This is a genomic window from Bacteroidota bacterium, assembly GCA_038746285.1.
Taxonomy (GTDB): Bacteria; Bacteroidota; Rhodothermia; order Rhodothermales; family JANQRZ01; genus JANQRZ01.
On record JBCDKT010000023.1, the window covers coordinates 1 to 57348 of the forward strand.

At 69.0% G+C, this 57348-nt stretch carries 49 protein-coding genes; 19 read left to right on the forward strand and 30 right to left on the reverse strand.

Annotation, left to right across the window (positions count from 1 at the left end; all coding sequences use genetic code 11):
- From eno to AAGI91_09135, 6 genes are all read left to right on the forward strand, one after another.
- A partial coding sequence (eno, locus tag AAGI91_09110) for a phosphopyruvate hydratase (protein ID MEM1042775.1) occupies positions 1-1277 on the forward strand: 1277 nt, incomplete at its 5' end.
- 73 nt (positions 1278-1350) lie between these two features.
- Complete coding sequence (locus tag AAGI91_09115) at positions 1351-1662, forward strand: septum formation initiator family protein (protein ID MEM1042776.1); 312 nt, start codon at positions 1351-1353, stop codon at positions 1660-1662.
- A 77-nt stretch (positions 1663-1739) separates the two neighbouring features.
- The gene (locus AAGI91_09120; GenBank protein MEM1042777.1) at positions 1740-2711 is read left to right on the forward strand and encodes an ROK family protein; all 972 of its coding nucleotides are present in this window, start codon (positions 1740-1742) and stop codon (positions 2709-2711) included.
- A 199-nt stretch (positions 2712-2910) separates the two neighbouring features.
- On the forward strand, positions 2911-5706 hold the full coding sequence (locus AAGI91_09125; protein ID MEM1042778.1) for a putative LPS assembly protein LptD: 2796 nt from the start codon (positions 2911-2913) through the stop codon (positions 5704-5706).
- Positions 5707-5896: 190 nt separating this feature from the next.
- Complete coding sequence (locus tag AAGI91_09130) at positions 5897-6265, forward strand: hypothetical protein (protein MEM1042779.1); 369 nt, start codon at positions 5897-5899, stop codon at positions 6263-6265.
- Positions 6266-6364: 99 nt separating this feature from the next.
- The gene (locus tag AAGI91_09135; GenBank protein ID MEM1042780.1) at positions 6365-7000 is read left to right on the forward strand and encodes a histidine phosphatase family protein; all 636 of its coding nucleotides are present in this window, start codon (positions 6365-6367) and stop codon (positions 6998-7000) included.
- A gap of 13 nt (positions 7001-7013) precedes the next feature.
- Here AAGI91_09135 and AAGI91_09140 read toward each other — a convergent pair whose 3' ends face one another.
- From AAGI91_09140 to AAGI91_09155, 4 genes are all read right to left on the reverse strand, one after another.
- The gene (locus AAGI91_09140; GenBank protein ID MEM1042781.1) at positions 7014-7274 is read right to left on the reverse strand and encodes a hypothetical protein; all 261 of its coding nucleotides are present in this window, start codon (positions 7272-7274) and stop codon (positions 7014-7016) included.
- A gap of 158 nt (positions 7275-7432) precedes the next feature.
- The gene (locus AAGI91_09145; GenBank protein ID MEM1042782.1) at positions 7433-8902 is read right to left on the reverse strand and encodes an NAD(P)(+) transhydrogenase (Re/Si-specific) subunit beta; all 1470 of its coding nucleotides are present in this window, start codon (positions 8900-8902) and stop codon (positions 7433-7435) included.
- 65 nt (positions 8903-8967) lie between these two features.
- Entirely contained in the window at positions 8968-9312 is a 345-nt protein-coding gene (locus tag AAGI91_09150) for an NAD(P) transhydrogenase subunit alpha (protein ID MEM1042783.1), read from the reverse strand.
- 101 nt (positions 9313-9413) lie between these two features.
- Positions 9414-10553 carry a Re/Si-specific NAD(P)(+) transhydrogenase subunit alpha gene (locus AAGI91_09155; GenBank protein MEM1042784.1) on the reverse strand — a complete coding sequence of 380 codons (1140 nt, stop codon included), beginning with the start codon at positions 10551-10553 and terminating at the stop codon, positions 9414-9416.
- A 271-nt stretch (positions 10554-10824) separates the two neighbouring features.
- Here AAGI91_09155 and AAGI91_09160 point away from each other — a divergent pair, with 271 nt between their 5' ends.
- The 5 genes from AAGI91_09160 (at position 10825) to AAGI91_09180 (ending at position 16051) form a co-directional block, all read left to right on the forward strand.
- On the forward strand, positions 10825-11988 hold the full coding sequence (locus AAGI91_09160; GenBank protein ID MEM1042785.1) for a histidine kinase: 1164 nt from the start codon (positions 10825-10827) through the stop codon (positions 11986-11988).
- Entirely contained in the window at positions 11981-12769 is a 789-nt protein-coding gene (locus AAGI91_09165; GenBank protein ID MEM1042786.1) for a LytTR family DNA-binding domain-containing protein, read from the forward strand. Before AAGI91_09160 ends, AAGI91_09165 begins: the two co-directional genes overlap by 8 nt.
- Positions 12770-12913: 144 nt before the next feature.
- Positions 12914-14077, forward strand: a complete 1164-nt coding sequence (locus AAGI91_09170) for a FlgD immunoglobulin-like domain containing protein (GenBank protein MEM1042787.1) — start codon at positions 12914-12916, stop codon at positions 14075-14077.
- A 29-nt stretch (positions 14078-14106) separates the two neighbouring features.
- Positions 14107-15303 carry a T9SS type A sorting domain-containing protein gene (locus AAGI91_09175; GenBank protein ID MEM1042788.1) on the forward strand — a complete coding sequence of 399 codons (1197 nt, stop codon included), beginning with the start codon at positions 14107-14109 and terminating at the stop codon, positions 15301-15303.
- A gap of 88 nt (positions 15304-15391) precedes the next feature.
- On the forward strand, positions 15392-16051 hold the full coding sequence (locus AAGI91_09180) for a nitroreductase family protein (GenBank protein ID MEM1042789.1): 660 nt from the start codon (positions 15392-15394) through the stop codon (positions 16049-16051).
- Positions 16052-16137: 86 nt separating this feature from the next.
- On the opposite strand, the gene mamK is transcribed toward AAGI91_09180, so the two are convergent.
- From mamK to AAGI91_09205, 5 genes are all read right to left on the reverse strand, one after another.
- Positions 16138-17175, reverse strand: a complete 1038-nt coding sequence (gene mamK, locus AAGI91_09185; GenBank protein ID MEM1042790.1) for a MamK family actin-like protein — start codon at positions 17173-17175, stop codon at positions 16138-16140.
- Entirely contained in the window at positions 17156-18235 is a 1080-nt protein-coding gene (locus tag AAGI91_09190) for an N-acetylmuramoyl-L-alanine amidase (GenBank protein ID MEM1042791.1), read from the reverse strand. Before AAGI91_09190 ends, mamK begins: the two co-directional genes overlap by 20 nt.
- A 479-nt stretch (positions 18236-18714) precedes the next feature.
- Complete coding sequence (rpsA, locus tag AAGI91_09195; protein MEM1042792.1) at positions 18715-21171, reverse strand: 30S ribosomal protein S1; 2457 nt, start codon at positions 21169-21171, stop codon at positions 18715-18717.
- Between the two features lie 138 nt (positions 21172-21309).
- Positions 21310-22014, reverse strand: coding sequence for a (d)CMP kinase (gene cmk / locus AAGI91_09200; GenBank protein ID MEM1042793.1), 705 nt, complete (start codon positions 22012-22014; stop codon positions 21310-21312).
- 82 nt (positions 22015-22096) lie between these two features.
- Positions 22097-22681: a hypothetical protein gene (locus tag AAGI91_09205; GenBank protein ID MEM1042794.1), complete on the reverse strand. Its 585-nt coding sequence runs from the start codon at positions 22679-22681 to the stop codon at positions 22097-22099.
- A 202-nt stretch (positions 22682-22883) separates the two neighbouring features.
- Between AAGI91_09205 and AAGI91_09210 the strand changes: the two genes are divergently transcribed.
- Positions 22884-23426 carry an RNA methyltransferase gene (locus tag AAGI91_09210; GenBank protein MEM1042795.1) on the forward strand — a complete coding sequence of 181 codons (543 nt, stop codon included), beginning with the start codon at positions 22884-22886 and terminating at the stop codon, positions 23424-23426.
- A gap of 3 nt (positions 23427-23429) precedes the next feature.
- Here AAGI91_09210 and AAGI91_09215 read toward each other — a convergent pair whose 3' ends face one another.
- From AAGI91_09215 to AAGI91_09230, 4 genes are all read right to left on the reverse strand, one after another.
- Positions 23430-24266: a hypothetical protein gene (locus tag AAGI91_09215; GenBank protein ID MEM1042796.1), complete on the reverse strand. Its 837-nt coding sequence runs from the start codon at positions 24264-24266 to the stop codon at positions 23430-23432.
- Between the two features lie 65 nt (positions 24267-24331).
- The gene (locus tag AAGI91_09220; GenBank protein ID MEM1042797.1) at positions 24332-24799 is read right to left on the reverse strand and encodes an RES family NAD+ phosphorylase; all 468 of its coding nucleotides are present in this window, start codon (positions 24797-24799) and stop codon (positions 24332-24334) included.
- Entirely contained in the window at positions 24799-25191 is a 393-nt protein-coding gene (locus AAGI91_09225; GenBank protein MEM1042798.1) for an antitoxin Xre-like helix-turn-helix domain-containing protein, read from the reverse strand. Before AAGI91_09225 ends, AAGI91_09220 begins: the two co-directional genes overlap by 1 nt.
- Positions 25192-25281: 90 nt before the next feature.
- Complete coding sequence (locus AAGI91_09230) at positions 25282-25746, reverse strand: DoxX family membrane protein (GenBank protein MEM1042799.1); 465 nt, start codon at positions 25744-25746, stop codon at positions 25282-25284.
- Between the two features lie 133 nt (positions 25747-25879).
- Between AAGI91_09230 and AAGI91_09235 the strand changes: the two genes are divergently transcribed.
- The gene (locus tag AAGI91_09235) at positions 25880-26446 is read left to right on the forward strand and encodes a hypothetical protein (GenBank protein MEM1042800.1); all 567 of its coding nucleotides are present in this window, start codon (positions 25880-25882) and stop codon (positions 26444-26446) included.
- Here the strand turns inward: AAGI91_09235 and AAGI91_09240 are convergent.
- Together AAGI91_09240 and AAGI91_09245 are read right to left on the reverse strand one after the other, a co-directional pair.
- The gene (locus tag AAGI91_09240) at positions 26443-28032 is read right to left on the reverse strand and encodes a methylmalonyl-CoA mutase family protein (GenBank protein MEM1042801.1); all 1590 of its coding nucleotides are present in this window, start codon (positions 28030-28032) and stop codon (positions 26443-26445) included. The two genes, AAGI91_09235 and AAGI91_09240, sit on opposite strands and share 4 nt — an antisense overlap.
- A gap of 31 nt (positions 28033-28063) precedes the next feature.
- Positions 28064-28651 carry a GNAT family N-acetyltransferase gene (locus AAGI91_09245; GenBank protein ID MEM1042802.1) on the reverse strand — a complete coding sequence of 196 codons (588 nt, stop codon included), beginning with the start codon at positions 28649-28651 and terminating at the stop codon, positions 28064-28066.
- 60 nt (positions 28652-28711) lie between these two features.
- Here AAGI91_09245 and AAGI91_09250 point away from each other — a divergent pair, with 60 nt between their 5' ends.
- A complete protein-coding gene (locus AAGI91_09250; GenBank protein ID MEM1042803.1) occupies positions 28712-29311 on the forward strand; it encodes a YhgN family NAAT transporter in 600 nt (199 codons plus the stop codon).
- A 19-nt stretch (positions 29312-29330) separates the two neighbouring features.
- On the opposite strand, the gene AAGI91_09255 is transcribed toward AAGI91_09250, so the two are convergent.
- The 5 genes from AAGI91_09255 to lptC all read right to left on the reverse strand — a co-directional run bounded on the left by AAGI91_09255 (position 29331) and on the right by lptC (position 34596).
- Complete coding sequence (locus AAGI91_09255) at positions 29331-29651, reverse strand: hypothetical protein (GenBank protein MEM1042804.1); 321 nt, start codon at positions 29649-29651, stop codon at positions 29331-29333.
- On the reverse strand, positions 29648-31219 hold the full coding sequence (locus AAGI91_09260) for a cryptochrome/photolyase family protein (GenBank protein MEM1042805.1): 1572 nt from the start codon (positions 31217-31219) through the stop codon (positions 29648-29650). The genes AAGI91_09255 and AAGI91_09260 overlap by 4 nt, the downstream gene beginning before the upstream one ends.
- A 40-nt stretch (positions 31220-31259) precedes the next feature.
- Positions 31260-32027 (reverse strand): LPS export ABC transporter ATP-binding protein, encoded by a 768-nt coding sequence (lptB, locus tag AAGI91_09265; protein MEM1042806.1) that lies wholly within the window; start codon positions 32025-32027, stop codon positions 31260-31262.
- Between the two features lie 38 nt (positions 32028-32065).
- On the reverse strand, positions 32066-33937 hold the full coding sequence (locus AAGI91_09270; GenBank protein ID MEM1042807.1) for an OstA-like protein: 1872 nt from the start codon (positions 33935-33937) through the stop codon (positions 32066-32068).
- Between the two features lie 89 nt (positions 33938-34026).
- Complete coding sequence (gene lptC / locus AAGI91_09275) at positions 34027-34596, reverse strand: LPS export ABC transporter periplasmic protein LptC (protein ID MEM1042808.1); 570 nt, start codon at positions 34594-34596, stop codon at positions 34027-34029.
- 370 nt (positions 34597-34966) lie between these two features.
- Here lptC and AAGI91_09280 point away from each other — a divergent pair, with 370 nt between their 5' ends.
- The 3 genes from AAGI91_09280 to AAGI91_09290 are packed head-to-tail and all read left to right on the forward strand — an operon-like array spanning position 34967 to position 36996.
- A complete protein-coding gene (locus AAGI91_09280) occupies positions 34967-35341 on the forward strand; it encodes an STAS domain-containing protein (protein ID MEM1042809.1) in 375 nt (124 codons plus the stop codon).
- 51 nt (positions 35342-35392) lie between these two features.
- Positions 35393-35854 carry an ATP-binding protein gene (locus tag AAGI91_09285; protein ID MEM1042810.1) on the forward strand — a complete coding sequence of 154 codons (462 nt, stop codon included), beginning with the start codon at positions 35393-35395 and terminating at the stop codon, positions 35852-35854.
- On the forward strand, positions 35833-36996 hold the full coding sequence (locus tag AAGI91_09290) for a SpoIIE family protein phosphatase (GenBank protein ID MEM1042811.1): 1164 nt from the start codon (positions 35833-35835) through the stop codon (positions 36994-36996). Before AAGI91_09285 ends, AAGI91_09290 begins: the two co-directional genes overlap by 22 nt.
- A gap of 59 nt (positions 36997-37055) precedes the next feature.
- Here AAGI91_09290 and AAGI91_09295 read toward each other — a convergent pair whose 3' ends face one another.
- The 10 genes from AAGI91_09295 to AAGI91_09340 all read right to left on the reverse strand — a co-directional run bounded on the left by AAGI91_09295 (position 37056) and on the right by AAGI91_09340 (position 54989).
- Positions 37056-39704, reverse strand: a complete 2649-nt coding sequence (locus tag AAGI91_09295) for a DUF5916 domain-containing protein (GenBank protein ID MEM1042812.1) — start codon at positions 39702-39704, stop codon at positions 37056-37058.
- Positions 39705-39797: 93 nt separating this feature from the next.
- Positions 39798-42443, reverse strand: coding sequence for a M56 family metallopeptidase (locus AAGI91_09300; GenBank protein MEM1042813.1), 2646 nt, complete (start codon positions 42441-42443; stop codon positions 39798-39800).
- Position 42444: 1 nt separating this feature from the next.
- A complete protein-coding gene (locus AAGI91_09305) occupies positions 42445-42825 on the reverse strand; it encodes a BlaI/MecI/CopY family transcriptional regulator (GenBank protein MEM1042814.1) in 381 nt (126 codons plus the stop codon).
- Positions 42826-43269: 444 nt separating this feature from the next.
- Complete coding sequence (locus AAGI91_09310) at positions 43270-44124, reverse strand: SDR family oxidoreductase (GenBank protein MEM1042815.1); 855 nt, start codon at positions 44122-44124, stop codon at positions 43270-43272.
- A gap of 71 nt (positions 44125-44195) precedes the next feature.
- The gene (locus AAGI91_09315) at positions 44196-46757 is read right to left on the reverse strand and encodes an acyl-CoA dehydrogenase (GenBank protein MEM1042816.1); all 2562 of its coding nucleotides are present in this window, start codon (positions 46755-46757) and stop codon (positions 44196-44198) included.
- Positions 46758-47000: 243 nt separating this feature from the next.
- Complete coding sequence (locus AAGI91_09320) at positions 47001-48191, reverse strand: thiolase family protein (GenBank protein MEM1042817.1); 1191 nt, start codon at positions 48189-48191, stop codon at positions 47001-47003.
- Positions 48192-48269: 78 nt separating this feature from the next.
- Complete coding sequence (locus AAGI91_09325; GenBank protein MEM1042818.1) at positions 48270-50681, reverse strand: 3-hydroxyacyl-CoA dehydrogenase NAD-binding domain-containing protein; 2412 nt, start codon at positions 50679-50681, stop codon at positions 48270-48272.
- A 63-nt stretch (positions 50682-50744) separates the two neighbouring features.
- Complete coding sequence (locus tag AAGI91_09330; GenBank protein MEM1042819.1) at positions 50745-52133, reverse strand: acyl-CoA dehydrogenase family protein; 1389 nt, start codon at positions 52131-52133, stop codon at positions 50745-50747.
- Positions 52134-52315: 182 nt separating this feature from the next.
- A complete protein-coding gene (locus tag AAGI91_09335) occupies positions 52316-54202 on the reverse strand; it encodes a long-chain fatty acid--CoA ligase (protein ID MEM1042820.1) in 1887 nt (628 codons plus the stop codon).
- Between the two features lie 166 nt (positions 54203-54368).
- Entirely contained in the window at positions 54369-54989 is a 621-nt protein-coding gene (locus tag AAGI91_09340; GenBank protein ID MEM1042821.1) for a TetR/AcrR family transcriptional regulator, read from the reverse strand.
- Positions 54990-55197: 208 nt separating this feature from the next.
- Between AAGI91_09340 and AAGI91_09345 the strand changes: the two genes are divergently transcribed.
- Positions 55198-55704 (forward strand): asparaginase domain-containing protein, encoded by a 507-nt coding sequence (locus AAGI91_09345; protein MEM1042822.1) that lies wholly within the window; start codon positions 55198-55200, stop codon positions 55702-55704.
- A 146-nt stretch (positions 55705-55850) separates the two neighbouring features.
- The coding region (locus tag AAGI91_09350; GenBank protein ID MEM1042823.1) for a choice-of-anchor B family protein at positions 55851-57348 on the forward strand (1498 nt) is incomplete at its 3' end.

Here is a 57348-nt window from a genome sequence, read left to right on the forward strand (position 1 = left end):
TCGCCCGCCAGATCCTCGACAGCCGGGGCAACCCCACCGTCGAGGTCGACGTCATCACGAACGAGGGCGTGCTCGGCCGCGCCGCCGTCCCGAGCGGGGCCTCCACCGGCGAGCACGAAGCCGTCGAACTCCGCGACGGCGACGACGATGCCTACCTCGGCAAGGGCGTCCTCGACGCGGTCGACAACGTGATCGACACGGTCGGGCCCGCGCTCGAAGGCATGAGCGTCTTCGAGCAGGCGCACCTCGACCACCGGATGATCGAGATCGACGGGACGCCGAACAAGAGCACCCTCGGCGCGAACGCCATCCTCGGGGTCTCGCTCGCGGCGGCGAAGGCGGCTGCGGCGACGGCCGGGCTCCCGCTCTACGCCTACCTCGGCGGCCCGACGGCGCGCACGCTCCCAGTCCCGCTGATGAACATCCTCAACGGCGGACGTCACGCCGACAACAACGTGGACATGCAGGAGTTCATGATCGCACCCGTCGGGGCGGCGACGTTCTCGGACGCGCTGCGGATGGGGACCGAGACGTTCCACCACCTCAAGCACGTCCTCCGCGCCAAAGGCTACAACACGGCCGTCGGCGACGAGGGCGGCTTCGCCCCGGACCTCCGCTCGAACGAGGAAGCCATTGAGGTCATCCTCGAAGCTGTCGAGCAGGCAGGCTACGCCGCAGGCGACGACCTCTTCATCGCCCTCGACCCGGCGGCGGCGGAGATGTACGAGCCCGCCGAGGGTGGCGGGGGCCACTACGTCTTCTACAAGAGTGACCCCGACCGCAGGCTGACGAGCGAGGAGATGGTCGACTACTGGGCCGGGTGGGTCGAGGAGTACCCGATCATCTCCATCGAGGACGCGATGGACGAGAACGACTGGTCAGGCTGGACGCACCTCACCGAGGCCGTCGGCGACCGCGTCCAACTCGTCGGCGACGACCTCTTCGTGACCAGCACCGAGCGCCTCGCGCGCGGCTTCGACGAGGGCGCAGCCAACTCGATCCTCATCAAGCTGAACCAGATCGGCACGCTCACCGAGACGCTCGACGCCATCGACCTCGCCCACCGGCACGGCTACACCGCGATCGCCTCGCACCGCTCCGGCGAGACCGAGGACACGACGATCGCCGACCTCGCCGTGGCCGCCGGCACGGGCCAGATCAAGACCGGCTCGGCCAGCCGGAGCGACCGGACGGCGAAGTACAACCAGCTCCTCCGCATCGAGGAGGCGCTCGACGAGGCCGCCGTCTACCCCGGCCCGGCGGCATTCCTATTTTAGCGCCGAACGCCGAGCGACGGGTTGTCGGTCAGCACCCACTCGGCATTCGACATCCACAAATCGACACTCCGAGATGAGCCGCCGCCAGACTGCTTCGGGCTCGCGCTTTCGGCGCGGGCTGCTGCTGCTCGGCCTCGCCGTGGCGGCGGTGTGGTTTGCGTTCTTCGACAGCCACAGCCTCGTCCAGCGCGTGCGGTACTACGCCGAGGCGCAGGCACTCGCAGCGGAGAACACCCGGCTCCAGGAGGCCAACCGCGCACTCGAGCGCGACCTCGACGCGGGACTGTCGGACGAGGTGGTCGAGCAGGTAGCCCGCGAGCAGTACGGGATGCGACGTCCCGGCGAGACGGTCTACCCGGTTAAAGAGTCGGAGGATAGAGAATAGCGGGCAGAGGACGGAACGCGAGCGCGCTTCCGTTCTCTATCTTCCACCCTCCACCCTCCATCCTCTACCCTCCTCCCATGTCAAAGCAGGTCGCTGTCGGGATAGACTTCGGCGGTACGAACATCAAGGCGGGCCTCGTCGACGCGGACGGGGCGATCCTCTGCGATGCCCGCGTGCGCACCCAGGCGAAGCAGGGCGCGGACCACGTCCTCGGCCGCCTCGCCGAGGCCATCGAGCAGGTCGCGCAGCATTGCCCGGGCGGGTCCCGGATCTGCGGCGTTGGGATCGGCGCGCCGGGCAAGGTCTCGCTCGACCAGACGACGCTCATCAAGCCGCCCAATTTTTCGGGCTGGGACGAGGTCAACCTCAGCGAAGCGCTCGCCGACGTTGCCCGCGGGCCGGTCGTGGTCGAGAACGATGCCAACTGCGCGGGCCTCGGCTCGGCCTCGTGGGGGGCGGGCCGCGACTTCGACTCGTTCGTCATGGTGACGCTCGGCACGGGCGTCGGCGGCGCAATCATCCACGAGAACAAGCTCTTCCGGGGCGCGACCGGCGGCGCGGGCGAACTCGGGCACATGTCGATCGACTACGAGGGGCCCTACGACCGGAGCGGCGTCGCGGGGGCCGCCGAGGCGTACCTCGGGCTGAACTACCTCTCGCACCACGCCCGCTACCAGCTCCACACCCGTCCCAGCGTCCTCCACGCGTGGGCGGGGCGCGACCTCGGCCGCCTCTCCCCGAAGATGCTCCACCAGGCCGCCGAGCAGGGCGACGAGCCGGCGCGCGAAGTCCTCGCGTGGGCCGGGCACAAGCTCGGCTGCGTCCTCGCCTCGGTCGTCAACCTCCTCGACATCCGCAAACTCGTCGTCGGCGGCGGCGTCTCGGCGGCGGGCGACTACCTCCTCGGCCCGGCGCGCCTGGCGCTGCAGGGGGCCGTCATGCCGAGCTTCGCCGAGGGGCTCGAGCTGGTGCGCGAGACGCGGGGCAACGAGGTGGGCATCCTCGGCGCAGCGCGGCTGGCCTTCGAAGCCGCCGCCGAGGGTGGGTGAGTGGGGCAGCACCTTCGGTGCAGGATGGGAGGAACGGAAGGAATGGGGAGGTGCTTCGGCGCAGAGCGCAAGGGCGTTGGTACCTTTCTCGGCTTTTCTTCCCACTCCTCCCACTCCTCCCACTCCTCCCACTCCTCCGCGCTCCGTACGAAGTCCGAAGGCGGACGCGTTGTCTGAATAGTCAGAACAACCAGCACTCGTGAGCACGCGGCGACTTCTTGCGGTGGGGCTTTGGGCGGCGCTGCTCGGCGCGGGCACGGCGGGCGCGCAGGAGGCCGACACGCTCGGCTTTGAGCGACCGCCAGCACCTCGGGACTCCCTGGCGCTGCCGGACTCAGTCGCACCCGTCACGGCAGCGCAGGTCGGGTTCCCGCGCACCCCGACACCGCCGCTGCCGGACGGCGAGGGTCTGGAGGAGCCCATCGACTTCGCGGCGACGGACTCGCTCGTCATCCTCTTCGCCGACGCGGGCGACGCCTCGGGCGACGGCGACCTCGGCACGCTCTTCGGCGAAGCGCAGGTGAGCTACGAGGAGGCGAGCTTGGAGGCCGCCGAGATCGACCTGGTGTTCGGGCGCGAGGAGTTGCGCGCGCGCGGCCCCTCGTCGGCCGGGGTGGTCCTAGACTCGCTCGGCGCGCCGGTCGGGATGCCGTACTTCGAGCGCGGCGAGGAGACCCTGTCGGGCCGGGAGGTGGCCTACAACCTCGCGTCGCAGCGCGGGCGGATCGTCGGGGCGCGCACGGCGATCCAGGACGGCTTCCTCCTCGGCGGCGTCGTCAAGCAGGTCGGGCCGCGCGTCACCTTCGCCCGGGACGCCACCTACACGACGTGCGACAACCCCGAGCACCCGCACTACGGCCTCCGGGCGGGCCGCCTCAAGGTCGTCGACGGCGAGTGGGTCTACACCGGCCCGGCCCGGCTCTACATCCTCGGCGTCCCGACGCCGCTCTGGCTGCCGTTCGGGTTCTTCCCCGCCGCCGAGGGCCGCCGCAGCGGGCCGCTCCCGCCGACCTACGGCGAGGACGCCGACCTCGGCTTCTACCTCCGCAACCTCGGGTGGTACTGGGCGATCTCGGACTACATGGACGCCACCGTCAGCGGCGCGCTCTGGACGCGGGGCAGCTTCGAGATCAACCCGTCGTACCGCTACGCCAAGCAGTACGCCTTCCGGGGCAACCTCAACCTCGCCTACGCCCGCCTGCGCCGGGGCGAGCGCCAGGACCCCGGCGCGACGGTGCAGACGAACGTGCGCGTGGCGTGGCAGCACAACCAGCAGCTCTTCAACAACACTGGGAGCCTGCGCGGCAGTGTCAACCTCGCCTCGACCGGCTACCTCCGCGCCATCTCCGAGAACTTCGACGACCGCGTCACGCAAACGACCCAGTCGACGGTCGCCTTCGCCAAGCGGTGGCAGCGCACCGGGCGCTCGCTCTCGCTGGACCTCAACCAGCGGCAGAACCTGACGACGGGCCGCGCCGACCTCACCTTCCCCAGCCTCTCGTTCACCCAGACCCAGCGCTTCCCGCTCCGCCGCGAGGGGACGAGCGCCCAGAACCAGCGGTGGTACGAGCGGATCGGCTACTCGTACACCGGCCGGCTCACCAACGACTACAGCTTCCAGCCCGACACCTCGCTCGCCGGGAGCGACGGTGTCTCGTGGCTCGACGGCCTCTTCGACTACGATGCCTTCGTCGGGGCCACGGGCCAGACCGAACGTTTCGAGACAAGAGCGACGCACACCGTGCCCGTCAGCGCTGCCTTCTCGCTGACGCGGATCCCCTTCACCTCGATCCCCTTCAACCTCAACCTCACGCCGAACGTGAACTACCAGGAGGACTGGTACACACGCTCAGAGCGCGTCCCCGTCGACGCGAACGGCGTCGCGATCCTCGACAGCCTCGGGCGGATCCAGCGCGTGCAGGAGGACGGCTTCACCGCCATCCGGCAGGTCCGGGGCGGGCTGAGCGCCAACAGCCGGTTCTTCGGGACGTTTCCCCTCCGCGTCGGGGTGCTCGACGGGTTCCGCCACATCGTCGAGCCGAGCCTCACCTTCACGTTCTCGCCGGACTACGCGAAGGCCCCGTTCAACTACTTCCGCAGCTACACCGACTCGACCGGGCAGGTCGTCGAGTACCCCATCGTGAGCGGCATCAGCGCCCGCGAGACGCAGAGCCTTTCCTTCCGCCTCGGCAACACGTTCCAGACGCGGGTCGCGCGGACGGACTCGACCGGCGAGGTGCAGCGCCGGGCCGTGCAGCTGCTCCGCCTCACGCTCTCGTCGAGCTACAACCGCGCGGCCGACTCGCTCCGCCTCGCCCCCGTCGTAGTACAGGGCAACTCGCAGGTCGGGCCCCTCGCGCTCACCCTGGGGGCGCGCTACTCGGCCTACGCGCTGAGCCCGCAGGGGCGCCAGGTCAACCGGCTGCAGTTCGACGAGACTGGGGGCTTCCTCCGGTTCCTCTCGCTCAATTTCACCGCGAGCACGCGGTTCCGCGCCCAGGCCCGCCGGGGCGCGACGCCCAGCACGCCGCGCCGCCGCACGCCGGTCTACCCCGACCTGATCCCCGACCCCGCCGAGGCCTACGGCCTGCGCCCCTACGACTACCGGCGCCGCGACCTGGCCTACGTGGACTTCGCCATCCCGTGGTCGCTCTCGCTCAACTTCAGCTACAGCGACACCGCCGTGCCCAACCAGGAGAACCGCGTCGTCGCCTCGCTCGGGACGCAGTTCGACCTGAGCCTGACAGACTCCTGGAAGATCGCCGGCAGTTCGGGCTACGACTTCGAGGCGAAGGAGATCACCACGACCAACCTCTCGATCCTGCGCGACCTCCACTGCTGGGAGATGAGCTTCAACTGGATCCCCTTCGGCACCTTCCGGTCGTTCGGGTTCTCGATCTACGTCAAGAGCGGGCAGCTCGCCGACCTCCTCCGGTTCGACGTGCCGAAGAGCGACGTGCGCGGGCGGCTCGACCTCGCAGGCGGTGGCTTTTGAGCGCGCGTGGTGTTTCGGTAACGTACCCGCGTAGAGAGGTAAACCGCTCCGGCGGTACCGTGGCGGCACCGTCTGGCGGCAGACGGCGTTTTCTCGGGGGCTATTTACGGAATCAGCTCCTGTGGCTATCTTCTGCGCCCCCCGCGCTGCCTCCCCCACGGCGCGGCATACCCTTTGCCCGACCCCCTTCATGCCACGCCCCGCCTTTCTCCCGTCCGACGCCCCCCGCCTCCCCGACGTAGGAACCTTGCTCGCGACGGTGCGCGCACGCCGGAAGCAGACGGAGCGGGACCGCCGGATCGCCGGCCACGTCTTTGTCGCCTTCGAGCGCCTGCAGCGCGGCGCGGCGCATGAGTCGGTCCAGGGCCTGCACTTCTACGTCTTCGAAGGCACCGTCTCGGTCTACGGCACCGTCCTGACGCACGAGCAGCACGCCGCCGTCCTCGGCGACCTCGGAGCACTCCCCGGCGTCCTCCGCGTCGCGGACCACCTCCGCGTCAAGGACCGCCGCCCGCCGGCCCCGTTTACCATCCGGCCGTTCGCCTTCGAGGCCAGCTAGCGCAGGAGACCCTGCGAACCTCGCGCACGCCTGCACGTTCTGGTCGCGGGCCCACGCTGCGGGCTACCCCTCTCCCTTCCTGATCTCTCGGAGGCTACCATGCCCGTCTCCCGCTCGTCCCTCCTCGCCCTCGCTCTTCTCCTCGCCGTCACGACCGGCTGCGCCACGGCCCAGCAGCCCGACGCGTTCACCCAGGTCGAAGACGTGGCTCTCCTGACCGCGCTTCGCAGCGGAGGCCATGTGATCTACTTCCGGCACGCCCAGACCGAGAAGGACTACGCCGACCAGGTCACCGCCGACCCCAACGACGGCTCGACGCAGCGCGTGCTGAGCGAGTTCGGCTGGCACCAGGCCAAAGGAATCGGCCAGGCGTTCCGCGACCTCGAGATCCCGGTCGGCGACGTCGTCAGCAGCGAGTACTTCCGGGCGTGGCAGACGGCCGACCTCGCCTTCGGCCGCTACGAGAAGGACCCGGCGCTGAACTTCGAGCCGGCCGAGGACTACACCGACGAGCAGTTCGAGGCGATGCGCGCGCGCGTGATGCCGCTCGTCACGGCAGCCCCCGACGCGGGCGTCAACACCGTCATCGTCGGGCACGACGACCCCTTCGAGGCCGTGACCGGGATCTACCCCGAGCCGCAGGGCGTCGCCTACGTGCTCCGGCCCGATGGTGCCGGCGGCTACGCGATCCTCGCTCGCCTAGCGTCAGACGACTGGAATCGCCTCGGCGACTGACCCTTGCCGGAGCTCAGCCGAAGAGGATGGACAGGGCGATGATGACGCCGGCCCCCACCACGACCAGGCCGGCCTGCGGGGCTCCTTTCCAGCGCCGCGCGGACCCCATCAGGTAGAGCAGCGTGCCGAGCGCGAGGAGCAGCGACGCAAACGCGTACCCGCTCTCGCCCAGGACCAGCAGCAGCAGGGCAACGGCAGCGAACACGCCGGGGGCCAGAAACGGGTGCTGCCATGCGGGACGCGTAGGAGGAGTAGAGGTGGAGCGCGTAGCCATGGCGTTGACCAGTTCGTGATACACAGGGGGGCAGCAGGGAAAGCTACTCACCAGGGATCGACCCGAGGCATAATACCAACGCCGAGCGGCTGAAGATATCTCCCAGCCGGATTCGGGCGGACGAGTCCGCTCTGTCCACTAACGCAAGGCCCGGACGATTACGCCTGCAGCGTCTTGAGTTCAGAGACCACCTCGGCGACCGAGTCTTTGGCGTCGCCGAAGAGCATCTGCGTGTTGTCGCCGTAGAAGAGCAGGTTGTCCACGCCCGCGTAGCCCGGCCGCATCGAGCGCTTGAGGACGATCACGTTCTGCGCCTTGTCCGCGTCCAGGATCGGCATCCCGTAGATCGGCGAGCCGGGGTCGGTCCGCGCCGCCGGGTTGACGACGTCGTTGGCACCCACGACGAGCGCCACGTCGGTCGTCTCGAAGTCGGCGTTGACGTCGTCCATGTCGAAGAGCTGATCGTACGGGACGTTGGCTTCGGCGAGGAGGACGTTCATGTGGCCCGGCATCCGGCCCGCGACCGGGTGGATGGCGTACTTCACCTCGACGCCCTCTTTCTGCAGAAGGTCGGCCATCTCGCGGACTTGGTGCTGCGCCTGCGCCACGGCGAGGCCGTAGCCCGGGATGACGATCACCTTCTGCGCGTAGCTCATCAGGATCGCCGCGTCGTCGGCCGTGGTCTCGCGGACACTCAGGCCCTCGGCCGAGACCGTGGGGCCGCTGCCCGCCGCGCCGTCGCCCCCGCCGAAGCCGCCGAGGAGGACGTTCGCGAGCGAGCGGTTCATCGCCTCGCACATGATCCGCGTCAGGATCAGCCCGCTCGCCCCGACGAGCGCCCCGCTCACGATCAGCGCGTAGTTGCCGAGCACGAACCCCGCCGCGCTCGCCGCGAGGCCCGAGTACGAGTTGAGGAGCGCGACCACAACCGGCATGTCGGCCCCGCCGATGGGGACGACGAGGAGGATGCCGAGCAGGAGCGCAAGCGCCGCGAGCGCCGCGAGGCCCCACACGATGGGGTCGTTGAAGCCGGGAAAGTCCGCCGCGCCTCGCACGATCCACACCGTCGCCGCGACGACGCCGAGGGCGATGACGACAGAGAAGAGCCGGAGGCCGGGGAACGCGACCGGGTTGCCGCTGAGCCGCCCGCTCAGCTTGCCGAAGGCGACAAAGCTCCCCGAGAATGTCACCGCACCGATCAGCACAGAGAGCGCGACCGTGAACGCCGTCAGCCCCGTAAACGGCTCGGTCATGGCGACGCCCGGCTGCGCTGACGCCAGCGTCAGCGGCACCTGCTCGGCGTAGCGCGCCGCCTCGGCCGCCGCCACGAGCGCCGACGCCCCGCCGCCGAACCCGTTGAACGCCGCCACCAGCTCCGGCATCTTCGTCATCTCAACCGTCCGCGCCAGCCACACCCCGGCGGCCCCGCCGAGCACGAGGCCGAGCACCATCTCGACCGGGCTCAGAATCTGCTGCATGAACAGGGTCGCCACCACGGCCAGCAGCATCCCGCCCGCGGCGAGCCGGTTGCCGTCGCGCGCCGTGAGCGGCGACGAGAGCCGCTTCAGCCCGACGATGAAGAGCGAGGCCGCCACGAGGTAGGCGACGGTGATGAGGGTTTCTTTCATCGGAGAATTAGAGGTGGGTGCGCGGCAGGGGCGCACGGCCGTGCGCCCGTACGACCGTCGGAGGTTCACACCTGCGCCGGTTCGCGGGCGGCCTCGCCGGTCGCGGCTGCTTTGCCGCCAGCGGCCGGCGGCGGGCGGTCCTTCTTCCTGAACATCTGCAGCATCCGGTCGGTGACGAGGAAGCCACCGACGACGTTGGTCGTTGCCAGGACGAGCGCGGCGAAGCCGAGCCACTTCGCCCACGGCGTCCCGACCATCCCGGCCACGACGAGCGCCCCGACGATCGTGATGCCGCTGATGGCGTTCGAGCCGGACATGAGCGGGGTGTGGAGCGTCGCCGGCACCTTCGAGATGACCTCCATCCCGACGAACGCAGCGAGCACGAAGACGACGACGAGGGCGATGTCCATAGTACCTATTGGGCGATGGGGTGATTCGCCGATTGGGTGATTGAGGTCACAGGAAGCGGTACGCGGTCAAGGGACGCAAGGGGAGCGATTCAATCAGCAAATCAGCCATTTAGCGAATCAGTCAACGGCTTCACCCGCTCGTGGACGACGGCACCGTCGCGGGTGACGCACGCGCCTTGCGCGATCTCGTCGTCGAAGTCGGGTGCGAACGCGCCGTCCTCGGTGAACTCGGTAACGAGGGCGGCGAGCGTGCGGGCGTACATCTGGCTCGCGTGGAGCGGCATCGACGCCGGGAGGTTCATCGGGCCGAGGACGTGGACGCCGGCGTGGACGACCCGCTCGTCGGGCTGCGTCGCGGCGCAGTTGCCGCCGTTGGGCGCGGCGAGGTCCACGATGACCGAGCCGGGCTGCATACCCTCGACGCCGGCCTCGGTGATGAGGACCGGCGCGGGCCGGCCGGGGATGAGCGCTGTCGAGATCACGATGTCGGCCTTCGCCACGTAGCGGGCGAGGCGTTCGACCTGCTGCGCCTGCTGGTCCTCGGCGAGGGCCTTCGCGTAGCCGCCCCGGTCCTCCGCGTCGCCCGTGTCGAGGTCTAGCTCGACGAACGTAGCCCCGACGGACTCGACCTGCTCGCGGGCAGCGGGCCGCACGTCGTAGCCGCTCGTCACCGCGCCGAGCCTCCGCGCCGTGGCGAGGGCCTGGAGCCCCGTCACGCCGGCCCCGAGGACGAGGACCTGGGCCGGTCGTATCGTGCCGGCGGCGGTCGTGAGGAGCGGGAAAAACTTGGGGAGGGTGTCGGCGGCGAGGAGGACGGCCTTGTAGCCGGCGACGGTACTCATCGCCGAGAGCGCGTCCATCTTCTGGGCGCGCGTGATGCGCGGGACGAGTTCCATCGAGAACGCCGTCACGCCCCGCTCGGCGAGGCGGGCGGCCCGCTCCGGCCGGTCGAGCGGCTGGAGAAATCCGATCAGGACAGCCCCGGAGCGGAGCGCGCCGAGGTCGTCCTCCGGCGGCCGGACGGTCGCAACGAGGTCGGCCCCGAGCGCCTCGTCCCGGCCTACCGTGCGGGCACCGACCGTCTCGTAGTCGGCGTCCTGGAAGTGGGCGCGCGCGCCGGCCCCGCGCTCGACCGCGACCGTGTAGCCGGCTTTGGCGAGCCGCGCCGCCACGTCCGGGGTGAGCGCGACGCGGTGCTCGCCCCGAGCCGTCTCGCGGGGAACGCCGATCGTAACAGCCATGCTTTAGAACGGGTTTAACAAACCACTAGATACGATCCCGCTGCGAAACCGCGCAATGGGGGAAAACCGTACGGGTCCCGCCATGCTGACGCCCAGCGAGGCCAGGAACACGAGGCGACGGACTCCGTGTTCCGCTCTACCGCAGAGCACTCCAACTGAAGCCCTTGCGATCCAGGCGCGCCAGAGGTTCGAGGTGCTCGCAGCCTGGCGAATCCCCTTGTGCCGAGGGGCGAGGTCGTAGTACCCTTCCGCGCGCTCTTCGGTACAGCCCATGCCCTCGTCCTCCCGTTCCCGCCGGTTCTGGCTCCCGGCCGCGTACACCGCGCTGGCCCTCGGCTGGTCGGCGCTGTGGCTGGCGGCTACCGGGCAAGGCTTCGGGATGGCGACCCTGCTCAACCAGGTCGTGCCCGAGGTGATCTTCTGGAACGCGTGGGCTGCGGTGACACCCGTCGTGTTTTGGCTCGCGCGGCAGTTTGCGTTTCCGGTGCAGCCGCTCTCGTGGAAATGGAGCCTGCACCTGCTCCTCGCGGCGCTCGTGACGGTCGCCGTATACCTCCTCAGCTTCGGGCTCCACAGCCTCTACCACGTCGCCGTCACCGCACTCGGAGGCTCACTCGCCCTGACCCTCGGCGAGCAGTTCAGCCAGCGGATGGTCGGCATGCTCAGCTTCGGGCTTCCGCTGGGCGGCTTCGTCTACGCGCTCCTCGTGGCCCTCACCCTGACCGGCGACTACGTCCGGCGGCTCCGCGCCGAGGAGCGGCACTCGGCGGCGCTCGAAGCCCAGCTCGCGCAGGCGGAGTTGCAGGCGCTCAAGATGCAGCTCCACCCGCACTTCCTCTTCAACGCGCTCAACACGATCTCGGCCACGCTCCAGACCCACCCGCCGACGGCCGACCGCATGCTGGCCGAACTCGGGGACTTCCTCCGGCTGACGCTGGAGCATGTCCACCGCGCGACGGTCCCGCTGGCAGAGGAGGTCGATTTTGTGCGGCGCTACCTCCAGATCGAGCAGCACCGGCTCGAAGACGGGCTCGCGGTCGAGATCGACGTCAGCGACGACGTGCAGGAGGCGGCAGTCCCCTACCTGATCCTGCAGCCGCTTGTCGAGAACGCGCTGCGCCACGGCATCGGACGGCGTGTTGAGCCGGGCCGCGTGACGGTCCGGGCGGAGCGCGAGGGAGACGACACGGTTCTCTGCGTCATCAACACCGGTCCCCCACTCGACCCGACGCCCTCGCTGGGCGACGGGGCCCCGCCGCGTGGCATCGGCCTAGCCAACACCCGGGCGCGGCTCCAGCAGAGCTACGGCGAGGCGGCGTCCCTGCACCTCGCCGACACCACCGAAGGCGTGCAGGCCTGTGTCCGGCTGCCGTTCGCCCTCTGCGCCGCCGACCACCCCGCCCTGGAACCGGACAGTGAGACAGCGGATGCCTGACCGCACGCTCGAGGCCCGGCTGCGCGTGGTCGTGGTCGACGACGAGCCGCCGGCGCGGCGCAAGCTGGCCGCGTGGCTGGAGCGCGACGCGGAGGTGGAGATCGTCGCGCTGTGCGCCAATGGGTACGAGGCCCTCGACGTGCTCGCCGAGGGACCGGTGGATGTCCTCTTCCTCGACGTGCAGATGCCGGAGCTGAGCGGGTTCGACGTGCTCGCGCAGCGCCCGCCCGGCCCGGCCCCGCTCGTCGTCTTCGCCACCGCCTTCGACCACTACGCGGTCCGGGCGTTCGAGCATCACGCCGCCGACTACCTGCTCAAGCCCTACGACTACGCGCGCTTCTCGGCGACCCTGGCCCACGTCAAAGAGCGGCACCGGCACCGACAAGCCCGCGAGGTGCAGGACCGCCTGGGCAGCCTCCTCGACGCCGTCCAGCCGCCGCGCCCTTACCTCGACCGCCTTGCCGTCAAGCACGCCGACCGCGTCGAACTCGTGTCGGTCGATCAGGTAGACTGGATCCGGGCTGAGGGCAACTACGTGCTCGTCCGAGCCGGTGGGCGGGAGCACCTGATCCGGGAGCGCCTCAGCAAGGTCGCAAGCACCCTCGACCCGCGCCGGTTCCCGCGCATCCACCGCTCCACGATTGTCAACCTCGACCGGGTGGCGGCGCTCCACCCGGCGTCGCACGGCGACTACACCGTCGTGCTCCGCGACGGGACCGAGTTGGCAATGAGCAGGACCTACCGAGAGGCCCTGCGCGAGGTACTCCAGATCGGCTTCTGACGGCGCGCGGCGGACCGGGTCGTGTGTCTCCTGTCCGTCTTGCCCCGGCGCTGTCCGCGCTGTCCCAAAGTACGTGACGTCGGCCAGGAGGCCGGCTAGGTTGCAGTTCGCGGCACTCTTCTGCCTCCGAACCTGACCTGACCTATGCGCCTTCTTACGCTCGCGCTCTTTGTTCTTCTCGCCCCCGCTGCCTCAGCCCAGGTCGTGACGAGCTTTCCGCTCGACGCGCCGACCAGCATGGACGCCATCTCGACCGGGATCGACGGCACGCTCTACGCCGCCGCCGGCTTCCGGGGCTCCGCAGTCTACACCCTCAGCCGGACCGGCACCGTCACCGCGATTGCGGACGGACTAGACGGCCCCATCGAGGTCGCGCAGGCACCCGACGGCACGCTCTTCGCCACCAACTTCAACGCTGCCGAGGTCAGCCGCATCAGCGCGACCGGCGAGGTGGAACCCTATGCCTCGACGCGCCCAGGTCCGGCCGGCCTCCTGGCCGGACCCGATGGCACGCTCTACCTGACGGAGTACGGACCACCCACGTCGCTCGGCGGCACGACGGTCGCGGAGATCGAGCCGGAGGGCTTCGCCAAGCCGTACGCTTCGGGCGGTACGCTGTCGAGCCCGGTCGGGATCGCCCGCAGCGAGGACGGCACCCTCTACGTGGCCAACATCTTCGACGGGCGGATCACCCGCGTCACGCCGGACGGCACGCAGTCGCTGTTCGCCTCGCTCCCCCCGACGAGTCCATTCACGATTGGCCACCTCGTCTGGGCAGGCGGACGGCTCTACGCTACCTATCTCGGGGCGAACCAGGTATGGGTGTTCGAGCCGGACGGCAGTGGGAGCGTCTACGCCGGCAGCGGGAGCGCAGGGCAGGACGACGGTCCAGCGAGCGAGGCCACGTTCGATCAGCCGAACGGCATCACGGCCTCCGTTACCGGCGACACGCTCTTCGTCTCCGAGTTGGGGGCCGGCCCCACCGACAGGATTCGGATGATTGTCCCGGCGACGACCGCGACGGAAGGCCCGGCTCCGCCTGCGCAGCGGCTCCAGCTTGCGCCGGGCTACCCCAACCCGTTCGCCAACGCCACCACGCTGCGCTTCACGCTCGGCGCGCCGGCCGAAGTCACGCTGACGGTGTTCGACGTGCTCGGGCGCGAGGTGGACCGCGTGCCGGTCGGGCCGCGCCCGGCGGGGACTCACAGCGTCGCGTGGCGGCCGGACGGGCTCGCGGCAGGCGCGTACCTGCTCCGCCTCACGGCCGGCGGTGCCTACGCGACCCGCACCGTCGCCTACCGCCCCTGACCTCGCTCAACCTCTAAGCTCGCACCCTCATGCTGACCTCGATACTCCCCGCGCTCCTGCTCACGCTCGCCCTGCTCATCGTCCCGATGATGCCCGCTGCGGGGCAGACCGTGAGCAGCATCGTCTTCGACTCGTCGCAGTCGATGGACGGCCTCTACGTCGACCGCGACGGCACCCTCTTCGCCACGGGCGGCTTCGTCGGCACCGACATCTACCGCCTCACGCTCGACGGCGACCTCTCGGTGTTCGCGACGGGGCTTGTCGGGCCGATCCACCTGACCCAGGCACCCAGCGGCACCTACTACGCGACGGAATTCAACGTGACCTCGGCCACGCGGAGCTACGTCAGCGAGATCAGCCCCGATGGGACCGTGCGCCGGTTCGCCGACCTCAAGGCCGGCGCAAGCGACATCGTGGCCGACGCCGACGGCAATCTCTACGTGTCGCACTTCGGGTACATCCAGACCGCCAACGGGCGCAGCATCACCGAGGTCGCCGGCGGCTTCGTCGAAGACTTCTCCGAGAGTGGCCTCCTCAGCGCCCCCGTTGGGCTGGACTTCGACGACGAGGGCAACCTCTACGCGGCCAACATCTTCGACGGGCGGATCGTCAAGATGGCCCCGGACGGGACGCAGTCGCTCTTCGCCTCGCTCCCTCCGCTAGAGCCGTTTACGATTGGGCACCTCATTTGGGCGGGCGGGCGGCTCTACGCCACCTACCTCGGGGCGAGCCAGGTGTGGGTCTTCGAGCCGGACGGCACGGGCCGCGTGTACGCCGGCAGCGGCGAAACCGGTCAGCAGGACGGCCCCGCGAGCGAAGCCACCTTCATCCAGCCTAACGGCATCGCGGCCTCCGTCACCGGCGACACGCTCTTCGTCAGCGAGTACGGCGCGCCGCGCGACCGGCTGCGCATGATTACGCCCGCTCCGGCGACGGACACGGAGGGCACCCGTCGCCTCCCGCAACCGCTTCGGATCGACGCGGCCTACCCCAACCCTTTCGGCACCGCTACGACGCTCAACTTCACGCTGGGGACTCCGGCTGAGGTCTCGCTGACGGTGTACGACGTGCTGGGCCGAGTCGTGGACCGCGTGGAGGCCGGGGCTCGGGCCGCCGGGTTCCACGCGCTGGAGTGGCACCCGCCGTCGCTCTCGGGCGGGACCTATCTGCTCCGCCTGAGCGCCGGCCGCGCCCGGGCCAGCCGACCCATCGTCTATCGTCCCTGAAGCCTAAATACCGCTCGGTCAGAACTGAGCACCCCCTCTCCGGTAGGAGCACGGCCCCCACGCATGCACCGACCCGGAGGAGACGCTGATGTTCGACCCGAAAGCCGTTGCCGCCGCAATCCAGGCGCGCCAGACGTTCAAGGTGCTTGGCGACCCCGACGCCCCCGTCCAGTTCTCCGCCGAGGCGGCTGCGCAGAACCAGCAGGTCGTGCTGGAGGCGCTGCGCGTGGCGGGGTGGGCCCCGTTTCACTACGCTCGCGGCACCGGCGGCCTGGCCGAGCCGTGGCGCGCCCACGTCCTGTGGCACGAGCCGTGCCAACACCTAGCCCACCGGCTCTTCGAGTGGTTCCCCGACCTGAGCCCGTCCAGCAAAATCCCGCGGATGCTGGCGGCGTGCGGCGCGCTCGCCCTCGTGACGTGGCTCCCGCAGTTCGGCCACGTCGAGGACCCCAAGCCGGCCCAGGTGCGGACCGACGAGGAGCACCTGATGGCGAGTTCGGCGATGGTCCAGAACCTCCTCCTGCTGCTCACCGCGCACGGCATGGGCACCTACTGGTCCAGCGGCGGCGTCCTCGGGTCGGCGCCGCTCTTTCGCCACCTCGGGATTCCCGAGACCGAGCGACTCCTGGCCGCCGTCTTCGTCGAGTACCCCGAGACGCTCGGCGAGGACCGGGAGCGCCGGCCGGGCAAGCACCGCGCGAGCCGGTCCGACGGCTGGATCAGCGAGGTCGCCGTCGAGGGGGCATAGCGGCCTGACGAGCTCAGCTCTCCCGGTTGGCCTGATGCGTACCCCTCGTCCGGGCACCCTCACGCATCACGTCTCACTCGTCACGCTCACATGTCCTCCCAGAACGCCTCGGGCATGTCCTGGGCGAGCGCGAGCGCGCCCTCGGCCCCGGCGAAGAGCGGGTCGTCCACGACGCGGACGCGGCAGGGGCCGTACTCCTTCAGCCCGTCCTCCACGGCCTCGGCGATGCCCTTGATCTGGCTCCCGCCGCCGGCGAGGAAGATGTTTTTCTTGACCACCTCCTGGAAGTCGGGCTCGTAGCGCGCGACGAGTTCGATGGCCGTCTCGACGATGGCCGGGATAATCGCCTCGCACGCCTCCCGCAGTTCCTTCGACACGTCCACGTCGGTGATCTTGCCGCCGACCGAGGCCGTCATGGCGAGCTTGCCGTTCTCCGAGCCGACGTAGCCGTGCTGCTCCTTGAAGTGCCGGACCGCGACGTCGGAGAACTTGGCCTCGGGGTGGCGCTCTTCGAGGAGCCCGTGGAGCTGGCGGTCCACGAAGTCGCCCGCCATCGTGAGCGTGCGCTGGTCCTCCTCGGTCGGCATCGTGCCGTGCATGACGCAGAAGTCGACCGTGCCCGCGCCGATGTCGATCACGAGGGCGTTCGTGAGCGCGTCGAGGCCGTAGGCGACGGCGAAAGGCTCGGAGACGACCATGAGCGCGTCGGCGTACGCCTTGACCGCGTCGCGGATGGCGAGCTTGTTGACCTTGAGCGCCTCGGCCGGGACCCCGACCGCGGCGTGGATCGGCTGCCCGTCCTTCGGCTCGACCTGCTCGATGAGGTGGTGGATCAGCTCGCGCACGGCCTCCTCGTCGCGCTCGGTGCCGTCGCGGATGACGCCGTTTTCGAGCGGCCGCACGAGGTCGACCGACAGCCGGTTCTCGACCGCGTGCTCGCCGAACAGGATCGCCTCGCCGAGCATCTTCCGGGCGACGAAGTCCTTCGGCCAGGCGACGTAGCTCTCGACCCAGGTGCGCTTGCCGTTCGAGGCGACGACCGCGCTGCGGGACGTGCCGAGGTCGATGCCGATGTGAAGTGGGGCGGTGGATTTCTTGGTGGGCTTAGCGGTCTTCTTCGCCATCGTGGGGGGGGATCGGGGTAGGTGCGTTGAGGAGCGGCCGGGCTTGAAGGTACGCCGCAATGCCTTCTTCGAGCGAGCGGGCGAGGCGTTCGCGGTGGGCGTCGGTGTCGAGGCGCGCCTCCTCGTCGGGGTTGCTGATCGCGGCCATCTCGGCGAGGATTGCGGGCGCCTCCACGCCGAGGAGCACGACGAACGGCCCGGCCTTGACGCCCCAGTCGCTGGCCCCGGCGTTCGCCCGGCGGACGGTCTCGACGAGCGACGTCTGAACCGACTGCGCGAGGTTGCGCGATTCCTGGAACTTGACCGTGTTCCCAGCCCGCTGGATCATCGTGTTGAACTCGGCCACCGAGTAGTCCGCCGCCGCGTTCTCGCCGTGGGCGAGGCGGAGCGTCGCGTCGTCGCCTCGGAGGCCAAAGTAGTAGGTCTCGAGCGGTGCGACGGACGCGTCGGGGATCGAGTTGACGTGGAGCGAGACGAAGAGGTCGGCACCGTTCTCGTTGGCGAAGGCCACGCGCTCGCCGAGCGGTACTTCGACGTCGGTCTCCCGCGTCATTAGAACACGGGCACCGTGGCGGCGGGCGAGGCGGTCGCGGAGCCGCAGCCCCACGTCGAGCGTGATGTCTTTCTCCAGCCCCCCCGCTACGCCGACGGCACCCGGGTCACGCCCCCCGTGCCCGGGGTCGATCACGATCGTGTTGACCTTGAGGTTGAACAGTTCGGCAATCGGCAACCGACCGGGATTCGGCACCGCGAGGCGGCCGGCCGGCTCGGCGACCGGCTTGAGGCGCGGCGAGCCGTCGAGGCGTACGGCCGTCTGGACGCGCGGGACCGGCGGCTCCAGCCGGAGGCCCTGCACCAAAAGTCCCGCCAGCAGCACCCCGACGAGCCCGACGAGCACCGCCGGGACGGTCCGCCATGCCGAACGCGGAGCCGGGTCCTGCCGGGCCGGACGGCGCACGCGCCGGGGCCGCGCGGTGGGCGTGGCCGTGTGCAGGTTGTCCTCGTAGACAGCCTGCAGGATGTCGCGCTTGTTGGACCGAGAGTCGGAGACGGAGGACACGGCAGCGGATGGAAGCGTCCGGTAGTGTATCGGCTACGGGACCGACGGAGTATACCGACGGCCGGTGCGCCGCTGGCACGGAATGGGAGGACTGGGGAGAACGGAGGGAAAGGGGAGAACAAACACCGGCGCGGAGCGCGACGGCCTCGCCAACTTTCGTGGTTTTTCTTTCCACTCCTCCCACTCCTCAGTACAGCAGCCGGGCCGCCACGCTGCCGACCTCGGCCGGTACCTCGAACGGGGCCACGAAATCAGCCTGGGCTCCACTCTTTCTCGGGAACTATCTCCGGCGGCAGCGGCAGCGTTCGCGACGAGCTACAGCCCGTGGCGAAGACAAGCAGGGCAAGAACGGGGACGAGGTGCAGACGCATGAGCGTAGGGCGGTTGGCCGAACGTAAAAGACCACGCGCTTACCGGCAACAGAAAAGGGCGGCGACCCGTGCTGGATCGCCGCCCTGTGCTGCGTGCCGGGCGAGGGATCAGCCTTCCTTCTCCTCGTCGGCGGTTTCTTCTTCGGCCTCCTCGACCTGCTCGGCGACGGCTTCGTCGGCGGGCTGGTCCAGCGTCTCGGGTGCCTGGCCGGCCTCGCCCTCGATCATGCCCGCGTCGGTGTCGGCGCTGGCGTTCTCGGGCGTGACCTCGGCCTCGGCCTCGGCGGTGGCTTCGGTCTCTTCAGCGTCCGCAGCCTCGGCCTCCTCTTCGGCGGCCTCCATCTTGGCCTTGAGCGCTTCGAGACCGCTGAGTTCGCCGATCGTGGCCGGGCCGCGCGACTGCGACTGGAACTCGCGCACGGCGCGCTGCTCCTCGCGCCGGACGGCCGACTTCTCGGCGCGCTCGGCGTTCTTCTCGGCGCGCTCGGCAGCCATGCGCCGGGCGGTCTCCGAGAGGATAATGTCGCGGCTGTTGCGGTCGAGCCGGATGACGCGGAGCTCGAGCGTGTCGCCGACCTCATAGGCCTCCTCGGGCGCGCCGGAGCGCTCCAGGTGGCTGGCCGGGACGAAGCCCGCCGCTTCGAGCGGGAGCTCGATCCGCAGGCCGTCCGGCGTGACCTCGGTGACAGTCGCCGTCGTGTCCGTGTCCTCGGCGTAGGCCGTCGCGTACTGCTGCCACGGGTCGGTCTGGACCTGCTTGTGACCGAGCGAGAGGCGGCGCTGCGCCACGTCGATGTCGAGCACCTGCACTTCGAGCTCCTGCCCCTTCTTGACGACTTCAGACGGGTGCTTGATGCGCTTGGTCCACGAGAGGTCCGAGACGTGCACGAGGCCGTCGATCCCGGGCTCGATCTCGACGAAGGCTCCGAAGCTCGTGATGTTGCGCACGATGCCGGTGGCCGTCTGCCCGACCGAGACGCGGTCGAGGATGCCCTCCCACGGGTCAGCCTCGAGCTGCTTCATGCCGAGCGAGATCTTCTTGTCCTCGGAGTCGATGTTGAGGATCTTCACGTCGACCATCTGCCCGAGCTGCACCTTCTGGGTGGGGTGCTTGATGTGCTCGGTGTAGCTCATCTCGGAGATGTGGACGAGGCCCTCGATCCCCTTCTCGAGCTCGACGAACGCGCCGTAGTCGGTGATCGAGACGACGCGGCCCTGGACGGTCGAGCCCTCGCCGAAGCGCTCCTCGATGTTCTCCCACGGGTGTGGCTGGAGCTGCTTCAGGCCCAGCGAGATGCGCTGGCGCTCCTTCTCGTAGTTGAGCACGACCACGTTCAGCTCCTGGTCGAGCTCGACGACCTCGGACGGGTGGCCGACGCGGCCCCACGAGAGGTCGGTGATGTGGAGGAGCCCGTCGACGCCGCCGAGGTCGATGAAGACGCCGAAGTCGACGATGTTCTTGACCTGGCCCTGGAGCACCTGCCCGACCTCCATCGAGTCGAGGATCTTGTCGCGCTGCGCCTCGAGGTCCTTCTCGATGAGCGCCTTGTGGCTGACGACGACGTTGCCGTTGGCCGGGTTGAGCTTGACGACCTTGAACTCCATCGTCTTCTCGAGGTAGGCGTCGAAGTCGCGCACGGGGCGGACGTCGATCTGCGAGCCCGGCAGGAAGGCCTCGGCCCCGAGCAGGTCGACGATCATGCCGCCCTTGATGCGGCGGATGATGGTCCCCTCGATGATGCCCTCGTTCTCGTGGGCCTCCTCGATCGTCTGCCAGCGGCGGAGGTCGTCGGCTTTGTGCTTGGAGAGGATGAGCTGGCCGTGGCGGTCTTCGAGGCGCTCCAGGAAGACATCAACTTCCTCGCCGACCTCGAGTGCGTCGTCGAACTCGCTCTTCGAGACGATCCCGTCCGACTTGAACCCGATGTCGATCACGATCTCCTTCTCGCCGATCGAGGCAACGCGGCCGTGGACGATCTCGCCCTCGGTGACGCTCGTCATCGACTTCTCGTAGAGCTCCATGAGCGCCTCGTCCTTGACCTCCGGCTCGTCGGGGTCGGCGCGGTTCTCGTACTCCTCGAGCTCGGCGAGCGAGATGACGTTACCCTGGATCTCGCCGGTGTAGCCGAAGCGGCCGGCGTCGGGCGCGAGGTCGTCGGCGCTCTCGACGGCGACCGGCGCGTCGGGGTCGACGGCTTCGGTGCTGCCGGTGATGCGCTCGACGACGTCCTCGGCCGCGTCCGTGACGGCCTCGATGGCATCGGCGGCGGTCTCTCGGACGGTGTCGACGGCTTCGTCGAGGAGCGTCTTAGCCTCCCCGGCAAGCTCGCCGGCCTTCTCGGCCACGTCTTCGACGACGTCGCCCGCGGCTTCCACCACGTCCTCGACGATGTCTTGGGCTTTTTCGAGGAGCGATTCGTCTTCGGCCTCAGCCGGTGCGGCTTCGGTCTCGTCGGCGGGTGTCACCTCGTCGAGGGTCGTCGGGGTGTCCTGCGGGGCAGCCTCCTGTTCTTCGACAGTCTCCTGCTCTTCGTTCGTGTTCTTGGTGTCCAGCTCTTCGGCCATGTGATTGGTAGTAGGGCGCGGCGGCTCCGTCGGGGGCGCGGGGGCCTCGGACGGTCGAGAGGCTACCGGTTGCGTGGGTTTTGGTTAGGGATACCCCGAAGCGGTCGGCGTCTCGTGCGACGGCCGCGTCGGGCTTCTTCAGGAAGAGGGTGTGGCGGGCACGGCCGCGTCGCGCTGCCGCGCCCGGATGAGGGCGACGACGCGCTCGACCTGCTCGTCGATGCCGAGGCCGGTCGTGTCGAGCACGACGGCGTCCTCGGCCTGCCGCAGCGGCGACATCGCGCGCGTCGCGTCGCGGGCGTCGCGCTCGGCAATGTCTTCGGCGACGGCCCCGATCGAGACGGCCTTGCCCTGGGCGACCAGCTCGCGGTGGCGGCGCTCGGCGCGCGCCTCCGGGTTGGCGACCATGTAGACCTTCACGTCGGCCTCGGGAAAGACGACCGTGCCGATGTCGCGGCCTTCTACTACGACGCCACGCCCGGTTTCGTTCTGCTGGCGCGCGATGCGGCGCTGCTCGTCGACGAGGCGGTGGCGCACGGCGGGCAGCGCGCTGACGCGGCTGGCGGCCTCCGACACAGCGGGCGTGCGGATGCGGCCCGTCACGTCCTCCCCGCCGAGCAGGGCGCTCAGCCCCTCGGGACCCATGCGCAGGTCGAGGTCGAGCGTGGCCAGCAGGTGGCCGGCTCCGTCCTCCGTCAGCGGCACCTCCCGGTCCAGGAACGCGAGGGCGATCGTACGGTACATGGCCCCGGTGTCGAGGTAGAGCCATCCCACGGCGTCCGCGACGCGGCGCGCGGTGGTGCTCTTGCCGGAACCGGCCGGACCGTCGATGGCTACGATCACGCGAGGCGGAGGGTGAATGGAGCGAGGACAGAACTGGCAAAGTAAGCCGAAATATTCCTCGCTCCAAGCGTTAACCCTCTATTCACTCGCCGATCTGCTGGCTCACGATCGTGATCTGCGACGGGTAGGTGATCGGGCCGATGGGCGTCGTGACCGTGGGGCGGGCGCGGAGCGCGATCTCGGACGAGCCCTGCCCGGTGATCGCGCCGACGAGGTTGACGATGTCCGGTAGATTGCTCCCGAAGAAGTCGATCAGGTCGAGCTCCATCGAGATCGGGATCAGCACGTCGGACCCGGGCGGGATGACGCGCTCGTCGTTGAAGATGCCGCTGATGGTCTCGGTGTTATCCAGGAGCAGGGTCCAGTCGAGTTGGACGAGGCGGGCGTTGACGGAGTTCGTCTCAGGATTAGTCGCGCCGAGGTTGAGCGTGAACGAGAGCGGCATCCGGCCCGTGGCCAGCGTCGCGCCGACGCGGGCGACCTCCAGCGGACCCAGATCGTCGTAGCCGCGCACGTCTTGCACGTCCACGCCGGCGAGGTTGGTCTGGGTGACGCCGTCGATGGCGAAGTCGACGTTGCGGAGGTTGGCGATCTCCTGGAGCGCGGTGCAGGAGGCGAGGAGCGGAAGTGCGGAGACGAGGAGGAGCGGAAGCAGGAGGCGGCGCATAGCAGAGGAGGTGTGGTGGAGGGGATACATGACCCAAGCGGTGAGGTACAGAATCGGAGGGCTGAGACCGCAGACCGCTGACGGCGGACCGCTGGGTCTAGCACCCACGGCGGTCTGCCGTCCGTCGTCTGCGGTCAACAAGCACGACGAGCAGATAGAGCACAACGTAGGTCATGCTAAGGTATCATCCCGCTCCCCTTCCATGCTCGACGCTGTGAGAATACTCCGCCCCGACGAACTAGGCCGGCCCTCGCCCGAGGCCCTCACCTCGCTGCCGCGCCACCCCATCGCGGTGGTGCTCGACAATATCCGCTCGGCCTACAACGTCGGCTCGGTCCTCCGCACCGCCGACGCGGCTCGTCTCGCGCACGTCTGGGTCACTGGCTACACCCCGACGCCGGAGCACGTCCGCGTCGCCAAGACCGCCCTCGGGGCCGAGCATACCGTCCCGTGGACCCACGCGCCCAACCCGCTTGCACTCTTCGACCGACTTCGCGCGGACGGCTGGACCCTCGCCGCGCTCGAACAAACCGACACGCCGACCGCTATCGGAGCCGTCGCGGCGGACCAGTTCCCGCTCGCCTTCGTGCTCGGCAACGAGGTCAAGGGCGTCCGGCAGGAGATCCTCGACCGGTGCGACCTCGCGCTCGAAATCCCGCAGTACGGGGCGAAGCACTCGCTCAACGTCGCCGTCGCCTTCGGCATCGCCGCTTACGGACTCGTGGAACGGTGGCAGGCCAAGTGAGCCTCACGGGACTTGCTCGGCCCGGAGTGCTGCGCGGAGCGTCGGCAGGAAAAGCTCCACCTCAACTCTGCCGAGCAGTTGGTAGTCTGTGTCGAGATCGTACATACCGACCTCAGCGAGCCAGAGTGCTTTTCGCTCGTCGTCCCATCCGACGAGCAAGACTGCGTTGGCTCGTATCTCTTGGATCCCGGCCTCGGGGTCTCCCGAGGAAGCCACCCGAGCTCGAAAGATGCCATCGTACCTCCGAATCTCAGGATGCCAATACTCAGGTGTCCGGTGCGCCTCCAGCACGCGGCTCAGCACCTGCTCCCAATGCTCGAACGCGGCCTCCTCCGTCTCAGCCTCCAGAAGGATTTCACTCTCCTCCGTGATAACCGGAACATAGCTCGTGGCAAGGACGGCGAAGGAGGCAACGAGCAGCGTAGGCACGACAGCCCATCGCGGAGATATCGCCGGGGCCTCGGGCGGAGACAGAACGAATCGTACGCTCCACGGCAACACGGCGAGTGCCACAAGATCTGTCGGGTCGGGCCAGAGACGCGGGCGCGGTACGAGGTCGGCGACAAACGGATACCACGCATCCACCGGCACAAACTGCACGACGGCAAACAGACCTCCCACGACCGCGTGGACCGTCACGATTTCGCGCCGACTGCCACGCTCCAACCCGAGCACGGCGCACACGAGTACGGGAGCCACGACGAGGCCCGCGAAGTCGCTGAGCTTCCCGGTGGCGACGCTCGGCCACATTGCCTTAAGCGCCCAGTCGTTGAGCAGGAGCACAGCGAGTGCAAACAGGAACAGTGGATGCAGCAGGAGACCGGTACGGAGGCGTTGCATCAGGACGGGCGGTTCAGCATGCAGTCCTCTCCGAAACGCCTTGAACCTGAACTTGGTACGTCCTCTCACGCCCCGAGGCGAGGGTCGATGGCGAACGGCTCCGGCTCGCCGATCTCGACCTGCCCGAAGTCCGGGTGGGCCGGGTTGAAGAGGAGATTGCGCGCCGAGCGGACGACCGCGCTCGGCACGTCGAGCACGGCGGAGCGCGCCTCGTCGATCCAGCGCCGACCGAGGTTTTGCGTCGCGACAGGCCACGGGAAACGCCACCAGTCGTCGGGCAACCCGTATGCGTCTTCGACCCGGACCGCGAGCGCCTCGTCGAACCGGGCGGGCACCGTCACGAGGTCCATCGCCAGCAGGCGCGGGCGCTCGACGTGGACGAGCATTTCGAGGAGGGCTCCGGTGGCCGACTCGGCGGCGTAGACGACCGGCGTCCCGGCGCGGTGCCAGCGTCCGTCTACGCGCAGTGCCCCGGTGCCGGAGAACGCCGTGTCCGCGTAGCGACGCTGCGTCAGCCGGACGACCTCGCGCATCAAGCGGCCACGTTGTGCTGGATCACCGCGAGCATCTGGCGGACGGCGCGCAGCCCCGGCTCGGTGTCGGCGTGGCGGAGCGGCGTCTCGCCGCCGAGGAGCGTCTTGGGAGTGGTAAGCCACTCTTTCGCCTCGGCGGCATGCCCGTCGAAGGCTTCGACTGTGTCCGCCGCGAGGCGTTCGAGCCGGACGAGGCGGTCGCTCTCGGCCTGGGTCAGGCGTCCGTCGGACTGGCGGCGGGCCAGGGTGCGCTCGCTGATGAGCAGCAGCCCGGCCGCCTCGGCGAGCGTCAGGCCGAGCGCCGCGACGAGGCGCGTCAGGCTGCGGTACGGCAACCCGCGCCGGACGGCGGACGGGTTGTACCGGACGTCGGTCGGGAGATTCGAGGGCATGGAAGCGGCAAGCTAGTAACGCCCCCTGCTACTGTCATATGGCAGGCAAGTTTCAGCACATGGCAGCACACTGCCGACCGCCTGCTTGCGTCACAGCCGCTGCTCTGCGGTTGGCCGCCGCCGCACCGTGCCGCCGACCACGAGCGCGGCGGCGATGATGACGAGGTTCTTGACGATGTACTGCCCCTCCAGCGTCAGCCCGAACGGGAACGCCGTGAAGCAGACCTCGGGGAGCAGCACGAGCGGCAGGAATGTCCCTGGCATCTGGAGCGCGAGCAGGAAGATCGCTACGCGGATGAACGGCCGGACGATCAGGAAGAGGCCGATCAGCACCTCCCACACGCCGAGGACCGGGAAGAACCAGCCGGGGTCGAAAAAATAGACCGTGTTCTTGACCAACTCCTCGGCCGGGCTCATCCCCGGAAACAACTTGAGCGCGCCAAACCAGATGAACACGATCCCGACGGTCCACCGAAGGGCAACGACGCCGTAGCGTTGCATGAACTGAGCGATGCGGGCGTCGAGGACGTCGAACTGCGAGAGGAAAGGCAGCATGGTACCAGGGGCAACGGTCTGAGAGAAGCCAGCGTGTGCTTGAACGAGCCGTCCCCTGCGGCGTTGCCGGGTGCCCACTTGAGTGGCTGCTTTGCACGCTATCTTCCCGGCGTCACCCTCTCTCCTTCACGTCGTGCGGCTGGCCCTCCTTCTTCTCCTGCTCGGCACGGCTGCGGCGGACGCGCAGCCGGCGGTGGTCCCGGACTCGCTGCGCAGCGCCGAGGTCCCACGAAAGGGCTACGCACAGGCCTACACCTACGCGCTCACCGGCACGGTCGTGCCCGTCCTCGCTGGCTCGGCCCTCGCAGACGGCGAGGGTGGTCTCTCGGCGCTCGGCGGGATTGTGATGGCGGGCGGGCTGCTCGTGGGTCCATCGGCGGGACGGATTTATGCAGGCGACGCCAGCGCCATCGTCACCATCGGGCTGCGGACGGCCGGCTTTCTCTCGTTTGGTGCCGGGCTGGGCTACCTGCTCGGCGGGACCTGCGCCGGGTCGGAGTGCACCTCCTACAACGACACCCTCGGCGGTGCCCTCGTGATCGGCGGTTCTGCCGCCATCAGTAGCAGCCTGCTCCTCGACCTCTTCCTGACGCGCCGCGCCGTCCGCACCCACAACGCGCGGGCCGTGCGCCTCCTGGTCACCCCCGGTTTCGACGTGCGCTCGGGCACGCCGCGGCTGAGCTTGCGGGTGGCTTTCTAGCCGCCGTACTCGCCCCACACCGACCGCAGCCGGTGCGAGATCTCGCCGACCGTCGCCCACTGCTCGACTGCGTGGAGGACGTGCGGCATCAGGTTCTCGTCGCCGCGCGCGGCCGTCTCGATCCGGTCGAGGGCGGCGGCGTGGGCGGCGGCGTCGCGGCGGTCGCGGAGCGCGGCGAGGCGCTCGGCCTGGCGGCCGCGGATCTCGTCGCCGATCTTGAGAAGCTCCGGCACCTCCACGTCGCCCTCCTCGTACCGGTTGACCCCGACCACGATCTGCTCGCCGCGCTCGACGGCGAGCTGCGCTCGGTAGGCCGACTGCGCGATCTCGTCCTGGTAGAACTGCTGCTCGATGGCAGCGACGGCCCCGCCCATCTCGTCGATCGTCGCGATCAGCCGCTCGGCCTCGGCTTCGAGGTCGGCCGTCAGGCGCTCGACGAAGAACGAGCCGGCGAGCGGGTCGACGGTGTCGGCGACGCCGGACTCGTGGGCGATGACCTGCTGGGTGCGGAGCGCGAGGCCGGCGGCCTCCTCGGTCGGGAGCGAGAGCGCCTCGTCGTAGCCGTTGGTGTGGAGGCTCTGGGTCCCGCCGAGGACGGCGGCGAGGGCCTGGAGCGTGACGCGGGGGATGTTGTTCTTCGGCTGCTGCGCCGTCAGCGTCGAGCCGCCGGTCTGGGTGTGGAAGCGGCACATCATCGCCTTCGGCTCGGTCGCCCCGAAGCGCTCGCGCATGGTGCGCGCCCAGAGCCGCCGCGCGGCGCGGAACTTGGCGACCTCCTCGAAGAAGTTGTTGTGGGCGTTGAAGAAGAACGAGAGCCGCTTGCCGAAGACGTTGACGTCGAGGCCCGCCGCGAGCGCGGCTTCGACGTAGGCGATGCCGTTGGCGAGCGTGAAGGCGAGCTCTTGGGCTGCCGTGCTCCCGGCCTCGCGGATGTGGTAGCCCGAGATCGAGATCGTATTCCAGCGCGGCACCTCCTCGGCGCACCACGCGAAGACGTCGGTGATGAAGCGCATCGAGGGGCGCGGGGGGTAGATGTAGGTCCCGCGCGCGGCGTACTCCTTGAGGATGTCGTTCTGGATCGTCCCGCCGAGCCGCTTCAGGTCGGCCCCCTGCCCTTTAGCGACGGCGACGTAGAGCGCGAGCAGGATCGGCGCGGTCGCGTTGATCGTCATGCTCGTCGTGATCGGCTCCAGCTCGATCCCGTCGAAGAGCCGCTGCATGTCTTCCAGCGAGTCGATGGCCACGCCGACCTTGCCGACTTCGCCCTCGGCCATCGGGTCGTCGGAGTCGTAGCCGATCTGCGTCGGGAGGTCGAAGGCGACCGAGAGGCCGCGCGCGCCCTGGCCGAGGAGGTAGTGGTAGCGAGCGTTCGACTCCTCGGCCGTCGAGAAGCCGGCGTACTGGCGCATCGTCCACAGCCGGGAGCGGTACATCTCGGGGTAGACCCCGCGCGTGAACGGGTACTGCCCCGGCTCACCGAGGCGCTCGGCGGTGTGCTCGGGCAGGTCGGCGCGGTCGTAAACGGGGTCGACGGGAATGCCGCTGGAGGTGGCGCGCTCGGCGGCTTCGGCTTCTTTCATTGCCATAATCGTATTGGGCAGGAGGAGAGGACGCGTGCTACGCCGGACCGGCGTGCGAGCGTTCCCAGTCGGCGCGGAGCAGCCCGTAGAGGAGGCTGTCGCACCATTCGTTGTAGAGGTACCACCGCTGCCGGAGCAGCCCCTCGCGCCGGAACCCGAGCCGCCGGAGCAAGCGCTCGGAGCCACCGTTGCGCGGGTCCAGCTCGGCTTCGATCCGGTGCAGGTCCATCCGCCCGAACCCGAAGCCGAGCACAGCGCGGACGGCCTCCGAGGCGTAGCCCGTCCCCCACTGCGCGGGGGCCAGCACGAACCCGACCTCGGCGTGGCGGTTGGTCCGGTCCCACGCCGTCAGCGTGACGGTCCCGATCAGCTGGTCAGGGTCGGGTTCGGTGATGGCCCACTGGAAGAGGACGCGCTCGGCGAAGCCGGTGTCGATCTCGGCGAGATAGCGCTGAGCGGCCCCGAGGTCTTCGAGCGGCTCGTGGCTCCAGTAGCGCATCGCCCGGATGTCGCCGAAGATAGCGAGCACGGCCTCGGCGTCAGCCGGGCGCGGGTGGCGGAGCCGGAGGCGCTCCGTGTCGAGCGTGGGTAGTACATCCCCGAAGAGGTCGGGCGTGGTTTCCATGCTTGCAAAATAGGTGAAGCCGAGCGTTTATCTTCGCGCCTCTCCCCTAACCCGAACGCCGTGTTCGAGCCTGGAACCTCCGCCCTCGCTGCGGCCATCGTCCTGTTCTTCGTGATGGACCCGCTGGGGAACGCTCCGCTGTTCCTCTCCCTGCTGAAAGACCTCGGTCCAAAGCGCCGGCGGTTCATCATCGTGCGCGAGCTGCTGATCGCCCTCGCGATCCTGCTGACGTTCTTGTTTTTTGGTCAGGGCCTGCTGAACCTCCTCGCGCTGGAGCAGGAGTCGGTCACGATTGCGGGCGGGATCGTGCTGATGATCATCGGGCTGCGCATGATCTTCCCGACCGAGGAGGGCGTGATGGGCGACACCGGCGGCGGCGAGCCGTTCATTGTGCCGCTCGCGGTTCCGCTCGTCGCGGGGCCGTCGGCGCTCGCGACGCTGATCCTGATGGTCCGCAGCGAGCCGGGGGCGATGGGCAAGTGGACGCTCGCCTTGCTCATGGCGTGGGGCGCGTCGGCGGCGGTACTCTCGGCGGCCCCGCTGCTCTACCGCCTCCTCAAGCAGCGGGGGCTGTCGGCGCTGGAGCGGCTGATGGGGATGCTGCTGATTATGATCGCCGTGCAGATGCTCGTCAACGGCTTCCAGGCGGCCTTCGGCTGACAGCAGCGGCGCGCGGAGCTCACGCGCGGAGCTGGCTTTTCCCGCGCCATGCGAGGCTCCGCTGGTTCATCGTGCGCAAGAGCGGCGCGCCCTCGGCCGCGATCTCCTCGGCGAGGTCGACCGCGCGGCGAAGCTGCTCGCCGGTGAGGTGGCGGCAGGCCGGGCGGGCCTCGACGTGGTCGTACCACCGCCCGCCGAAGACGTGGTCGAGCACGATCCGCATGAAGCAGTGGTCATAGCGGACGGGCCAGTCGCCCGCCTCGGCGGCCTGGGCGGGGAGCACCTCGCGCGTGAGGTGGAGGTAGCGCGCCCGGAGCGCGTCGAGGTCAGCGGTGCTCATGCGGCGGCGAGTTCGCGGTCGAGCTTGTCGAAGAAGGCCTGGGCGTGGCGCTCGTGGCGCTCGCGCGTCTCGGCCTTCATCCGCCCGGCTTGGCTCACGATCATCGCCCAGCGCGGGTTGCCGCGCAGGCGCTCGGCGTAGTCGAAGATGAACTGCCAGAAGAGCCCGTCCCAGGTGTCGCACCACGGCCCGCGCTCGTAGTGGCTCATCTTGAGGATATAGTTGGAGCCGCTGAAGTAGGGCTTCGTCAGGATCACCTCGCCCGCCGCATGCTGGCTCATCCCGTACGTGTTCGGGACCATCACCCAGTCGTAGGCGTCGATGAACAGCTCCATGAACCAGCGGTAGACGGCGTCCGGGTGGATGCGGCTCAGGAAGAGCACCCCGCCGAGCACCATCAGCCGCTCGATGTGGTGGGCGTAGGCGAGGTCGAGGCAGCGGCGGATGGCGTCGTCGACGGGTGGGAGGCCGGTCGTGCCGTCATAGAACGAGGGCGGGAGGTCGCGCTCGAACCCCCACTCGTTGCCGGTGCGGAGCTCGACCCCGCGCAGGTCGTAGGCCGCCCGGATGTACTCGCGCCAGCCGATCACCTGGCGGAGGAACCCTTCGAGCGACTGGAGCGGGACGGCGTGCTCGGCGGCAAAATCGAGCGTCCGGTCGACGACCTCGCGCGCGGTGAGAAGCCCGGTGTTGAGCGCGGGCGTGAGGACGGCGTGGTAGAGGTACGGCCGCCCCGGCTCGAAGGCGTCCTCGAACGGTCCGAACGCGGCGAGGCGGTGGTGCAGGAAGTGGTCGAGCCAGCGCCCGGCCTCGGCGTGACTCGTCGGGTAGCAGAACTGCTCGGTCGACCCGTAGTGGTCGCCGAAGTGCTCCTCGACGTAGGCCCGCGCCTCGCGCACGTAGTCGTCCTCCTTGACCTCTGGCAGCGGCGGCACCTCCGACAGCGCTTCTTCGGTGATCGGCTTGCGGTTCTTCTCGTCGAAGCTCCACTGCCCGCCCGCCGGCTCGCCGTCACCGTCCACGAGCACGCCCAGCCGCCGGCGCTGCTCTTTGTAGAACGACGCCATCACCCAGCGCTTCCGGCCCTCGAAGAAGCCCGCGTTTTCCCCTCGCGTGTTGAGCCACATCGGCGAGGGCACGACCTCCTGCTCGACCCCGAGCCGCTCGCACGCCGCGTCCAACCTCTTCTGGAGCGTAAAGTCGTGCGGGTCGGCGTAGCGCAGCGTCTCGACCCCGTCCTCCGCGAGGCGCTCGACCACGTCCTCGACGCGCTCGTGGTCGGGGAAGGCCTCGTAGCGGACGGCGTGGCCGCGCTCGGCGAGCCGGTCGGCGTAGCGCCGCATCGAGGCGCGGTGCAGGAGGAGGCGCTGCTTGTGGTAGCGCGCCGGGTACTGCGGGTCGCGGAAGAACAGGCTGTCCTCGACGAGCACGGCCGCGCCGCCCTCGGGAAGCGCGGGGTGGTCGCCGAAGAGTTGGTGCGGGAAGACAAGCGTAGCGGTGGCGTCCACGGTGGGGATCGGTGTGTGGGTGTACGGGAGGATGAGGGTGTGAGAGCGGCTTCGATTCATGCGGGGCAACACCCCCCAACCTCCCACGCGCCCGACCACCCTACTCGCGCTGCTGGTAACGTTCCAGGGTGAACTGCTCGCCGAGGTAGCGGCGGCGCACCTCCTCGTCTTCTGCCAGTTCTTCTGCTGTGCCGTGCTTGAAGATGTGGCCCTCGTAGAGGAGGTACGCCCGGTCGGTGATGGCGAGCGTCTCGTGGACGTTGTGGTCCGTGATGAGGACGCCGATCCCGCGGCCCTGAAGTCCAGCCACAACGTGCTGGATGTCCTCGACCGCAATCGGGTCGATGCCGGCGAAGGGTTCGTCGAGGAGGATGAACTTGGGGCGGGTGGCGAGGGCACGGGCGATCTCGGTGCGCCGCCGCTCGCCGCCGGAGAGGACGTAGCCCTTCGAGTCGCGCACGCGGTGGAGCCCGAACTCGCCCATGAGTTCGTCGACCCGGGCCGCGCGCGCCTCCTTCGAGATGGGCTGGAATTCGAGGACGGCGTGGAGGTTCTCCTCGACCGTGAGGTTGCGGAAGACGCTCTCCTCCTGGGCGAGGTACCCGATCCCGCGCCGGGCGCGGCGGTACATCGGCAGCCGCGTGATGTCTTCGCCCCCGAGCCAGACCTGCCCCCCGTCCGGCCGCACCATCCCGACGACCATGTAGAACGTCGTCGTCTTCCCCGCCCCGTTCGGCCCGAGGAGGCCGACGACCTCGCCCTGCCTCACCTCGAGGGCCACGCCGTCGACGACGGTGCGCTTGCGGTAGCGCTTGGTGAGGCCCTCGGCGCGGAGGACGAGCGACGGTTCGGTTCGGGGTGCTTCCACGGTGCTTGGTCGGGTTGGCAGGCAGAGTCTACGCGCGGCTAGCGGTCCGGTGCCTCGTCCTCACTCGGAACGATCTCGCGGAGCGGTTCCGCCGGCAGGACGATGGGCTCCGGGGCCTCGGCCGGTTCGGCGGGCGGGTCGGGGCGGGCGCGGTTGCGCTCCAGCGGGTTGTCGGCCAGGAGCGAGGCGCGGGTGGGGCGGCGCTCGGGCGCGTAGCGGAAGCCGTCGAGGCGCAGCGGGCTTGGGACGAGGCCCGCGTCGTAGTAGGTCCCCTCGATGCCGCGCGTGCCCTGCACCCGGCGGAGCGCGTCGCCGTCGAAGCGGAAGGCGAGGCTGTCGGCCGAGAGGCGGACGGCTCCTTCGAGCGCGCCCGCGCTGTCGGCCCGGAAGAAGGCCGACTCGGCGTTGGGCCAGACGTGCATCCAGCGGAGGCTGTCTTGGGCGAAGAGCGCGAGCATCTGGCGCCCGCGCATCTGGTTGACGCGGCCGAGGAGGCTGTCGGGCCGCGCCGCGAACGCCCGCCCGAGGACGCGGACCGAGTCCACGGCTTCGCTCCGCGCCGTGACGCGGATCGAGTCGCCGGAGACCTCGGTGACGAGCGTCGAGCCGCGCGCGTTCATCCACCCGACGGGGTCGCGGAAGAGCCAGACCTCGTCGTCCGTCGGCCCGGCCGCCGGGTCAGTCGCGGCAGAGCCAGTCGCCAGCGAGTCGGTAGGCGTCGAATCGGTCGCTAGCGAATCGGTCGCTGGTGAGCCCGCCGCGGCCGAGTCCGCCTCGAACTCGACGCGGTTGAAAACGGCCGAGTCGCCGACGGCGGCGAGCGAGGGGCCGTAGAGCCGCACGCTGCGCCGGGCGACGAGGCGCTGGAACGTCGCGCCCGGCGGCGGCGGGCGGCCCCCGACCGAGTCGGGCTGCGAGGCTTCGAGGATGTCGGCGCGGACGAGGAGCGTGTCGATTCCGGCCGAGTCGGCCTGGAGGCGCACCAGGAGGGGGTCGATCTCGACGCGGCTGAAGCGGGCGCGCTCGTCGTGGAACGCCTGCTCGCCGAAGAGGAGCGTCCGGCGCGTCGTGTCGGGCTCGGCGTCCTCGTCGTCCCTGCGCCCGCCGAAGCGCTCGACGAGCACGTCGCCGCGCGCCACCGAGACCTCGGGGGTGCGGAAGTGCGTGAGCGAGTCGGCCTCGACGCGGGTGCTCTGCCTGTGCCGGAGGCGAACGTTGCCCGAGAAGTCGGCGCGCTTGTCCTCGGTGCCGTAGCGGCCCCGCTCGCTCGTGAGCACGCTGAGGCTGTCCACGAGGCGGACGTTGTCGCGGAAGAAGGCCTCTTTTGTGCCGGAGAGGTAGCGCCCGCGCTCGCTCGTCAGGACGGCCGAACCGTCGCGCTCGACGAGGCGCACGGGCTCGTCGAACTCGGCCCGGCCCTCGGAGCGGAAGTGCGTGACGGAGTTCGAGAACAGTTCGGCCTCGTCGTCAGCCAGGCGCACGTCGCCCTCGGCACGGCCGACGCGGGTGCGGCTGCCGTAGGTCACCGTCCGCGCGTTCAGCGTGTCGACGCCGTCGGCGATCTCGACGGCTCCCTCGAAGAGGATCTCCTCGCGGTCGAGGAACTGGGTCGCCTGCCTTGCCCGGAGGTCAGTGGAGTCCTGAATAAGATGCACATTCCCAATGAGGGTGCGGACCCGCTCGCCGTCCACGACGGTCCCGGACACCGAGTCGGCGTTGACGATCGTGACGATGCGGACTTCCGCGTCGGGCACGCCCGGCGTCTCCGCGCCGAGCGTGTCGGGGGAGGGCCAGCTCTCCCAGACCGGGTCGCCGAGTGTCTGCACCGAGTCGGCGCGCACCGAGTCGGCGCGCACGGAGTCGGCGCGCACGGAGTCGGCTTCCTGCGCCTGCGCCGGGCGGGCGGCCATCGCCCCGAGCAGTCCTGCGAGGACGCAGGCGGCGAACCACAGAGCACGCCTTCGCTCTTCCCCTCTTCCGCTTGTCTGCTCGTCCACGCCTACTCCTCCACCTTCACCTGCCCCGTGATGCGAGCCAGCGTGTAGGTCTCCATGTCCTCGTCCGAGACGAGCCGGTAGCCCTGAAGGTCCTCGTCGGGCGTCGTGATCTGCACGAAGCCGTCGGTCTGAAGGCTGCGCCCGGCCTCGTCCCAGGTCAGTTCCTCGCTGCGGAGCGTCTTGCCCGACTCGGTCCGCACGACGACGCGCCCCTCGGCGATGAAGCGGCGCTCCTCGTCGAAATAGAGGAGCCGGTCGGACCGGACCGTCGAAGTGAGGACACCGTCGTCGTCGAAGACCCTGACCGTGACGCGGGTCGTGTCCTCGGGCGCGGCCGGGCCGAACCGGGCGAAGGTGCTGTCGGCGCGCTCGAAGCGGGCGAGGTAGGCGGCCCGGACGAGGGCGCGCGGCCGCTCCCCCGTCGAGAGCGCCAGCGTCACGTCCCACGTCTCCTGCGCCGGCTGCTCGTCAAGGAGGGCACCGGACAGAATCGTGTCGGCGCGCCGGGTGCACCCCGTGAGCAGCGTCGCAGCAGCGAGCGTGAGGAGCGGGACGCGAACGGGAAAGCGCACAGGCGGGGGACACGGGCAGCGAAACGGGGCCGGAGGGAAAATACGCTGTGGCCCTCCGGCAACTCTTTCCGAACGTTTCGAAAGGAACGAATCGTGTTACGAGGATACCCTGGCGCACGCGCCCTGCCTGGACGCCTGCGCCGCCCGCCGCACTGCTGGGGCCACGCCTCTGTTATTCCGGCCTACCGGGTGCATGGCACTCCGCGCAGCCCCCGGTACCGCGCCTTTGCCGACCTATTTTGTCGCCCGCGTGCAACGCGCCTGTCGCCTCATCCTCCTGTCTGGTACGATATTAGACGGCGACCTCGCGCGCACCGTGCCACTGCTCGGCTCGCCACCCTACCCCCGTGTCCCACCCTCCGCATTCCCCATGACCTTTTCTTTCCAGAGCATCACTCCCGACACTACCGTCGTCCGCATCGGAAAGGCGCTCGATTTCCGCAATGCGGCTGAGTTCAAGTCGGCCTGCCAGGACCAGATCCAATCAGGCACCCGGAACTTCGTGCTCGACTTCTCCGGGACGGGCATTCTGGACTCCACCGGCTTGGGTGCCATCTTCTCGCTCTACCGGCAGTTGACGCCGCTCGGCGGCCAGGTGGTGTTCGCCGCCGTCAGCCGTCCGGTGCAGGTCGTGGTGCAGCTCACGCGGACGTACAAGGTCTTTCGGCAGTACCCCACCGTGGAGGCTGCGCACGAGCAGCTCCAGGGGCGGGCGGCGAGTGGGAGCCGGGCGGGCGCGGCGTAAAAGGCTATGGCCTCCGCTCGCCCTCCAAGTCTGCGCTCTGCCATGACGTGCGTGCAGTCCAGGTTTACCGACCTCGAGACCGTCGTTGCCGAGGTGCATCCCCTGCTCGACGCGTGGGGCCGGGACGCGGCCTTCGCCTTCACGCTCGGGGAAACGCGCCTGCACCGGATCAAGCTGGTGATCCACGAGTGGATCGCCAACCTCGTCCAGCACGCCGACTTCGAGGCTCGCACGCCGCTGATCGACCTCTCGCTCACCCTCAACGCGCAGGACGTGCACTGCGTCATCGAGGACAACTCCAACGGGTTCGACTTTGGGCAGCAGATCACTGTGCAGCGCGCCAAGCTCGAAGATGAAGTAATGGCGGAGCGAGGGCGTGGCCTGCTGATCATGCTCAACGGTACCGATGACCTGCGCTACTTTCCGCTGCCCGCTGCCGCGAGCGAACCCCGTCAGCGTCTCGAATTCTGGATCTCCGCCACCTCTACGCCATGTCTCGACACTCCCTCCTGATCGTCGAGGATAACCAGACGCTGCGGCGTCTCCTCGAATACCGCCTCGGCAAGGTCTACGAGGTGCGCTCCGCCCAGAACGGCGAGGAAGCCCTCGTCCTCGTCGAGGAGGAGATCCCCGACCTCATCGTCTCGGACATCATGATGCCCAAGATGGACGGCTTCGCGCTGTTCTCACTCCTCCGGCAGGGCGAGCGCACGCGGACGATCCCGTTCATCTTCCTGACCGCCAAGACCGACGACACGAGCCGCTTCAAGGGCCTCGGCGAAGGCGTCGACGACTACATCACCAAGCCGTTCGACATCGAATTCCTGCTGACGCGCATCGAGCGCATCCTGGAACGGATCGAGGTGCACCAGCAGCAGCTCAGCGCCCGGATCGGGCGCGACTTCTCGGACCGCCTCCTGCCGAAGTCGATGCCGCAGGTGCCGGGCTACCGGACCTTCTTCTACAACAAGCCCTTCGGCGACGGCGGCGGCGACCTCTTCGACTGGACCGAGGTCCGGCCCGGCTCGTACCTCTTCACCGTCGGCGACATCATGGGCAAGGGCCTCCAGGCCAAGTTCTACGCCTTCAGCTTCCTCTCCTACATCCGCTCCACGATCCACGCGATGCTCGAGCAGACGGACTCGCCGGCGGCGCTCATGCACCGCGTCAACGGGATGCTGGTCCGCGACGAGCTTCTGGAAGAGACGTTCGCCTCGCTCCTCATCATGCGCTGGGACACCGAGACGAACACGATCACCTACGCCAACGCCGGCCACTGCCGCCCGATCTTCGTGACCCCGGACCGCTCCGGAATCGTCGAGCACTCGGAACTCATCCTCGGGCTGGACAAGGAGGAAGAGTACACCGACCGGAGCTTCCAGCTCCCGCCCGGCAGCGCGCTGATCACCTACACGGACGGCCTGATCGAGCAAGTGGCCGAGGGCGGCGAGCAGTTCGGCGAGAAGGGCGTCGCTGCCTCGGCCACGGACGCGCTGAGCGCCGAGCAGCCGGTGCAGGCGCTCCTCAAGACCATGCTCCGCCGCAGCGCCGAGCCCCGCTTCGCCGACGATATCCTCGTCTTCTGGCTCGAGCGCCAGCCCGTCGGGCAGACGACCGGCAGCCCGACGGCCACCCCGGCTACGAGCGCGGCTTGACGGCACGAGCAGGCTGAGCACGGGCGGCCGGTTGGACGGGTCGTCCCCAGGTTCGTGCGCTACACGCCGAGCCAGTAGGTGGCTTTGACGAGGAAGATGTTCTGCACGTCCTCGCGGAAGATGGCCCCGACGTCGCGGTCGAGGTCGAAGTCGCCAAAATCCTCGAAGCCGTCGCGCTGCTGCTGCCAGACGAAGAACAGCGCCGAGCCGGGACGGTACTCCCAGCGCACGACGGCACTCCCGCGCAGCGACCGGAAGTTGAAGTCGGGCTTGTCGAAGGAGAACGCCTCCCCCCCGTCGCCGGGCGCGACCTCGAAGGCGTCCTCGCGCTCGGCGATCGTGCCGGTGTCGCGCCCGTAGACGTCGAAGTCGTAGGTGCCGGGCGCGCGGAGCTGCTTGTAGCCGGAATACCGGCCGGCGGTGACGAACGGCCGAGCGAAAAGCTGGAGCGTGAGGTCCGGCGTGAACGTCCAGCCCGCGCGGAGGCCGAGCGAGAACGAGGTCTGCCGGATGTCACCGAAGACGTAGCGCGTGCCGAAGGTGGCCTCGGCAGCCTCATCCTCGACGGCGGTGAGGTACTGGTCCGTGTCGAACTCGTTCGACAGTTCCGGGCTGAGGACAAACTCGAGCGAGGACGACGGACGCACCGTGAGGTCCACCCCGGCGTTCACGTCCCACTCGGGGTTCTCGGCGAACTCGGTGCGGATGAACGTGTAGGCGCTGCCCGAGACCACCCGGCGGTCGTCGCTGTGGACCCACGGGTTGACGCCGATGTCGGCGGGCCTCGTGGCGACCGGTCCGCCACGCGTGAGGCGGTCGTTGAAGGTCTCGCCGAGGTTGCCACCGACGTAGAGGCCGGTGCCCCACAGGTTGGCAAACTGGAGGTTTGAGTTGAAGTTCAGCCGCCGGTTGATGGTCTGCCCAGCGCCGTTGACGGCGACGTTCCAGTTGACGTTGCCGCCCCAGCGCCGCAGCCAGGCCGGGCTGGGGTCGTTCTCGTTGTAGATCACGATGCCGGAGTGCGAGTACACGTCCGACCGGAACTGGAAACCCAGGTCATTCACGTCGAAGCCGGGGCTGACGTGGTTGGCCGTGAGCGAGCCGATGAGCTTGCCGCTCGTCTTGGCGATGGAGACCTCGCCGTAGGCCCCGCTCAGGCTCGTCGCACCGTCGCCGACGCTGAGGTGGTCCGCATCGGGACGCTGGAGGTAGCGCTGCGGCGCGCGCTGCAAGGCATCGATCACCGCCTCGGAGCCACCCACGACGCTCCCAGCCACAACACCGCTGACGGTCCACGCCCGGTTACCCCAGGCGTGCTCGAAGTCGAGGCCGCCGACGTAGGCACTCTCCGGCGTGATATCGGCGAAGGCGGGCTCGGCCATGCTCCGGTTCGTCGCGGTGAACAGGCCGCCGACGACGGTCTGCCCGTCGCGGAAGTCGCGCTTGACGCGCCCGACGGCGTAGTTCGTCAGTGGCTCGACGGGCGTCTGGAGCCGCTCGCCATCGGTGCTGAGGACCTGCGCCTGCTCCTCGACGGTGACCGCGTCGAGCACCCCAATCGACCAGTCGCCGACCTTGCCGCTCACCTTCGCGGCCGTCGCAATCGTCGTCTGGTCCGGCGAGTCGGTGTAGACGAACTCCTCGCCGCTCAGCCCGCGCTGGGGCCGGCGCCCGATGCGGCGCGAGTAGAAAAAGGTCGGGCGGAAGTTGGTATTGAACGTCCGCGTCCGGCCGAACTGGAACACGTCGACCCCCTCGACGAAGAACGGTCGCCGCTCCTCGAAGAAGACCTCGAACTGCGATAGGTTCACCACCGCCGGGTCGGCCTCGACCTGCCCGAAATCTGGGTTGATGGTGGCCGAGAGCGTGAGGTTGCTCGTGAGGCCGTACTTCACGTCTGCACCGACCGAGCCGTGGAGGTCGTTCTCGCTGTAGAACGGATTGTCGGCCTCGCCCGGCTCGCGCGTGAGGCGGCTGGCGAGGTAGGGCTGCACTTCAAGCCGTCGGGGCGAGGCCAATCCGCTCAGCCCTTCGAGCGTTCCGAAGCGGGAGACGAACCCGTCCACATCCGGCAGAATCGGTGCCCAGAAGGTCTTCTCGTCGGTGCGGGCGATGTCGCGCTGGAACTGGATCCCCCATGCCCCGACACCCTCGCCGGTCTGGTAGCGAAGCTGGGAGAACGGGATCCGAAACTCGGCCGTCCAGCCCGTGTCGTTCCGGGCAACGGCCGCGTCCCACACCGCGTCCCAGCTCATGTCCTCGTTGTTGTCGTTGTAGGTGAGGATGTCGTACTTGACGCCGGCCGCGTTGACGCCGAACCCGAAGGCGGTCCGCCCGTCGCCGTAGGAGTCGAGCGAGACGAAGACCTTGTCGCTGATCGTCCAGTCGTCGCGCCGGGCGAGGCGGGCTACGACCGCATCGGGGTTGTCGTCGTAGCACCGGAAGCCGACCCAGAGCGCGTCGTCGTCGTAGAGGACGAACGCCTCGGTGTGCTGGGTGGCGGGTTCGCCTGCGTGAGGCCGGAGCTGGACGAACCCGGAAGCGGCCTCGGCGCTTCGCCACGCGGCTTCGCCGAGGCGACCGTCGAGCGCGGGCGAAGCCGCTGCCTCGACGCGGACGGCGCGGATGCTCCGCGGCGTGTCGTCATCCGGCTGTGCCGTACCGGCAGCCAGGAGAAAAGCGGCGAGGGTGAGGAGCAGCGTGTCCATGCATTGCTGGGGCTAGTCGTGAGCGGGCATACCTCACCCGCACAGGTGTCGTTGAGCAGGACACTGGAAGGTTAGAGGGGATGCTCGGCCGCGCTAGTGGTCGGCCGCGCCGTGTCTGCCGGATGCTTCGCGGTGCCGCATCTCGCGGAGGTAGCGCTTCAGCGCTCGCTCCTCCGCCCGCAGCGCCTCGCAGAGCACCTGCAGCTCCTGTCGCTCGGCGAGAGTGAGCTCGTCTTCGGCGAGTTCCTCTTCGAGGTCGTCGAGTTCGTCGCGGAGATCATCAAGCTCATCGCGGAGGCCGTCTTCGGCCTCTTGCCAGACCTCGTCCCAGTCTGCGCTCTCCCACGCCCAGTCTATCTCGGCCAGAGCCGCCTCGACCTCGCGCTGAATGTCGACCCGGTCGATGCCGGCGAGCGCCGATGCGATAGCCCCCTCAAAATCGACGGCGGCCAGGGCGCGCTCTGCCTCCTCCATCGCACGCTCCATCTCGGGCCCTATGTCGGCGAGCGCCTGAAAGGCGAGGTCGCGGTGGCGCTCCTCCTGTACCCTCCGATCGTTCAGCCACTGCTCTTCGATGCGTGCCCGGCGCTCGTTGAGGCGCTGGTGCCGGTCGCGCGCAGCGTCTGCGCCCGTGGCCGCCCCGATAGCACCCGAGCCCCGGCGCAGCTTGATGCTGCCGTTGAGCACGGAGAGCGTCAGCCGGCGCGAGGCGCTGCCGACCTGCCCTTTCGCCGACGCTCCGGTGTAGCCGTCGCGGCGGATCTCCAGCGGGAAGTCGGACTTGATGCTGCCCGTCTGCGCCTCGGCGCGGACCGTCGCGCTGAAGTCGTCCGGCACGTCGAGGGTGATACTGCCGTTGACCGTCTCGAAGGCGAGCGTGCCGTCCCAGTCGGCGCGGCCCATGCGGAGGGTGAGGCTGCCGTTGACGGTGCCGGCGCGGACGAGCCCGGCCGCCTCGGCACGGACCGAGCCGTTGACGGTCTCGGCCGTCACGTCGCCCCGGCGCGAGGCCGTCTCCAAGCTGCCGTTGACAGTGCGGACTTCGACATCGGCCCCGAGCGGTTCAGTCTTGACGCTGCCGTTGACGGTTTGAGCGACGAGCCGGACGCTCTCGGGTAACGTGATCTCGAACTGCACGTTCACGTCGCTGTCCCGGATGTCGCCGTCACCCGCCCCCTCGCCGGGGCGGCAGCGGCCGTCCTGCCCCGGATAGACCGCGCACACGACGACCCCGTTCGCAAACTCGTTGACGACGATCTCGACCTCGTCCTCCCGCCCCCGGCGCGACTTCTTCTCAGCCTCAATGCGGACACGGTCCCCCGCGCCGGTGCGCGCCTGGATCGACCCATTGATCCCGTAGACCTCGACGGAGCCACCCGAGGCCACGCGGCCCTCCCAGGTGACCGTGTCGTCACGCGTCGAGCTAGCGATCACCAGCACCTCGGGCTCCGGCGCGGGGGTCGGCTCCGCCACGTCCGGCGCGAGCAGCACTGCCTGTAGGTCCGGTTCAGCCTCTACCGGGTGGAACGCGGCCAGGGGCAAGATGAGCGCGAGCGCCAGCGCGCCGCAGACCGCGAGGCCCACCCGGCTTGCCGCGCTCCGGTTCTGGTCGGCGTCCAGGATCGAGAGGATGCGGCCTTCGAGGTTAGAGCGCCGGGCCATCGGGGCGGTCGCGGACAGGGAAAGGGAATCGCGCCGGAAGCGGCGGGCGATGCTCATCAGGTGGTCGGCGTAGTCCGAGGCGCGCGCGCCGTTGTTGATGACGTAGTCGTCGCAGGCGTGCTCGCGCTCGAGCAGGAACCGGCGGTGCGCTGCCCACGCGAGCGGGTTGAACCAGTGCACGACCAGGGCCGCCTGGGCGACGAGTTGCGACAGGCAGTCGCGCCGCAGGATGTGTGCTAGCTCGTGGGTCAGCACCACCTCACGCCGGTCCTCCGACCATGCGTCGGCACCGGCCGGCAGGAGCACGACGGGCGTGCTGACCCCGCACGCAACCGGGACCGTGATGCGGTCGCTGCGGAGCAGCCGGACCGGACGCTCCAGGCCCAGCCCGAACGCAATCCGCTCTTTGAGTTCCAGCCATTCCGGGTCGTGGACCGGCTCGGCGCGCTGCACGAGCTGCCACGCCCCGAGCATCGCAATGAACCATCGCGCCGCGACGACGACGGTTCCGGCAACCCACGCCAGCAGCACCCACGAGCGCCAGTCGTCCAGGGGCAGCGGCGACGATGGGCTGTGCCCCATCAGCGGAGCGGCAGCGGCCGACGCAGCCGCTTCGCGGCGCTCGATGACCACCGAGCGCGCACGCGTACCGTCATGATGGACGTGAACTTGCAGGTCCGACTGAGCCTCGGCGTCCGGGCGGGAGGAAGCATCCGGCCTCGGGATCACCAGAACGCGCGGTGCACTCGGCGGGGACGGCGGCAGCGGCGGAGCCAAGAGCGACAGCGGTGCAGCCGGGGCGGCGGCCGGCGCTGGCGGGATCGGGGTGACGAAAGCGCCTGAGTCCGATGCGGGCAGCACCGGCACCTGCCAGCCGGGCAGGACGAGGAACAGCGCCGGCAGCACGAGCGCTGCCGCGAGGGCCAGCGTCCAGACCGCGTGCCGCGTGGCCGCCGACGTGCGCCGCAGCAGGCCAACAACGAAGAAGGTCGCGAGGAAGAGCAGCGTACCCTTGACGGCGACCGCAGCAAGCAGCGCGGTCCAGTCGGACAGGTCGAGGTATGTGACAAAGTTCATGCTAGCGGCCCTCCTTTCTGGCTTTCTCGATGAGCGAGGCGAGTCGGTCTAGCTCGTCGTCCGACAGGTTCTTACCCTCCGTATCGAGGAGCGCGGCCACCGCTCGGCCGGCCGAGTCGTCGAAGAATGTGCGGACTACGTGGCGCAGCGCCGAACGGCGCGCTTTCTCTGGCGCGACGGTCGGGTGGTAGACGTAGCGCGGTCCGTCCTGGGTGTGCGCGAGGTGGCCCTTCTCTTCGAGGATGCGGAGCAGGGCGCGGACGGCCGAGTAGCTTGGCGGATCGGCGAGGCCGTCCATGACCTCGGCGGCCGTAGCCTCACCGCGCCGGTAAACGACGTCCATAATTTGCCGCTCGCGGCGGCTGAGGTTGGGAGCAGGCATGGGGGATCCGTTGGTCGGGCGTCGCTACGGGCGCGGGAAACGCAGAGTTACACGCTCTGCTAAATTTTTAACACTGTCAAAGTATGAGACGACGCGTACCCCTGTCAAGAGTCTATGCTAAAAAATCAGCATCTCTATCCCCTGACGAAACCTAGTTTCCCCTCTTCTGGCTTTCCAGCCCGGTGCGACGGACAGGCACACCCGTGCCGCCAGCAGGCTTGTGCCTTTTGTGCCCGGCCGGGGCTCGGCAGCGGATGCGGAGGCACTTCAGGGGCCTTCGGTCCTTCGGCCGCTGATTCGTCGCCGGGCCAGGTGTGCGGAAAATGCACCACCGGGTGGGATGACCCTGGCCCGGGCGTAGCACCGCTACGCCCCTACGGGATTGGGGCGGAGCGCGGCGAGCTCGCTAACTCCGCCGATTTTCTTTCCTCTGCCCTCTACCGCTCACCCTCCTCGCATCATTGATAGCACAGTCAGGACCCCCTCGCGCGGCATCTTGATGAAGTCGTTGAACTGCCCACCCGCTGCGAGCACCTCGCCGCCGTCGAGCGCGATGCACTCGCCGGAGAGGTAGGACGAACCGTCGGAGAGGAGGAAGACGGCGAGGTCGCCGAGTTCGTGCGGCTCGCCGAAGCGCTTCAGGGGGACGCGCTTCTTCATGTTCTCGGCCATCTCCTCATCGGGGACGAGGCGGCTCCACGCACCTTCGGTCGGGAAGGGACCGGGGGCGATGCAGTTGAGGCGGATGCCGTAGGTCCCCCACTCCGCCGCGAGCGACTTGGTCATCGCCACGATGCCTGCCTTCGAGACGGCGCTCGGGAGGACGAACGCGCTGCCGGTCTCGGCGTAGGTCGTCGCAATCGAGAGAACGGCTCCGGGCGTGCCGCGCTCGATCCACCGCTGCCCGCACTGCTGGGTGCAGTAGAACGACCCGTAGAGGTTGGTTTTGACGATCGCGTCGAACCCGTTCGGGCTGAGGTCGGCCGAGGCCGCGAGGAAGTTGGCCGCCGCGTTGTTGACGAGCCGCGTCACCGGCCCCTGCCGGGCCTCCGCCTCGTCGAAGAAGGCGGCGACGCTCTCGGCCTCGCGGACGTTGCACGAGATGCCTTCGGCGGTGCCCCCGGCCTCTCGGATGTCGCTTGCGGTCTGCTCCAGGGGCTCCTCGCGGCGCCCGCAGATCGTGATGGCAGCGCCGAGCGCAGCGGCGCGCATCGCCATCACGCGGCCCAGCCCCGTACCCCCGCCGGTTACCACAACGTGTTCGCCGCTCAGGAGGTCGCTTCGGTAGATCTCTGCCATGTCAGGGTGAAATGAGCGAGGGCGTACCGGCGGCACGCCCTCGCGGGTGGTCGGTCGTGGGAAAGGTACGGCTAGAGGTCTTTGACGGCCGGCTCGGTCGGAGCCGTGGTGGCACCGTAGGCCGTGCCGCCCGAGCTTTCGAAGACGGTCTCGCTCGTCGCGCCGTCACCCGAGGTCGGAGCCGCAGGCACCGTCATGACTGCGCCTTGCTTGTACTCGTCGAGGGTGAAGCTGTCGACCTGGATAGCGTCCTGCCGGGCCGCGTTCGCGTCCTGGAGAAGCTGCGCTTCGGCTGGGGTGATGATCCCCTTCTCGACGGCCTGCTCGACGAGCACCTTCGGAGCCACCTTGCGCGGCAGCTCCTTCCGGCGGATTGCTTTCTTGACCTTCTGCATTACGCCTTCCGACTCGTAGGCGAGCCCCAGCGCGTGCTCCAGCCGGCCGAGCGCTTCCTCCTTGTCGGCAGGGACAAACATGCCGCCGAGGAGCCGCTCGCGGTGCTCACCGGGGACCTGCACGGCCTGCGCCACCTTGTGCCCGAGGGCGTCCGACGGCTGCGTGCCGAGACGGTTAAACCGGCTCCACGCGGCGATCGGCCCGCGGAAGAGCCAGGTCGCGCCCGGCACCTCGATGTTGGCGTACAGCCCGTCGAACGCCTCCTGGATCTGCTCGAAGGCGTGCTCCATCGCCCAGCGCATGAACGCCTCGTCTTCCTTGAGTCGGCCGTCGGTCTCGAACCGGTGCAGCACCGTCGCGCCGAGGTACATCCACGAGAAAATGTCGGCGAAGCGGCCGGTCAGCTTCTCCTTCCGCTTGAGGTCACCGCCGAGGGTGCCCATCGCAAGGTCGGCGAGGAAGGCGAATGAGGCGCTCGTCCAGGCCAGCTTCTGCCAGTAGCGCTTCGTCGGGCCCCCGGCCGGCGCACCGGCGAAGACGCCGCGCGTGGCGCTCAGCCCGGTGGCGCGGAACGCGTTGCGGACGACGTGCCCGATGTGCGGCCAGAACGCGGCGTCGAACGCCTTCGTGTCCTTCGCCATCAGCGCCTCGATCTCGCGGTAGGCGTAGGGGTGGCAGCGGATCGCGCCCTGCCCGAAGATCATCAGCGTCCGCGTGAGGATGTTCGCGCCCTCGACCGTGATGCCGATGAACGAGCTGGCCATCTGGGCCGCGAGCAGGTTGCGTGGGCCGCGGCTGATGCCGTTGCCGCCGACGACGTCCATCGCGTCGGTTAGCCCGGCGCGGCACAGCTCGGTCGACTGGTACTTCAGCATCGCCGTCACGACGGCCGGCTTGGCCCCGTGCATGATGCCGGCGCAGGTGTAGCGCCGCGCGGCGTCGAGGAGGTAGGTCGCCCCGCCGATGCGGGCAAGGGGCTCCTCGATCCCCTCGAACTTGCCGATCGGCAGGCCGAACTGCTGGCGGACGCGGGCGTGCGCGCCGGCCACGCGCGCCGCGAGCTTCGTCTTGCCCGCAGCCCCGGCCGGGAGCGTGACGCCGCGCCCGGCGGCCAGGCTCTCCATGAGCATCTTCCACCCCTGCCCCGCTCCCTCGCCCCCGCCGATGACGGCGAACTCCAGCGGGAGCACCACGTCGTGGCCCTCAGTCGGGCAGTTGTAGAACGGGATGCCGAGCGGGTCGTGGCGCCGGCCGAGCACGACGCCTTCGCTGTCGGTCGGGACGAGGGCGCAGGAGATGCCGAGGTCGGTGCCTTTGCCGAGCAGGTTGTCGGGGTCGTCGAGCTTGAAGGCGAGGCCGAGGACGGTCGAGACGGCGGCGAGCGTGATGTAGCGCTTGTGCCAGTTCAGGCGGACGTAGAGCTCGCCGTCCTCCCCCCGAAAGACCGTGCCGCGCGACGAGATCGCCCCCGCATCGGACCCGGCGTTCGGCTCCGTCAGCGCGAAGGCGGGGATGTCGGTGCCGTCAGCGAGGCGCGGGAGGTAGTAGTCGCGCTGCTCCTCGGTGCCGTAGTGGATCAGCAGCTCGGCCGGCCCAAGCGAGTTCGGCACCCCGACCGTCACCGCCGCCACCGCGTTACGCGTGTCGATCTTCTGCAGCACCTCGGACACACCGATAGCCGAGAATCCGAGGCCGCCGTACTTCTTCGGCACGATCATGCCGAGGAAGCGCTCGCGCTTGAGGAAGTCCCAGATCGCCTCCGAAAGCCCGCGCTCCTGCATCGTCGTCCACTCGTCGGCCATGCGGCACAGCTCTTCTGCCGGTCCGTCGAGGAACGCCTGCTCCTCGGGCGTCAGGTCGGGGTAGGCCTCGTCCATGATCCGCTTGAAGTCCGGCTTACCGCTGAAGAGCTCGCCCTCGACCCAGACCGTGCCCGCCTCGATGGCTGTCTGCTCGGTCGGCGAGATCGTCGGGAGGAACCCGAGGGCGTCCATCAGCCCCATCACCGGGCGCGTGAGCAGGGCGCGCCGGACGGCCGGGATGTTGAAGACGACCGCTAGGACGGCGAACACGACCGTCAGCCACAGCGGCGCGCCGAAACCGACGAGTGCTGCGAGGCCGGCGGCGGCCCACAGCCAGAGGGGAGCACCGGTGAAGCCGAGCGCGAAGAGCACAGCGAGGACGCCGAGGGCAGCCCAGCCCCACGGGGTTTCGGCGAAGAGAGCGAGCGGTTCCATGTCGTTTCAGGTGGTTTACAGCGTTAACTGAGCAGCGGAAACAAAACGCTTCGCGTTCTGGCGGCACCGCCGCGAAGCGTCGTTCTCACCTCGTGGTTAACAGTGTAAACTATTTTTAGGGTTTACGCAAGAGGCAGGCGAAATATCGCCGCCCACCTGCGGCGACTTTAGCCGGCAAGACCCGCCGAAACGGAACTGGGCACCCTCGCGGATGCCCCGGATCCGGCGTTTTGCCAGTGCCGTCTAGCGGCGCAGGTTCTCGAAGACGCCTGCCGCGCCCATCCCGCCGCCGACGCACATCGTGACGATGCCGTAGCGCTCGCCGCGGCGCTCCATCTCGTGGAGGAGCGTGGCCGTCAGCTTGGCTCCGGTGCAGCCGAGCGGGTGGCCGAGCGCAATCGCCCCACCGTTGACGTTGACCTTGTCCTGGTCTAGCCCCAGCTCGCGAATCACGGCGAGGGCCTGGCTGGCGAACGCCTCGTTGAGTTCGAGGAGGCCGATGTCGCCCAGCGCCAGGCCTGTCTGCCCCAGCACTTTCTTGACCGCGTTGATCGGGCCGATGCCCATGATCTCGGGCGGCGCGCCGTGCACGGCGAACCCGACGAGCCGGGCGAGCGGCTCGGCTCCGGTCTCCTCCACCATCCGCTTGCTCATCACGACAGCGGCGGCCCCGCCGTCGTTCATCTGCGAGGCGTTGCCCGCCGTCACGCTCCCGCCCTGCTTGAACGCCGGGCGAAGCCGGGCGAGCGCTTCGAGCGTCGTGTCGGCGCGCGGGCCTTCGTCGGTGTCGTGAGTGAAGGAGCGTTCCTCGGTCTCGGTGCCACCGGCGTAGACGACCTCGTGCACCTCAACGGGGACGGTCTCGGCCCCGAACCGCCCGCTCTCAATCGCGTCGATGGCGCGCTGGTGCGACTGGAGCGCGAAGGCGTCCTGGTCCTCGCGGCTGATGTCGTACTGGTCGGCGACGTTCTCGGCGGTGATGCCCATCGAGGAATACACGTCGGGGTTCTCCTGAACGAGGTCGGTGTCGGGGCTGAAGAAGAACCCGCCCATCGGGACCGAACTCATCGACTCGGTGCCGCCGGCGACGACGACCTCGCTCTGGCCGAGCGTGACGGCGGCGCTGGCCTGGGCAATCGTCTGGAGGCCGGACGAGCAGAAGCGGTTGACGGTGACGGCGGCGGCATCGTCCGGGAGGCCGGCCTTCTGCGAGATCACGCGGGCCATGTTCATCCCCTGCGGTCCCTCGGGGAAGGCGCATCCCATGATGACGTCTTCGATCTGCTCGGGGCTGAGGCTCCCAGCGCGGTCGATGGCAGCCTGCACGGCAGTCGCGCCGAGGACCTCGGGCCGGACGTGGACGAGCGCGCCCCGGTTCGCCTTGCCGACGGGTGTGCGGACGCTGGATACGATAAAGGCTTCGTTGATTTGCATAGGTCTGTTGCGACGGTGGTGAGGCTTCGGGCGTAGGGGCGCAGCATGCTGCGCCCCTACGGTAGGTCCCACACGGGCCTAGTTACGGAGCGGCTTGTTGGTCGTGAGGATGCTCTGGATGCGGGCCTGGGTTTTCTCCTCGCCGAGGAGCGAGAGGAAGACCTCGCGTTCGAGCGCGAGCAGGTAGTCCTCGTGGACCTCTGTGCGGCCGGGAAGGTCGCCGCCGGTGAGCACGTAGGCGAGCTTCGAGGCGAGGAAATGGTCGTACTCGCTGATGTAGTTGCCCTCTTCGAACTGGTAGAGCGCGACCTCGAACTGCCCCCGCCCCGGCTTGCCGAGGACCGGGATGCGGGTCCGCACCGGCGGCGGCAGGTAGCCCTGCTCGCTGAGGCGGACGACCTCGGCCTTGGCGACGTGGAACCGCCGGGCGTCGTTCATCACGATCACGGCCTCCGGCGGGAGGAAGTTCATCGCCTGCGCCATGTGCGCCGAGGTCGCCACCTTCGCCATCGCGATCTGCTCGAAGTGCTGGCGGAGGAAGGGCTGAATCTCGCTCGGACGGTCGGGGTTGGCGGCGAGTTCGCCGGCCTTCGCCGCCATCATCATCGTCCCGCCGCCGCCGGGGATCAGCCCGACGCCGAGTTCGACGAGGCCGATGTAGGTCTCGGCCGCCGCGACGGGGTGCGGGCACGCCATCGTGATCTCGCAGCCGCCGCCGAGCACGCGCTGGTGCGTCGCCACGACGACCGGCTTGGTGCTGTAGCGGACCTTCATCACGGTGTCCTGGAAGCCTTCGAGGAAGCCGCCGACCTGGTCTAGCTGCCCCATCGCAACCGCCATTGCCACCTCGCCGAGGTTGGCCCCGACCGAGAAGTTGGCCCCCTCGTTGCCGATCACGAGTCCGCGCAGGTCGCGGTCGTTCTCGACCTTGTCGATGGCTTCGCTCAGCCCCTGCATCACCTCCTGGCCGAGGCTATTGGCCTTGCTTCTAAACTCGAAGAGCGCGACGCCGTCGCCGAGGTCGAGGAGCGCGGCTTCGCTGTTCTTCCAGAGGGTCTTGCTTTCGTCCTGCTTGATGACGGCGAGGCCGAACTCGTCGGCCGGGCGCGGGTCGGCGACGTACTCGCCCTGGCCCGGCACCCAGACGTGGCGCGTCCCGCCCTCCTCTTTGTAGAACCCTTCCGAGGGCACGTCGGCCACCCAGCTGGGGACCTCGATGCCGTGCTCGTTCAGGTCGCTGCGGACGGTGTCCACGCCGAGGGCATCCCACATCTGGAACGGTCCCATCTCCCAGCCGAAGCCCCACGCGACGGCGCGGTCGAGGTCCGCCGGGCTGTCAGTGATCTCGGGGACGCGGCGGGCGCTGTAGCCGAAGAGGTCGAGCGTGGTGGTGCGGAAGAACGAGCCGGCGCGGCCGTCGTCGGCGTAGAGCTTCGGCAGGCGGTCTTCGAGTTTGCCGCCCTTGAACGGGCTGATGTCGAGGTCGCTCTCGGCGGGGTCCTCATAGGCCATCGTCTGCATGTTGACGGACCGGATGACCTTGCCCTCCTTCTTGTAGAACCCGGCCTTCGTCTTCGCGCCGAGGTTGCCGTCGTCAACGAGCTTGTTCAGCACGTCGGGGACGCGGAAGGCGTCGCGGCTCTCGTCGTCCGGGACGGCGTCGTAGAGGTTCTGGGCGACGTGCCGGAGCGTGTCGAGCCCGACCACGTCGGCGGTGCGGAAGGTGGCGCTCTTGGGGTGACCGATGAGTTGGCCGGTGAGTTGGTCGATCTCCTCAACCGAGTAGTCGCCCTCGGTGGCCTGCCGGAGCGCCTGCATCATCGCGTAGACGCCGATCCGGTTGCCGATGAAGTTCGGCGTGTCTTTGGCGATCACGACGCCCTTGCCGAGGTGGACGCGCGCGAAGTGCGCCACGCGCTCGGTGACAGCCGGGTCGGTGTCCGGCGTCGGGATCATCTCGAAGAGCTTGAGGTAGCGCGGCGGGTTGAAAAAGTGGGTCCCGAGGAAGCGGCGCTTAAAGTCGTCGCTCCGGCCGCCAGCGATCTCGCCAATCGGCAGGCCCGAGGTGTTGGTCGAGATCACGGCCGCCTCGCTCGCGTGCTCCTCGATCCGCGCTATGACCGACTGCTTGATGTCCATCCGCTCGACCACGACCTCGATCACCCAATCGACGCTGCTGATTTTGTCGAAGTCGTCGTCGAAGTTGCCGAGCGTCACCCGCTTCTGGACGGCAGGCGTGAAGAACGGCGCGGGGTTCATCTTCGTCGCCGCCTTGAAGGCCCCCTCGACGAGGCTGTTAGGCGTGCCCTCCTTGCCGATCGACTCCGGGGTGACATCGAGCAGCAGCACCTGGAGACCGGCGTTGGCGAGGTGGGCGGCAATCTGCGACCCCATCACGCCCGCGCCGAGCACGGCGGCGGTGCGGAAAGGCCGGGGCGCGGCGACGGGAGTGCGCTGCCCGTTGGTCGTGGTCTGGGTTAGCGTTTCCATGGTTTGGGTGTTGGATTATGGGTAGGGGCGCAGCATGTTGCGCCCGTACAGCATGAGACAGGGTCAGACGAACGCGCCGATGCCGGTGATGGCGCGGCCGACGATGAGGGTGTTGATTTCGTGCGTGCCCTCGTAGGAGTAGATCGCCTCGGCGTCGGCGAAGAAGCGGGCGACGTGGTGGTCGAGGAGGATGCCGTTGCCGCCGAGGAGTTCGCGGGCGAGGGCGACGGTCTCGCGGCAGCGGGTGGTGGTGAAGACCTTAGCGAGCGACGCCTGCTCGTCCGTCAGTCGTCCTTCGTCCTGGAGGCGCGAGAGCTTGAGGCACATCGTCTGCATCGCCGTGACGTTGCCAAGCATCTGGACAAGCTTGGCCTGGACGAGTTGGAACGACCCAATGGACCGGCCGAACTGCCGCCGCTGCTGGACATATGCGAGCGCGTGCTCGTAGGCTCCCATCGCGCAGCCAACGGCGATCCACGCCACGCCGGCGCGCGTCACGCGGAGCACGTCCGCCACGTCGCGGAACGAGGTGCAGCCCAGGAGCCGGTCCGATTCCGGCACGCGGCAGCCGGTGAGCGTGACGAGGCCGTTCTCGACGGCGCGCAGCGCAGTCTTGCCAGTGATCTTCTCGGCCGCGTAGCCGGGGTTTTCTTTCGCCCGGACGAGGAAGCCGCGCACGCTCGCGTCGGCCTCGTCCCGCGCCCACACGATGACGAGGTCGGCGAAGGTAGCGTTGCCGGTCCACTTCTTCTGACCGTTCAGCACCCAGCCGTCGCCGTCGCGGCGGCAGGTCGTGGTCAGGCCCCCGGCGGCGGCGCTGCCCACCTTCGGCTCGGCGAGGGCGAAGGCTCCCACCGCGTCGAGGTGGCGGAACTGGGGAAACCACTCCGCCTTCTGCTCGTCGCTGCCGCAGCGCAGAAGCGACTGCATCACGAGCCCGAACTGGACGCCGAAGAACGTCGCCGTGGACGGATCGACGCGTGCGATCTCCATCGTCGAAAGCCCTTCCAGCACGGCCGCGTGAGGGGCTCGCTTGTAGGTGCCGTCGCCGTAGATCCGCGTAGCCACGTCGAGCCGCCGGAACCCGTCGCGCAGCACCTCGACCGGCGTCTCGTCGCGCGCCCAGCAGCCGGCGATGACCGGGGCGACGTCGCTCACCATGAAGCTGTGGATCTGCTCCATCATCCGGCGCTCCTCGTCGGTCAGCGCGTCCCGGATGTCGTAGAGGTCGCTGTCGACGGGCGGGGGCCCGGCCTCGCCGCCCGCGGAGGACGCCATCATCTTCTTCATCGCCGCGAGCGTCCCCTCGTCCATCCGGGCGACGAGGCCGATGAGTTCGCCGAGGTCCACGCGCTCGGCCAGTTCGGCTACGGCGGCCAGGTCGAGGCCCTCGGCGAGCTTCATGAGCGGCCCGAGTTGGGCGAAGTCGAGCGGGAGGCTGTCAGTTTCCATGGGAAGGGTGATCGGACGGGTGGGGGCGCGCTTATATCCAGGGCGAGCGCGATGGGTCCGGTCCGACGCTGTGCCTCGAAGTTAACAGCGTTAATCGGGAAGGTCAAGAAGGAGTGCAAGCGGGGCCGGCGACCTAGTCGCGCCGCCCGCTTCCGCTCGTCCCGTCCTCCGCTCGTCCGCGCCTACACCACGGCGACGCACTCGCGGCCGTCCTTGACCTCGGCGCTGTACATCTGCCCGATCTCGCCGTCGAAGGTCTTGCTGACCGCCGAGCGCTTGACCTTCATCGTCGGCGTCAGCAGCTCGTTCTCGACCGTCATCAGGTCCGGGACGAGCTTGAAGCGCTTGACCTGGTTCCAGCGGTCGATGCCGGTGTTGGCCTTGTTGACGATGCGCTCGTACTCGGCGACGACCTGGGGGTCCTTGATCCAGTCGTGGAGGCCGCTTCCGGCGATGCCATGGTCCTCGGCCCACACGCCAAGGCCGTCCGCGCTCGGGAAGAGGAGCGCCGTGCAGAACTTGTAGCCCGAGCCGACGACGACGGCCTGCTCGATCAGCGGCTCGGCCGTCAGGCGGTTCTCGATGGGCGACGGGATGACGTACTTGCCGGTCGAGAGCTTGAAGAGCGCCTTCTTGCGGTCGGTGATCCGGAGGTAGCCTTCGGGGGTGAACTCGCCGATGTCGCCGGTGTGGAACCAGGCCTCCTCGTCTACGACCTCCTGGGTTTTCTCGGGGGCCTTGTAGTAGCCCTTCATGATGTGCGGCCCGCGGGAGATGATCTCGCCGTCCTCGGCAATCGCCACCTCGACCCCGGCAATCGGCGGGCCGACCGTGCCGGCGCGGATCATGCCGGGGAGGTTGTTGGTGATGACGGGGCTGGTCTCGGTGAGGCCGTAGCCTTCGAGCACCTGGATGCCGAAGCCGTTGAAGGCGCGGGCGAGGTCGGCGCGGAGGGCGGCCCCGCCGGAGGTGACGGCCTTGATGCGGGTCAGGCCGAGCTTCTCGCGGAGCTTCGAGTAGACGAGCTTGTCGGCGAGGCCGTGCTTGACGGCGTCGAGGCCGGCGGGCTCCTTCGTGACGTCGTAGTTGACGGCGCGGTCGAGCGCCCAGCTGCCGATCTTCTTCTTGGCCCCCTCGGCCTGCGCGATGCCGAGCGCGACCTTGTCGAAGACCTTTTCGAGCACGCGCGGGACCGTCGCGAAGAACGTCGGCTTGACCTCGGCGAGGTGGTCGACGAGTTGGTCTGGGTTGGTATAGTACAGGGTGTGCCCCCAGCCCGCATTCGCAATCGTGAGCGTGCGGGCATAGATGTGGGTCATCGGGAGGAAGTTGAGCACCACCTCCTCAGCGTGCCCGAGAATCGCGATCCCGGAGATTGCGGAGATGGCGTTCGAGGTGATGTTCTCGTGCGAGAGCATCACGCCCTTCGGCTGGCCGGTCGTGCCGGAGGTGTAGATGAGCGTCGCAAGGTCGCGCGCGTCGATCTGCTGGCGGAGTTCGTCCGGCAAGCCGGGGTGCTCCGCGAGGCGGCGGCGGCCGAGCCCGCGGAGGTCTTCCATCGTGAGGAGCTGCATCCCGTCGGGGAGCGTGACCCCGCTGCCGGTGCCCTCGGCGAGGACGACGAGGCGAACCTCCGGCACCTGGTCGGCCCAGCCGGCGAAGTTCTGGAGCATCTCCTCGTTCGAGACGACGAGGGCTTTGGACTCGCTGTGGGTGGCGACGAAGACGAGGTTCTCCGGCGCGTAGGTGGTGTAGAGCGGTACGTTGACGATGCCCGCCAGGAGCGTCCCGAAGTCGAAGAGCTGGAAGTAGAGGTCACTGTTGGCGAAGAAGGCGACGTGCTCGCCGCGCTCGAAGCCGTGCTCGAGGAACCCAGCCGCGATCTCCTCGGTGGCCGTCCGAAACTCGGCGGTCGACATCGTCATCCAGCCGCCTTCGGGGCGCGGCTGGTTGAAGGCGCGCGGGTTGGGGTAGCGCTCGGCCGCCTCGACGAGCAGCGAGGGGATCGTCCGTCCGAGGACGACCTCGCCCTTGGACTGAGGGAGAGCAGTGTGGATTTGCAGCGGCATGGGATTCGGGGTCTTAGGGAAATGAAAGCACCTACGGGCACGCGCGCCTGCGTGAAGCCAAGGTAAAAATACGACGAACGCACTGAGCCGTGCGGACGCCTGACCTGCTCGCCTGTCGACGGGCGCGCGCGGCGGCCTGTGGGCCCCGGGTCCGCTACCTGCCGGCCTAGCCGTGCGGGGCGGGGTCGGCCTGGAAGCAGAAGCCGGCTATCGCGTGGCGGACGACGGCCTCGGCGATGGCGTCGCGCTCGAAGCGCACGTCCACGCGCTGCGCCAGCAGCAGCGCCACCGCCCCGTGGAGCCCCGCCCAGAGCACGCTCGCTGCCATCGCCGGGTCGGCCACGTCGAACTGGTCGGTCTCGGCTCCGGCCCCGAGGGCTTCGGCGAAGAGCTCCAGGTTGCGCCGGGCGCGGCGGTACTTCTCGGCCGGGTAGCGGGCCATCCGCTCCGGGTGGAGCATGAACATGACTTCGTAGTACTCCGGGTGGTCGAGCCCGAAGTGGACGTAGCCCCGGCTCATCGCTTCGAGGCGCTCAGCTGGGTCCGGGTGGGAGTCCGCGATCTTCTGGAGCGAGGCGTTGAGCTGCATCATCCCCTCGTCGATGAGCGCGTGCAGGAGCGCGTCCTTGTTCTCGAAGTGGAGGTAGATGCTCGTGGCGCTGCACCCGACCGACCGGGCGATCTTGCGCATCGAGAGGTTGTTGTAGCCGACCTCGACGAGCATCAGGCGCGTGCGGTCGAGGATGGCACGGCGCAGGTCGGAGCCGTTGGAGCGGGGGTCGGCCATGAACGGGAGGGGTTAGCAGAGGGCGCTAGCGTACTCCAACATGCCCCCCGTTGTCAAGGTCCGCGCCCCACAGCCGGTGTCACCTTTGGCGCATTCTGCCCTAGTCTTGTCGCCCGTGGGGACAGTGAGGCGGTGGACGGTTGGCGCGTTGCACGGCGGTCTCGGTACCTTGCTCGACTTCGCCCTCGACCCTCGACCCCCGACGCCTGTGCACATCCACGTCTTCACCACCGGCGGCACGATCGACAAGGTCTACTTCGACGCCCGCAGCGACTACGAGATCGGCGACCCGCAGATCGTTGACATCCTCGGCGACGTCGGAGTCGCGGCGGAGGTCGAGGTGGAGACCCTGCTGCGCAAGGACAGCCTCGACCTCACCGACGCCGACCGAGCGCTCATCGCCGAGCGCGTCCGGGCAGCTTCCAGTCCGCGCATCCTCATCACCCACGGCACCGACACTATGACCGCGACGGCCCAGGCGCTCGGCGACGCAGGCGATAAAACGGTCGTCCTCGTCGGCTCGCTCAGTCCGGCGCGGTTCAAGGGCTCGGACGCCGAATTCAACATCGGGTTTGCCCTGGCGGCGGTCCAGACGCTCCCGCCGGGTGTCTATGTGGCCATGAACGGCCTCGTGTTCCCGGCCGAAGGGGTCAGAAAGAACCGCCCTGCGAACAGGTTCGAGGGCGAACCGTACCAAGTCCCTGTTTCTGCGTGAGGCGAGCCGAGCAGTGGACCCGGCCCTCGAAAGCTTATCTGTGTGTGAAGTATCCGCGAAAGGATGTGAACCGAACGGCTCCAGCACGCCCTCGCGGTATCTACCGTCCGGTCCCGTTCATCCCCTGCACACCCAACCGCTCCCTGATGCGACGACTCGTTTCGCTGTTCTCGTTCCTGCTGCTCGTCTCCCTCACTCCCGACGCCGACGCGCAGCGAGCGAACTGCTCGGGCGGACTCGTCACGCCTCCGGGGTCGTCCACTGCTCACGCCTGCGACGGCGTGGACGTGCTCGGGCGGGTCTCCCTGGGCGAGATGGGCTCGCAGTACGCCAGCGACATCTGGGGCTGGACCGACCCGGACACCGGCAAGGAGTACGCGCTCGTCGCGCTCGTCGAAGGAACGGCGTTCGTCGACGTCTCCAGCCCGGAGGCTCCTAAGTACCTCGGCCGTCTTCCCACCCACGCCCCGGCTTCGGTCTGGCGCGACATCAAGGTCTACCAGAACCACGCCTTCATCGTCGCCGACTTCAGCGACACCCACGGCATGCAGGTCTTCGACCTGACACTGCTCCGCGGGGTGACGCAGCCGACCACGTTCGCCGAGACGGCGCACTACGACGCCATCGGCGGCGCGCACAACATCGCCATCAACGAGGACACGGGCTTTGCCTACATCGTCGGCGACCGCAGCGCCTGCGCCGGGGGCCTCCACATGGTCGACATCCAGACTCCGACGGAGCCGACGTTCGCCGGCTGCTTCAGCGATGACGGCTACACCCACGACGTGCAGTGCGTCACCTACGATGGCCCCGACACCGACTACACCGGAAGTGAGGTCTGCTTCGCCCTCAACGAAGACACCGTCACGATCGTCGACGTGACCGACAAGGCGAACCCGGTGCAGCTCTCGCAGATCATCTATCCCAACTTCGACTACGTCCACCAGGGGTGGCTCACCGAGGACAGCCGTTACCTGATCAGCAACGACGAGGGGGACGAGAGCACGTTCGGCCTCAACACCCGGACGCTGGTCTCCGACGTGTCGGACCTCGACGACCCCGAGTTCTTGGACGCCTACGACCACGGGACGCGCGCCGTCGACCACAACCTGTACGTCAGCGGGCGCTACGTCTACGCCTCGAACTACGCTGCCGGCCTCCGCATCCTGGACACCCAGGCGATTGAGGGCGACGGCCCCCAGGTTCTGGAAGAGATCGCTTTCTTCGACACCAACCCGGACAGCGAAGGCACGACGTTCAGCGGCACTTGGAGCAACTACCCCTTCTTCGAGAGCGGCGTCGTCGTCGTCAGCGACACGCAGCGCGGCCTGTTTGTCCTCGACCCGCAGTTCGACGGCTCCGTCGCGGCTGAGGACGGCACCACCGCCGCTGCCAGCCGCCTCCAGGCGGCCTTCCCCAACCCTGCCTCCGGGCGCACTACGCTGACGCTGACGCTGGACCAGGCCCAGGAGGTCTCCGTCGTGGTCTACGACGCGCTCGGGAGCCGCGTGGCGACGCTCTTCGAGGGCGCGCTCGGGGCGGAGGCGGCGCGCTCGCTGGTCTTCGACGGGTCGGGCCGCCCGGCGGGGCTCTACGTAGTGCGCGCCGTGGGCGAGACGTTCTCCGAGACCCAGCGCATCGTCA

What these genes read in the sequence shown, in the direction of transcription:
- AAGI91_09115 (MEM1042776.1), top strand. Translation starts at nt 1,351, where the DNA reads ATGAGCCGCCGCCAGACTGCTTCGGGCTCGCGCTTTCGGCGCGGGCTG.
- AAGI91_09120 (MEM1042777.1), top strand. Translation starts at nt 1,740, where the DNA reads ATGTCAAAGCAGGTCGCTGTCGGGATAGACTTCGGCGGTACGAACATC.
- AAGI91_09130 (MEM1042779.1), top strand. Translation starts at nt 5,897, where the DNA reads ATGCCACGCCCCGCCTTTCTCCCGTCCGACGCCCCCCGCCTCCCCGAC.
- AAGI91_09135 (MEM1042780.1), top strand. Translation starts at nt 6,365, where the DNA reads ATGCCCGTCTCCCGCTCGTCCCTCCTCGCCCTCGCTCTTCTCCTCGCC.
- AAGI91_09140 (MEM1042781.1), bottom strand. Translation starts at nt 7,274, where the DNA reads ATGGCTACGCGCTCCACCTCTACTCCTCCTACGCGTCCCGCATGGCAG.
- AAGI91_09145 (MEM1042782.1), bottom strand. Translation starts at nt 8,902, where the DNA reads ATGAAAGAAACCCTCATCACCGTCGCCTACCTCGTGGCGGCCTCGCTC.
- AAGI91_09150 (MEM1042783.1), bottom strand. Translation starts at nt 9,312, where the DNA reads ATGGACATCGCCCTCGTCGTCGTCTTCGTGCTCGCTGCGTTCGTCGGG.
- AAGI91_09155 (MEM1042784.1), bottom strand. Translation starts at nt 10,553, where the DNA reads ATGGCTGTTACGATCGGCGTTCCCCGCGAGACGGCTCGGGGCGAGCAC.
- AAGI91_09160 (MEM1042785.1), top strand. Translation starts at nt 10,825, where the DNA reads ATGCCCTCGTCCTCCCGTTCCCGCCGGTTCTGGCTCCCGGCCGCGTAC.
- AAGI91_09165 (MEM1042786.1), top strand. Translation starts at nt 11,981, where the DNA reads ATGCCTGACCGCACGCTCGAGGCCCGGCTGCGCGTGGTCGTGGTCGAC.
- AAGI91_09170 (MEM1042787.1), top strand. Translation starts at nt 12,914, where the DNA reads ATGCGCCTTCTTACGCTCGCGCTCTTTGTTCTTCTCGCCCCCGCTGCC.
- AAGI91_09175 (MEM1042788.1), top strand. Translation starts at nt 14,107, where the DNA reads ATGCTGACCTCGATACTCCCCGCGCTCCTGCTCACGCTCGCCCTGCTC.
- AAGI91_09180 (MEM1042789.1), top strand. Translation starts at nt 15,392, where the DNA reads ATGTTCGACCCGAAAGCCGTTGCCGCCGCAATCCAGGCGCGCCAGACG.
- mamK (MEM1042790.1), bottom strand. Translation starts at nt 17,175, where the DNA reads ATGGCGAAGAAGACCGCTAAGCCCACCAAGAAATCCACCGCCCCACTT.
- rpsA (MEM1042792.1), bottom strand. Translation starts at nt 21,171, where the DNA reads ATGGCCGAAGAGCTGGACACCAAGAACACGAACGAAGAGCAGGAGACT.
- AAGI91_09205 (MEM1042794.1), bottom strand. Translation starts at nt 22,681, where the DNA reads ATGCGCCGCCTCCTGCTTCCGCTCCTCCTCGTCTCCGCACTTCCGCTC.
- AAGI91_09210 (MEM1042795.1), top strand. Translation starts at nt 22,884, where the DNA reads ATGCTCGACGCTGTGAGAATACTCCGCCCCGACGAACTAGGCCGGCCC.
- AAGI91_09215 (MEM1042796.1), bottom strand. Translation starts at nt 24,266, where the DNA reads ATGCAACGCCTCCGTACCGGTCTCCTGCTGCATCCACTGTTCCTGTTT.
- AAGI91_09220 (MEM1042797.1), bottom strand. Translation starts at nt 24,799, where the DNA reads ATGCGCGAGGTCGTCCGGCTGACGCAGCGTCGCTACGCGGACACGGCG.
- AAGI91_09225 (MEM1042798.1), bottom strand. Translation starts at nt 25,191, where the DNA reads ATGCCCTCGAATCTCCCGACCGACGTCCGGTACAACCCGTCCGCCGTC.
- AAGI91_09230 (MEM1042799.1), bottom strand. Translation starts at nt 25,746, where the DNA reads ATGCTGCCTTTCCTCTCGCAGTTCGACGTCCTCGACGCCCGCATCGCT.
- AAGI91_09240 (MEM1042801.1), bottom strand. Translation starts at nt 28,032, where the DNA reads ATGGCAATGAAAGAAGCCGAAGCCGCCGAGCGCGCCACCTCCAGCGGC.
- AAGI91_09245 (MEM1042802.1), bottom strand. Translation starts at nt 28,651, where the DNA reads ATGGAAACCACGCCCGACCTCTTCGGGGATGTACTACCCACGCTCGAC.
- AAGI91_09255 (MEM1042804.1), bottom strand. Translation starts at nt 29,651, where the DNA reads ATGAGCACCGCTGACCTCGACGCGCTCCGGGCGCGCTACCTCCACCTC.
- AAGI91_09260 (MEM1042805.1), bottom strand. Translation starts at nt 31,219, where the DNA reads ATGAATCGAAGCCGCTCTCACACCCTCATCCTCCCGTACACCCACACA.
- AAGI91_09270 (MEM1042807.1), bottom strand. Translation starts at nt 33,937, where the DNA reads ATGGCCGCCCGCCCGGCGCAGGCGCAGGAAGCCGACTCCGTGCGCGCC.
- AAGI91_09280 (MEM1042809.1), top strand. Translation starts at nt 34,967, where the DNA reads ATGACCTTTTCTTTCCAGAGCATCACTCCCGACACTACCGTCGTCCGC.
- AAGI91_09290 (MEM1042811.1), top strand. Translation starts at nt 35,833, where the DNA reads ATGTCTCGACACTCCCTCCTGATCGTCGAGGATAACCAGACGCTGCGG.
- AAGI91_09295 (MEM1042812.1), bottom strand. Translation starts at nt 39,704, where the DNA reads ATGGACACGCTGCTCCTCACCCTCGCCGCTTTTCTCCTGGCTGCCGGT.
- AAGI91_09300 (MEM1042813.1), bottom strand. Translation starts at nt 42,443, where the DNA reads ATGAACTTTGTCACATACCTCGACCTGTCCGACTGGACCGCGCTGCTT.
- AAGI91_09305 (MEM1042814.1), bottom strand. Translation starts at nt 42,825, where the DNA reads ATGCCTGCTCCCAACCTCAGCCGCCGCGAGCGGCAAATTATGGACGTC.
- AAGI91_09310 (MEM1042815.1), bottom strand. Translation starts at nt 44,124, where the DNA reads ATGGCAGAGATCTACCGAAGCGACCTCCTGAGCGGCGAACACGTTGTG.
- AAGI91_09315 (MEM1042816.1), bottom strand. Translation starts at nt 46,757, where the DNA reads ATGGAACCGCTCGCTCTCTTCGCCGAAACCCCGTGGGGCTGGGCTGCC.
- AAGI91_09320 (MEM1042817.1), bottom strand. Translation starts at nt 48,191, where the DNA reads ATGCAAATCAACGAAGCCTTTATCGTATCCAGCGTCCGCACACCCGTC.
- AAGI91_09325 (MEM1042818.1), bottom strand. Translation starts at nt 50,681, where the DNA reads ATGGAAACGCTAACCCAGACCACGACCAACGGGCAGCGCACTCCCGTC.
- AAGI91_09330 (MEM1042819.1), bottom strand. Translation starts at nt 52,133, where the DNA reads ATGGAAACTGACAGCCTCCCGCTCGACTTCGCCCAACTCGGGCCGCTC.
- AAGI91_09335 (MEM1042820.1), bottom strand. Translation starts at nt 54,202, where the DNA reads ATGCCGCTGCAAATCCACACTGCTCTCCCTCAGTCCAAGGGCGAGGTC.
- AAGI91_09340 (MEM1042821.1), bottom strand. Translation starts at nt 54,989, where the DNA reads ATGGCCGACCCCCGCTCCAACGGCTCCGACCTGCGCCGTGCCATCCTC.